50 protein-coding genes and 1 tRNA gene are annotated in these 56,614 nt (G+C 72.1%); 14 read left to right on the top strand and 37 right to left on the bottom strand.

The genetic code is table 11. From position 1 onward, the window contains the following. Nucleotides 1-136: 136 nt before the first annotated feature. The 13 genes from AB0P35_RS13560 to arc form a co-directional block, all read right to left on the bottom strand. Nucleotides 137-301 (bottom strand): hypothetical protein, encoded by a 165-nt coding sequence (locus AB0P35_RS13560; protein ID WP_179419306.1) that lies wholly within the window; start codon nt 299-301, stop codon nt 137-139. A gap of 20 nt (nt 302-321) precedes the next feature. After that, the gene (locus AB0P35_RS13555; RefSeq protein ID WP_095872049.1) at nt 322-552 is read right to left on the bottom strand and encodes a hypothetical protein; all 231 of its coding nucleotides are present in this window, start codon (nt 550-552) and stop codon (nt 322-324) included. A gap of 3 nt (nt 553-555) precedes the next feature. Continuing rightward, nucleotides 556-1,512 carry a WYL domain-containing protein gene (locus tag AB0P35_RS13550; protein WP_363510167.1) on the bottom strand — a complete coding sequence of 319 codons (957 nt, stop codon included), beginning with the start codon at nt 1,510-1,512 and terminating at the stop codon, nt 556-558. Then, entirely contained in the window at nt 1,509-2,492 is a 984-nt protein-coding gene (locus AB0P35_RS13545) for a WYL domain-containing protein (protein WP_095872051.1), read from the bottom strand. The genes AB0P35_RS13550 and AB0P35_RS13545 overlap by 4 nt, the downstream gene beginning before the upstream one ends. A 334-nt stretch (nt 2,493-2,826) precedes the next feature. Continuing rightward, nucleotides 2,827-3,198: an FKBP-type peptidyl-prolyl cis-trans isomerase gene (locus AB0P35_RS13540; RefSeq protein WP_095872052.1), complete on the bottom strand. Its 372-nt coding sequence runs from the start codon at nt 3,196-3,198 to the stop codon at nt 2,827-2,829. A 152-nt stretch (nt 3,199-3,350) separates the two neighbouring features. Continuing rightward, nucleotides 3,351-4,640 (bottom strand): FKBP-type peptidyl-prolyl cis-trans isomerase, encoded by a 1,290-nt coding sequence (locus tag AB0P35_RS13535; RefSeq protein ID WP_363510164.1) that lies wholly within the window; start codon nt 4,638-4,640, stop codon nt 3,351-3,353. Nucleotides 4,641-4,838: 198 nt separating this feature from the next. Beyond that, nucleotides 4,839-5,834 carry an FKBP-type peptidyl-prolyl cis-trans isomerase gene (locus AB0P35_RS13530; protein WP_363510162.1) on the bottom strand — a complete coding sequence of 332 codons (996 nt, stop codon included), beginning with the start codon at nt 5,832-5,834 and terminating at the stop codon, nt 4,839-4,841. A 123-nt stretch (nt 5,835-5,957) separates the two neighbouring features. Further along, nucleotides 5,958-7,319: a Pup--protein ligase gene (pafA, locus tag AB0P35_RS13525; RefSeq protein WP_095872055.1), complete on the bottom strand. Its 1,362-nt coding sequence runs from the start codon at nt 7,317-7,319 to the stop codon at nt 5,958-5,960. 165 nt (nt 7,320-7,484) lie between these two features. After that, nucleotides 7,485-8,267, bottom strand: coding sequence for a proteasome subunit alpha (gene prcA / locus AB0P35_RS13520; protein WP_095872056.1), 783 nt, complete (start codon nt 8,265-8,267; stop codon nt 7,485-7,487). Between the two features lie 36 nt (nt 8,268-8,303). Further along, nucleotides 8,304-9,143: a proteasome subunit beta gene (gene prcB, locus AB0P35_RS13515; RefSeq protein WP_095872057.1), complete on the bottom strand. Its 840-nt coding sequence runs from the start codon at nt 9,141-9,143 to the stop codon at nt 8,304-8,306. Nucleotides 9,144-9,339: 196 nt separating this feature from the next. Beyond that, entirely contained in the window at nt 9,340-9,558 is a 219-nt protein-coding gene (locus AB0P35_RS13510) for a ubiquitin-like protein Pup (RefSeq protein WP_095875296.1), read from the bottom strand. Between the two features lie 137 nt (nt 9,559-9,695). Continuing rightward, nucleotides 9,696-11,207, bottom strand: a complete 1,512-nt coding sequence (dop, locus tag AB0P35_RS13505) for a depupylase/deamidase Dop (RefSeq protein ID WP_095872058.1) — start codon at nt 11,205-11,207, stop codon at nt 9,696-9,698. A gap of 92 nt (nt 11,208-11,299) precedes the next feature. Beyond that, the gene (gene arc / locus AB0P35_RS13500; RefSeq protein WP_363510158.1) at nt 11,300-13,066 is read right to left on the bottom strand and encodes a proteasome ATPase; all 1,767 of its coding nucleotides are present in this window, start codon (nt 13,064-13,066) and stop codon (nt 11,300-11,302) included. Between the two features lie 245 nt (nt 13,067-13,311). Between arc and AB0P35_RS13495 the strand changes: the two genes are divergently transcribed. Then, nucleotides 13,312-13,599 carry a ferredoxin gene (locus AB0P35_RS13495; RefSeq protein WP_095872060.1) on the top strand — a complete coding sequence of 96 codons (288 nt, stop codon included), beginning with the start codon at nt 13,312-13,314 and terminating at the stop codon, nt 13,597-13,599. Nucleotides 13,600-13,668: 69 nt separating this feature from the next. Here AB0P35_RS13495 and AB0P35_RS13490 read toward each other — a convergent pair whose 3' ends face one another. From AB0P35_RS13490 to AB0P35_RS13480, 3 genes are all read right to left on the bottom strand, one after another. Then, nucleotides 13,669-14,256 carry a hypothetical protein gene (locus tag AB0P35_RS13490; RefSeq protein ID WP_363510156.1) on the bottom strand — a complete coding sequence of 196 codons (588 nt, stop codon included), beginning with the start codon at nt 14,254-14,256 and terminating at the stop codon, nt 13,669-13,671. Between the two features lie 308 nt (nt 14,257-14,564). Then, complete coding sequence (locus AB0P35_RS13485) at nt 14,565-15,527, bottom strand: tRNA (adenine-N1)-methyltransferase (RefSeq protein WP_363510154.1); 963 nt, start codon at nt 15,525-15,527, stop codon at nt 14,565-14,567. Between the two features lie 49 nt (nt 15,528-15,576). Then, nucleotides 15,577-16,776, bottom strand: a complete 1,200-nt coding sequence (locus AB0P35_RS13480; protein WP_257018938.1) for a site-2 protease family protein — start codon at nt 16,774-16,776, stop codon at nt 15,577-15,579. A gap of 242 nt (nt 16,777-17,018) precedes the next feature. Between AB0P35_RS13480 and AB0P35_RS13475 the strand changes: the two genes are divergently transcribed. Further along, nucleotides 17,019-17,933 (top strand): RecB family exonuclease, encoded by a 915-nt coding sequence (locus tag AB0P35_RS13475; protein ID WP_363510152.1) that lies wholly within the window; start codon nt 17,019-17,021, stop codon nt 17,931-17,933. Further along, nucleotides 17,934-18,605: a response regulator transcription factor gene (locus AB0P35_RS13470; protein WP_363510150.1), complete on the top strand. Its 672-nt coding sequence runs from the start codon at nt 17,934-17,936 to the stop codon at nt 18,603-18,605. Between the two features lie 93 nt (nt 18,606-18,698). Here the strand turns inward: AB0P35_RS13470 and AB0P35_RS13465 are convergent, their stop codons facing one another. From AB0P35_RS13465 to metH, 3 genes are all read right to left on the bottom strand, one after another. Continuing rightward, nucleotides 18,699-20,303, bottom strand: a complete 1,605-nt coding sequence (locus tag AB0P35_RS13465) for an ABC transporter substrate-binding protein (protein ID WP_363510148.1) — start codon at nt 20,301-20,303, stop codon at nt 18,699-18,701. A 316-nt stretch (nt 20,304-20,619) separates the two neighbouring features. Continuing rightward, nucleotides 20,620-21,321: an HAD family phosphatase gene (locus AB0P35_RS13460; RefSeq protein ID WP_363510146.1), complete on the bottom strand. Its 702-nt coding sequence runs from the start codon at nt 21,319-21,321 to the stop codon at nt 20,620-20,622. A 160-nt stretch (nt 21,322-21,481) separates the two neighbouring features. Further along, a complete protein-coding gene (gene metH, locus AB0P35_RS13455; protein WP_363510144.1) occupies nt 21,482-25,018 on the bottom strand; it encodes a methionine synthase in 3,537 nt (1,178 codons plus the stop codon). 158 nt (nt 25,019-25,176) lie between these two features. Between metH and AB0P35_RS13450 the strand changes: the two genes are divergently transcribed. The 4 genes from AB0P35_RS13450 (at nt 25,177) to AB0P35_RS13435 (ending at nt 27,833) form a co-directional block, all read left to right on the top strand. Next, on the top strand, nt 25,177-26,229 hold the full coding sequence (locus tag AB0P35_RS13450) for a hypothetical protein (protein WP_363510142.1): 1,053 nt from the start codon (nt 25,177-25,179) through the stop codon (nt 26,227-26,229). 25 nt (nt 26,230-26,254) lie between these two features. Beyond that, complete coding sequence (locus AB0P35_RS13445; RefSeq protein ID WP_363510140.1) at nt 26,255-26,791, top strand: GNAT family N-acetyltransferase; 537 nt, start codon at nt 26,255-26,257, stop codon at nt 26,789-26,791. An 83-nt stretch (nt 26,792-26,874) separates the two neighbouring features. Next, nucleotides 26,875-27,240: a PadR family transcriptional regulator gene (locus AB0P35_RS13440; protein WP_095872069.1), complete on the top strand. Its 366-nt coding sequence runs from the start codon at nt 26,875-26,877 to the stop codon at nt 27,238-27,240. Continuing rightward, the gene (locus tag AB0P35_RS13435; protein WP_363510137.1) at nt 27,237-27,833 is read left to right on the top strand and encodes a hypothetical protein; all 597 of its coding nucleotides are present in this window, start codon (nt 27,237-27,239) and stop codon (nt 27,831-27,833) included. The genes AB0P35_RS13440 and AB0P35_RS13435 overlap by 4 nt, the downstream gene beginning before the upstream one ends. Nucleotides 27,834-27,892: 59 nt before the next feature. Here the strand turns inward: AB0P35_RS13435 and AB0P35_RS13430 are convergent, their stop codons facing one another. From AB0P35_RS13430 to AB0P35_RS13390, 9 genes are all read right to left on the bottom strand, one after another. After that, nucleotides 27,893-28,450 (bottom strand): TetR/AcrR family transcriptional regulator, encoded by a 558-nt coding sequence (locus AB0P35_RS13430; protein ID WP_363510135.1) that lies wholly within the window; start codon nt 28,448-28,450, stop codon nt 27,893-27,895. Beyond that, nucleotides 28,447-28,809 carry a DUF1304 domain-containing protein gene (locus AB0P35_RS13425; protein ID WP_363510134.1) on the bottom strand — a complete coding sequence of 121 codons (363 nt, stop codon included), beginning with the start codon at nt 28,807-28,809 and terminating at the stop codon, nt 28,447-28,449. Before AB0P35_RS13425 ends, AB0P35_RS13430 begins: the two co-directional genes overlap by 4 nt. A 35-nt stretch (nt 28,810-28,844) precedes the next feature. Continuing rightward, entirely contained in the window at nt 28,845-30,458 is a 1,614-nt protein-coding gene (locus AB0P35_RS13420; RefSeq protein WP_363510132.1) for a glycoside hydrolase family 13 protein, read from the bottom strand. A 32-nt stretch (nt 30,459-30,490) separates the two neighbouring features. Continuing rightward, nucleotides 30,491-31,375 (bottom strand): carbohydrate ABC transporter permease, encoded by an 885-nt coding sequence (locus tag AB0P35_RS13415; protein WP_363510130.1) that lies wholly within the window; start codon nt 31,373-31,375, stop codon nt 30,491-30,493. Nucleotides 31,376-31,390: 15 nt separating this feature from the next. Continuing rightward, nucleotides 31,391-32,335 carry a sugar ABC transporter permease gene (locus tag AB0P35_RS13410; RefSeq protein WP_363510128.1) on the bottom strand — a complete coding sequence of 315 codons (945 nt, stop codon included), beginning with the start codon at nt 32,333-32,335 and terminating at the stop codon, nt 31,391-31,393. 80 nt (nt 32,336-32,415) lie between these two features. Continuing rightward, on the bottom strand, nt 32,416-33,813 hold the full coding sequence (locus tag AB0P35_RS13405) for an extracellular solute-binding protein (RefSeq protein WP_363510126.1): 1,398 nt from the start codon (nt 33,811-33,813) through the stop codon (nt 32,416-32,418). Nucleotides 33,814-34,263: 450 nt separating this feature from the next. Beyond that, nucleotides 34,264-38,556 carry a discoidin domain-containing protein gene (locus AB0P35_RS13400; protein ID WP_363510124.1) on the bottom strand — a complete coding sequence of 1,431 codons (4,293 nt, stop codon included), beginning with the start codon at nt 38,554-38,556 and terminating at the stop codon, nt 34,264-34,266. A 173-nt stretch (nt 38,557-38,729) separates the two neighbouring features. After that, nucleotides 38,730-39,749, bottom strand: coding sequence for a hypothetical protein (locus tag AB0P35_RS13395; RefSeq protein ID WP_363510122.1), 1,020 nt, complete (start codon nt 39,747-39,749; stop codon nt 38,730-38,732). A gap of 241 nt (nt 39,750-39,990) precedes the next feature. Further along, the gene (locus tag AB0P35_RS13390) at nt 39,991-41,004 is read right to left on the bottom strand and encodes a LacI family DNA-binding transcriptional regulator (RefSeq protein WP_363510120.1); all 1,014 of its coding nucleotides are present in this window, start codon (nt 41,002-41,004) and stop codon (nt 39,991-39,993) included. 140 nt (nt 41,005-41,144) lie between these two features. Between AB0P35_RS13390 and AB0P35_RS13385 the strand changes: the two genes are divergently transcribed. Together AB0P35_RS13385 and AB0P35_RS13380 are read left to right on the top strand one after the other, a co-directional pair. Continuing rightward, entirely contained in the window at nt 41,145-41,945 is an 801-nt protein-coding gene (locus tag AB0P35_RS13385; RefSeq protein ID WP_363510118.1) for an SGNH/GDSL hydrolase family protein, read from the top strand. Between the two features lie 158 nt (nt 41,946-42,103). Beyond that, nucleotides 42,104-43,057, top strand: coding sequence for a PAC2 family protein (locus tag AB0P35_RS13380; RefSeq protein ID WP_095872080.1), 954 nt, complete (start codon nt 42,104-42,106; stop codon nt 43,055-43,057). 105 nt (nt 43,058-43,162) lie between these two features. Here the strand turns inward: AB0P35_RS13380 and mshC are convergent, their stop codons facing one another. From mshC to AB0P35_RS13360, 4 genes are all read right to left on the bottom strand, one after another. Further along, nucleotides 43,163-44,392, bottom strand: coding sequence for a cysteine--1-D-myo-inosityl 2-amino-2-deoxy-alpha-D-glucopyranoside ligase (gene mshC / locus AB0P35_RS13375; RefSeq protein ID WP_095872081.1), 1,230 nt, complete (start codon nt 44,390-44,392; stop codon nt 43,163-43,165). Between the two features lie 85 nt (nt 44,393-44,477). After that, a complete protein-coding gene (locus tag AB0P35_RS13370) occupies nt 44,478-45,245 on the bottom strand; it encodes an SCO1664 family protein (protein ID WP_363510296.1) in 768 nt (255 codons plus the stop codon). A gap of 74 nt (nt 45,246-45,319) precedes the next feature. Then, nucleotides 45,320-45,883, bottom strand: a complete 564-nt coding sequence (locus AB0P35_RS13365; protein ID WP_095872083.1) for a DUF3090 domain-containing protein — start codon at nt 45,881-45,883, stop codon at nt 45,320-45,322. A gap of 81 nt (nt 45,884-45,964) precedes the next feature. After that, the gene (locus tag AB0P35_RS13360; protein ID WP_095872084.1) at nt 45,965-46,654 is read right to left on the bottom strand and encodes a histidine phosphatase family protein; all 690 of its coding nucleotides are present in this window, start codon (nt 46,652-46,654) and stop codon (nt 45,965-45,967) included. Nucleotides 46,655-46,760: 106 nt separating this feature from the next. Here AB0P35_RS13360 and AB0P35_RS13355 point away from each other — a divergent pair, with 106 nt between their 5' ends. Further along, entirely contained in the window at nt 46,761-47,741 is a 981-nt protein-coding gene (locus AB0P35_RS13355) for a magnesium and cobalt transport protein CorA (protein ID WP_363510114.1), read from the top strand. A gap of 63 nt (nt 47,742-47,804) precedes the next feature. Here the strand turns inward: AB0P35_RS13355 and AB0P35_RS13350 are convergent, their stop codons facing one another. After that, nucleotides 47,805-48,851, bottom strand: coding sequence for an LLM class F420-dependent oxidoreductase (locus AB0P35_RS13350; RefSeq protein WP_095872086.1), 1,047 nt, complete (start codon nt 48,849-48,851; stop codon nt 47,805-47,807). Nucleotides 48,852-49,059: 208 nt separating this feature from the next. On the opposite strand from AB0P35_RS13350, the gene AB0P35_RS13345 reads away from it, so the two are divergent. Then, on the top strand, nt 49,060-50,040 hold the full coding sequence (locus AB0P35_RS13345; RefSeq protein ID WP_363510112.1) for an aldo/keto reductase: 981 nt from the start codon (nt 49,060-49,062) through the stop codon (nt 50,038-50,040). A gap of 24 nt (nt 50,041-50,064) precedes the next feature. After that, a complete protein-coding gene (locus tag AB0P35_RS13340) occupies nt 50,065-52,035 on the top strand; it encodes an ATP-binding domain-containing protein (RefSeq protein ID WP_363510110.1) in 1,971 nt (656 codons plus the stop codon). 67 nt (nt 52,036-52,102) lie between these two features. Here the strand turns inward: AB0P35_RS13340 and AB0P35_RS13335 are convergent, their stop codons facing one another. Further along, nucleotides 52,103-52,720 carry a hypothetical protein gene (locus AB0P35_RS13335; protein ID WP_095872088.1) on the bottom strand — a complete coding sequence of 206 codons (618 nt, stop codon included), beginning with the start codon at nt 52,718-52,720 and terminating at the stop codon, nt 52,103-52,105. Nucleotides 52,721-53,095: 375 nt separating this feature from the next. Here AB0P35_RS13335 and AB0P35_RS13330 point away from each other — a divergent pair, with 375 nt between their 5' ends. Beyond that, complete coding sequence (locus AB0P35_RS13330) at nt 53,096-53,290, top strand: DUF5703 family protein (protein ID WP_095875298.1); 195 nt, start codon at nt 53,096-53,098, stop codon at nt 53,288-53,290. Between the two features lie 134 nt (nt 53,291-53,424). Here AB0P35_RS13330 and AB0P35_RS13325 read toward each other — a convergent pair whose 3' ends face one another. From AB0P35_RS13325 to AB0P35_RS13315, 3 genes are all read right to left on the bottom strand, one after another. After that, on the bottom strand, nt 53,425-54,189 hold the full coding sequence (locus tag AB0P35_RS13325) for a chaplin (RefSeq protein ID WP_363510108.1): 765 nt from the start codon (nt 54,187-54,189) through the stop codon (nt 53,425-53,427). Nucleotides 54,190-54,418: 229 nt separating this feature from the next. Further along, nucleotides 54,419-54,658: a chaplin gene (locus AB0P35_RS13320; RefSeq protein WP_363510106.1), complete on the bottom strand. Its 240-nt coding sequence runs from the start codon at nt 54,656-54,658 to the stop codon at nt 54,419-54,421. Between the two features lie 296 nt (nt 54,659-54,954). Continuing rightward, entirely contained in the window at nt 54,955-56,292 is a 1,338-nt protein-coding gene (locus AB0P35_RS13315) for a M20/M25/M40 family metallo-hydrolase (RefSeq protein ID WP_095875299.1), read from the bottom strand. A 234-nt stretch (nt 56,293-56,526) separates the two neighbouring features. Between AB0P35_RS13315 and AB0P35_RS13310 the strand changes: the two genes are divergently transcribed. Next, nucleotides 56,527-56,614 (top strand) — tRNA-Leu (locus AB0P35_RS13310).

Here is a 56,614-nt window from a genome sequence, read left to right as displayed (position 1 = left end):
CCACCACCTTCCTCAGCGGGGCGCGTCCTCCCCGTTGCGGGCGATGGTAGTCGTTGCCGGTCGGCGCCCGACAGCCGCCGTCCCGCTGCGGCCCCGGCCGCACCGCGGGGCCTGTCCACGAGGGTACCCGGCCCGGTCAGCGACCCGGGAGGTCCGCGGCGGCCGCGGCCAGCGCCCGCGAGGCGGAGTCCACCGCGCGGGCCAGCGAGCGGACGTCGGCCCACAGCCGGACGGCGAGCGCACCGAGGACGAGCAGGCCGGCGGTGGCCAGCAGGACGGCGGCGGTGAGGGTCCACGACATGGCTCGACCCTACCGGCCCGTCAGCCCTCCACCGGCAGCAGCCGCATCGTGCTGACCCCGGCCGCCGTCATCGCCTGCACGATCTTCTCGCCGGCCGGCTTGCGGACGGACTCCCCGCACTCCGGGCAGACGAAGCCGTAGAAGGTGCGCTCCCGGGTCGGGCCGAGCACCAGCCGGAAGTCCTCGGCCGGGAGCTCGACCTTCTCCCGGCACTGCGAGCAGTAGACCTGGAATCTGGTGCCGTACGCCAACGGTCAGGCCTGCCCCTCCGGGTAGCCGGCGAGGGCGGCGAGGGCCGCCTCGCGGGCCTGCTCGGCGAGCGCCGGCGGGGAGACGATCCGGCCGTCGCGGCCGAGCCGCAGGGCGAGCGGGCGCAGACCGGACGGGTCGGCGCTGCGCAGGGTGATCCGCAGGCCGCCGTCGGGCAGCTCCTCGGCCTTGTCGTGGGTGTAGTACTCGGCGACCCAGCGGCCGCCCGGGCCGACCTCGACGATCACCTCGGGGTCGTCCGCGGCCGGGTTGACCAGGCCGGCGGACAGGTCGCGGGGCTCGACCCGCGGCGGGTCCGCGGGCTCGTCCAGCACCTTGATCTCGGCGACCCGGTCGAGCCGGAAGATCCGCCGGTCCTCGGAGGTGCGGCACCAGGCCTCGAGGTAGGTGTGGCCCTCGGTGACCAGGCGGATCGGGTCGACCTCGCGCTCGGTCATGCCACCACGGCCGTGCGACCAGTAGCGCAGCCAGAGCCGGCGGCCCTCGGTGAGGGCGCGGTCGATGTCGGCGAAGACCTGGCCCTCGGCCTCGAAGGTGACGCCGACCCGGGCGCTGGACTCGGCGCTCTCGCCGGCCGCGTCCTCGATCTTGGTGACGGCGCGGGTGAGCGCCTCCCGGTCACGGCGGCGCAGGCCCGGCAGGCCGGCCACCGCGCGGGCGGCGACCAGCAGGGCGGTGGCCTCGTCGGCGGCCAGGCGCAGCGGCTGGGCGACGTCGTCGACGTTGTGCCACCAGATCCGCTCGCCGTCGGTGTCGATGTCGAGCAGGTCGCCGCCGCGGAAGCTGGTGCCGCACATCGGCAGCACGTTGAGGTCGCCGATCAGCTCGCGCTCGGTGATGCCGAAGGCGCGGGCGACCTCGGCCACCTCGGCGCCGGGGCGCTCACGCAGGTAGGTGACCAGCGACAGCATCCGCCGGGTCTGGTCGATCGCGTTGCTCATGCTTCCTGCTCCCCCACTCCGGCGACGGCGCGCAGCCGGTCGATGACGTCCGCCCGCAGGTCGTCCGGCCCGAGGACGACCACGTCGGGCCCGAACTCGGCGAGGTCGGCGCCGAGGCCGTAGCCGTACGGGATCTCCAGCTCGTCCCACTGGTCGTCGACCCGGTGGGTGGCGATCGCCCGGCCGCGGAGCGGGAAGGCGGCGCCGCGGCGCAGCCGGACGGTGGCGGTGGCGCCCTCGGTGACGGCGCCCTCGCCGGCGAACCGGGCGACGTGGGCGCGCACGTCGACGTGCTCGGGGACGTCGCCGGTGAAGCCGCCGGCCCGGGAGCGGACCTTGCCGGTGATCCGGCTGAGCCGGAAGACGCGGGCGCTCTGCCGGTCGCGGTCGTAGCCGGCCAGGTACCAGTGGCCGCGCCAGCACTCGAGGGCCCAGGGCTCGACGGCGCGCTGCTCGGGGAGAGCGGCGCCGGCCTTGCGGTAGTCGAAGGTGACCGGGCGCCGGTCACGGGCTGCGACCAGCAGCGGCTCGAAGGCGGCCTCGCGGGCGGGGATCCGCGGCTGGAGGGCGGTGTGCTCGGCGTCCTCGGCGACGGGCATGCCGGCCGCCCTGAGCTTCTGCAGGGCTCCGCTGGCGGCACCGGACATCTTGGCCTGCTGCCAGACCCTGGCGACCAGGGTGAGGGCGGCGGCCTCCTCGGCGTCGAGCACGATCTCGGGGAGCCGGTTGCGGTCCCGGCGGGCGAGGTAGCCGACCTCGCCGTCGAGGGCGTTCTCGTCGACGTCGATGACCAGGCCGAGCTCGCGCAGATCGTCCTTGTCGCGCTCGAACATCCGGTTGAAGGCGTCCTCGCTGCCCTGCTGCCAGGCTTCCCGGTAGGCCTCGACGGACTCGCGCAGCTCCTTCTTGGAGAGCGGCCGTCTGGTGTTCATCAGACAGAGGGCGAGGTTCATCAACCGCTCCGCCTTGGCGATCGCCATCGCTGACCTTCCTGTCCGTCCGCCCGGCACCTTCGTGATCCGGCGACCCGACCGTACCGGTCCGGGCACGCCGAGCAAAAGCCGAGCCCCACCGGGCCCGGCCCCGCCACAGGCCGAGCGGGCGACAAACCCGCCGCGAGAGGGCGACAGACCCGCCCCGAGCCGAAGGGCCCGCCGGCGCCGAAAGGGAGAAGCGCGGGAGCGAAGCGACGGAGCGCCGACCGTCGGCACCGGATCGGGAGGGCCCGGAGGCGAGCGGGCGACAGCACAGCGCAGCACAGCACGGCGCCGGGCCGCTCCCCGCAGGGGGTGCGGCCCGGCGCGGTGGGGTGTCTCAGACGCCGAGCAGGTCGACGACGAAGATCAGGGTCGAACCCGCGGGGATCAGCGGGCTCGGCGACTGGTTGCCGTAGGCCAGGTTCGGCGGGATGACCAGCTCGCGGCGGCCGCCGACCTTCATGCCCTGGACGCCCTGGTCCCAGCCCTTGATGACGCGGCCCGCGCCGAGCGGGAAGCGGAAGGACTGACCGCGGTTCCAGGAGGCGTCGAACTCCTCGCCGGTGGAGAAGGTGACACCCACGTAGTGGACCTCGACCGTGGCGCCGGCCTTGGCCTCCGCACCGTCGCCGACGACGATGTCGCGGATCTGCAGCTCCTTCGGGGGCTCGCCGCCCGGGAAGTCGATCTCCGGCTTGCTAAGGCTCACAACAGACTCATCTCGTTCGGTGATACAGACATGACGGGGTGGCAGGCACCGCTGCGATCCACCGTACGGCGCGCCGCCGCCCGTCCGGGCCATTCCCGGGCGGCGCGACGTGTCGCGCGGCCCGGGTGGGGCCCTGTGCGTCCGACCCGGGACTAGTCCTGGGCGCCGACGCCGGCATCCAGGATGTCGATCACGAAGACCAGTGTCGAATTGGCGGGGATGTCTCCCTGCGCCTGGTCCTTGTAGGCGAGCGCGGCGGGGATCACCAGCTCGATCCGGCTGCCCACGGTCTGGCCGGTGACGCCCTTGTCCCAGCCCTCGATGACGCCGCCGCCACCGGTGACGAAGGTGAAGGCCTCACCGCGCTTGAGCGAGGAGTCGAAGACCTTGCCGTCCTTGTACAGCGCGCCGGTGTACTGGACGAGGACCTTCTCGCCGGCCTCGATCTTGCGGCCCTTGCCCTGGATGAGGACGTGCGACTTGAGGTCCTTGACCTCGGGGGTGCCGGGCACCGGGGTGATGTCGGCGGGCTTCTTGCCGTTGTCCTTGACCTTCGGCATGTCGGCCGGCGGGGCCGTCATGTCGCCGCTGAGCACCGTGTCCGGGGCGGTGGCGTTCTTGATGTCGATCACGAACACCAGGGTGTCCTTGGCGCCGACGCCCATGCCGCTGCTGCCCTGCGCACCGAACGCGGCGGCCGGCGGGGCGACCACGAGCAGTCGGCTGCCGGCCTTGTGGCCGGTGACGGCCTGGTCGAGCGCCGGGATCAGTTTGCCGGCGCCGGCCTGGAAGAGCTGCGGCTTGCCGCTGGAGTACGAGCCCTCGATCTCCTTGCCGGTGCCCCAGTTCATGGCGGAGAAGTCGGCGGTGACCCAGGTGTTCTTGTCGACCTTGGCGCCGTCGCCGGACTTCAGCTCCTTGACCACGAAGGTGCCGTCGGACGCCTCCTTGGGCAGGGCGATGGTCGCCTTGGTGCCGAAGTCGCCGGTGACGGTCGGCAGTACCTTGGCGTTGTCCTTGATCGGCGGCACCGGGTCGGCGGACGGCGTCGGGGACGCCGCGGTGGCCGCCGCGTCCGGCGAGGCCGAGGCGGGCTTCCCGTCGTCCTTGTTCACCATGTAGAGCGTGATGCAGCTGCCGACCAGCAGCACGGCCAGCACGGTGCCGAGGATCGCGCCGAGGCGGCCCGCGCCGGGCGGCTCCTCGTCGTAACCGGCCTCCGAGAGGTCCTGGCGGCGCACCGTCGAGGCGAAGACCTGCGGCTCCTCGTCCTTCTCGCCGGCGGGACGTGCCGGGGCCTGGCCCCAGCCCGCCTGCTGCTTCAGGATCGCGGGCGGGACGACGATCGACTCGCCGTCGCCGGGCAGCGGGCCGCCGGGCCGTGCGGCCGCGGGGTCGGCGGCGGTACCGGCCTCGCCCGGGCTCGACGCTTTCTCAGACATTGCTCCCCATCCATCTCGCCGTGCCACGCCCTTGCCGGACCTGACGACGCTGCCACAGTGCCGAAAACGCCAGCAGTATGTCAGGTCCGCATGAGGACGGGCCCCTCCCGGTGCGTGATCGGTGCGGCCGTCTTCCGGCCTCGGGCGTGTCGGTCGGATCGTACGGGACCGACCTGCCCGGGGGCCGCCGGACGGTCGCTACACGGCCTCCAGGATGTCGATGACGAAGACCAGCGTGGAGTTGCCCGGCACCGGGCCGCTGGACTGCTCGCCGTAGGCCAGCGACGGCGGCACCACGAGCATCACCCGGCTGCCGACGGTCTGGCCGACCAGGCCCTGGTCCCAGCCCTTGATCAAGCTGCCGGTGCCGACCTGGAGGGCCTGCGCGCCGCCGTGCGAGTAGGAGGAGTCGAACTGCGAGCCGTCCGACCACAGCACGCCGGTGTACTGCACCAGCAGCTGCTGCCCGGACTGCACCGGCTTGCCGTCACCCTTGATCAGCACGTAGGTCTGCAGCTCGGTCGGCGGGCTCTGCCCGGCCGGGATGGTGATCGTCGGCGCCTGCTTGCCGTTGTCCTTCACCTGCGGCGCGGTCGCGGGCGGCTCGGTCATCTCGCCGGAGACGGTGGAGTCCGGCGGCACCACGTCGAGGATGTCCAGCACGAAGACCACGGTGTCCTGCCCGCCGACCCCGGCTGCGGTGTTCCCCGCGGTGCCGAAGCCGGCCGCCGGCGGGGCCACCACCAGCACCCGGCTGCCGGCCTTCTTGCCGATCACCGCCTGGTCGAAGGCGGGCACCAGCTGGCCGCTGCCGGCCTGGTACAGCTGCGGCTTGCCGCCGGTGTCGTACGAGCTGGAGACGTCCTTGCCGGTCGTCCAGTCCTTGGCGGTGTAGTTGACCGTCACCCAGTCGCCCTTGGCCACCGTGGCGCCGTCGCCCTCGTGCACGGTGCTGACCACGAACTCGCCGCTCGGCTGCCCCTTCGGGAGGGTGATCTCGGCCTTGGAGCCGAAGTCGCCGGCGACGGTCGGCATCGGGTCGGCGGACTCCACCGGGCTCGGCACCGCGGTCGCCGAGGCCGAGGCGGCGGGCGAGCCGCCGGAGGAACCGGAGGAGCCGCTGGTGCACGCGGCGAGCACCGCGACGAGCAGGGCGGCAAGGGGCACGGCCGGCAGGGCGGCGAATCGGCGCATGGTCGCCAGCGTATGGCCCCGGGGCGCCGCCGACCGGGAGGCGCAAGCGGGCACACGGGGGGTGGCGCCCGGACCCACCCGCCCGGACGCCACCCTGGTGACCGCCGTCGCCCTGCGCGGGCGTCACATGCCCGCGATGAGCTTCTCCACCCGCTCGTCCACCGACCGGAACGGGTCCTTGCACAGCACGGTGCGCTGTGCCTGGTCGTTCAGCTTCAGGTGGACCCAGTCCACCGTGAAGTCGCGCCGCTGCTCCTGCGCCCGGCGGATGAAGTCGCCGCGCAGCCGCGCCCGGGTGGTCTGCGGGGGCACCGACTTGGCCTCGAAGGTCTTGAGGTCGGTGGTGATCCGTGCCGCCCGGCCCTTGTTCTGCAGCAGGTAGAACAGGCCCCGGCGGCGGTGGATGTCGTGGTACGCGAGGTCGATCTGGGCGACCCGCGGGTTGGACATCGTCATCTGGTGCTTCTCGCGGTACTGCTCGATCAACCGGTACTTCATGATCCAGTCGATCTCGGTGGAGACCCGGTCCAGGTCCTCGGTGCGGACGGCCTCCAGGGTGCGCCCCCAGAGCTCGAGCACGCGGGCCACCGTGCCGGTGTTCAGGCCCTTGCGGTCCGCGAACTCCAGCGCCTTGGTGAAGTACTCCTCCTGGATGTCCAGGGCGCTGGCCTCGCGGCCGTTGGCGAGCCTGACCTGGTGGGTGCCGGTCAGGTCGTGGCTGACCTCGCGGATCGCCCGGATCGGGTTCTCCAGGGTGAGGTCGCGCATCACCACGCCCGCCTCGATGAGGCGCAGCACCAGGTCGGTGGCGCCGACCTTGAGCAGGGTGGTGGTCTCCGACATGTTGGAGTCACCGACGATGACGTGCAGCCGGCGGTAGCGCTCGGCGTCGGCGTGCGGTTCGTCGCGGGTGTTGATGATGGGCCGGGAGCGGGTGGTCGCCGAGCTGACGCCCTCCCAGATGTGCTCGGCCCGCTGGCTGACGCAGTAGACCGCGCCGCGCGGCGTCTGCAGCACCTTGCCGGCGCCGCAGATGAGCTGGCGGGTCACCAGGAAGGGGATCAGGACGTCGGCCAGCCTTGAGAACTCGCCGTGCCGGGCCACGAGGTAGTTCTCGTGGCAGCCGTAGGAGTTGCCGGCCGAGTCGGTGTTGTTCTTGAACAGGTAGACGTCGCCGGCGATGCCCTCCTCGTGGAGTCGCCGCTCGGCGTCCACGAGCAGGCCCTCCAGGATGCGTTCGCCCGCCTTGTCGTGCGTCACCAGCTCGGTGACGTCGTCGCATTCGGGAGTGGCGTACTCGGGGTGCGAGCCCACGTCGAGATAGAGGCGCGCACCGTTCCGCAGGAAGACATTGCTGCTGCGGCCCCAGGAAACTACGCGGCGGAAGAGGTATCTGGCCACCTCGTCCGGAGACAGACGCCGTTGTCCCCGGAACGTACACGTGACACCGTACTCGTTCTCCAGCCCGAAAATTCGGCGGTCCATGAGGCATCTTTTCTCTTCCGGGAGCATTCCGAAACCCCTCGGACACAGCCGAAAAGGTCACGGTACCGCCGGCAATCCGATCACGGCACGCCGTCAAATCCCGGCAGGCGCACGTGAATCCCGCACGGCACCGGCTGCGTGCCGTACGGGATTCACACGGGCGGCCTATTCGGCGGCGGGCGCCTCCCCCTCGGCGGCCGACGGCTTGCCCCCGGCGGCCGACGGCTCCTCGTCGGCGGCGGAGGCGTCGCCGCCGAGCAGGCGGCCGAGCTGACCGCCCAGGATGCGCTTGAACTTGCGCTGCTGGACGCGCTTGCGGTCCAGCACGGCGACCTCCAACTGCTCCGGCGTCAGCGTGCGCGGGCTGCCGCCGTTGGGGTCGCGGGCGAGGCCGTCCACGGCCAGCCGGAGGGCGTCGGTGAGGGCCATGCCGGCCTGGTGGCGTGTGCCGAGGTAGTTGCCGATGGAGTCGGAGTTGCCGCCGACCACGACGTAGTTCTTCTCGTCGACGACCGAGCCGTCCGGGGTGAGCCGGTAGATCTGGTCGTCGCCGTCGGTGCGGCCGACCTCGGCGACGACCAGCTCGACCTCGTACGGCTTGTCGCCGACCGAGGAGAAGATGGTGCCGAGGGTCTGGGCGTAGACGTTGGCGAGGCCGCGGGCGGTGACGTCGGCCCGGTCGTAGGAGTAGCCGCGCAGGTCGGCGTAGCGGACGCCGCCGATGCGCAGGTTCTCGAACTCGTTGTACCGGCCGACCGCGGCGAAGGCGATCTTGTCGTAGATCTCGGAGACCTTGTGCAGCGCCCGGGAGGTGTTCTCCGCGACGAAGACGATGCCGTCGGCGTAGGTGAGCACGACCACGCTTCGGCCGCGGGCGATGCCCTTGCGGGCGTACTCCGCGCGGTCCGCCATGGCCTGCTGAGGCGAGACGTAGAACGGTGTGGACACCGGCGGTCGTCCCCTTCTTCCTGGATGGGTGGCGGACTAGAGGAGCGGGGCCTGCGGGCCGTTGGGGTGCTCGCGGCGCCCGGCGGTGATGGAGACGGCGATCTCCGACACCTCGTCGTCCGAGAGCCGGCGGAAGCCGTCCTCGGTGATCAGCGAGACGATCGGGTAGATGCCGCGGGCCAGGTCGGGGCCGCCGGTGGCGGAGTCGTCGTCGGCGGCGTCGTAGAGCGCCTGCACGGCCACCGTCGCGGCCTGCTCGCCGGAGAAGTCGTCGCGGTAGAGCTTCTTCAGGGAGCCCCGGGCGAAGACCGAGCCGGATCCGGTGGCGGCGAAGCCCCGCTCCTCGGACCGGCCGCCGGTGACGTCGTAGGTGAAGATCCGGCCGCGTCCGAGGTCCAGGTCGTAGCCGGCGAAGATCGGCACCACGGCCAGGCCCTGCATGGCCATCGCCAGGTTGGACCGGATCATGGTGGTGAGCCGGTTGGCCTTGCCCTCCAGGGAGAGGACGGCGCCCTCGATCTTCTCGTAGTGCTCCAGCTCCAGCTGGAACAGGCGGACCATCTCGACGGCGAGGCCGGCGGTGCCGGCGATGCCGACGGCGCTGTACTCGTCGGCGGGGAAGACCTTCTCGATGTCGCGCTGGGCGATCACGTTGCCCATTGTGGCGCGGCGGTCGCCGGCGATCACCACGCCGCCGTCGAAGACCGCGGAGACGATGGTGGTGCCGTGCGGCGCCTCCAGCACGCCCTCGGGGAGGCTGCGGTTGCCGGGCAGCAGCTCCGGCGCGTGCCGGCCGAGGAAGTCGAAGAACGACGAGGACCCGGGGGTCAGGAAGGCGGCCGGTAGACGCCCGGTGCCACCAGTGTTGGCTTCCACACGATTCCTTCCATGTTGACGATCAAGCAGTCGATCAAGCAGCTGATGCCCGGACCCTACCCGCGTCGGCGCCCCTTGATCCACACGATCGGTGGAACCGCTGCGGGCGGTGGGAGCAGAGCGCGCTGCAGGCATGCCGTGACACACCTGCAGCGCGACCTTTGCGGTTGCGGTTTTAGGAAGGGAATGCCCCCTCCTACTCGCCGCCCTTCTGCACGAATCCGCGCACGAAATCCTCGGCATTCGACTCGAGAACCTCGTCGATTTCGTCGAGGACCGCGTCGACGTCGTCGCTGAGCTTTTCCTGGCGCTCCTTCAGGTCGTCGGAGGCCTCCGCCTCTGCGGACTGCTCCTCGACCTCCTCGGAGGAGCGGTTCGCCCGCTGCTGGCCGCCACCGGTGTCCTTGTTAGCCATTTCCCTCACCCCGCTCGCTCTGTGTGGTCAGACCCTATCCGCCGGGTACGACATTCGCGCCCGGTTATGCTTCAACGCCCGGCGCTCACCGGAATGATTCCCCTTCGGCGGAAGATTCACCCCAGGTGATCGAAGAGTTACCCTCCGGACAGCACACGAACCAGATCCTCGGCCGTCCGGCACCGGTCCAGGAGTTCCTTGACGTGGTCCCGGGTGCCGCGCAGCGGCTCCATGGTGGGCACCCGCTGCAGCGAGTCACGGCCGGGCAGGTCGAAGATCACGGAGTCCCACGAGGCCGCGGCGACGTGCTCGGCGTACTGCTCCAGGCAGCGCCCGCGGAAGTACGCCCGGGTGTCCTCCGGGGGCTTGGCGACCGCGTGGGCGACCTCGTCGTCGGTGAGCAGGCGCTCGAACCGGCCGCGGGCCACCAGGCGGTTGTAGAGGCCCTTGTCGGCCCGTACGTCGCTGTACTGCAGGTCGACCAGGTGCAGCCGGGGGTTGTCCCAGTCCACGCCGTCGCGCTGGCGGTAGCCCTCCAACAGCTCGCGCTTGGCGATCCAGTCCAGCTGCCGGGAGAGGCTCATCGGGTCGCGCTCCAGCCGGCCCAGCACGTCCTCCCAGCGGGCCAGTACGTCCATGGTCTGCTCGTCGGCGTCCTGGCCGTAGCGGTCCTCGACGTACTTGCGGGCCAGCTCGCAGTACTCCATCTGCAGCTGGACGGCGGTGAGCTTGCGGCCGCTGCGCAGCTGGATCAGGTGGCCGAGGTCCGGATCGTGGGAGACCCTGTGCAGGGTGCGGACGGGCTGGTCGACGGCCAGGTCGACGGCGATGAAGCCGTCCTCGATCATCGCCAGGACCAGCGAGGTGGTGCCCAGCTTGAGGTAGGTGGAGATCTCCGAGAGGTTGGCGTCGCCGATGATCACGTGCAGTCGGCGGTACTTCTCTGCGTCGGCGTGCGGCTCGTCTCGGGTGTTGATGATCGGCCGCTTCAGGGTCGTCTCCAGACCCACCTCGACCTCGAAGAAGTCGGCGCGCTGGCTGATCTGGAAGCCGTTCGCCGAGCCCTCCTGGCCGAGGCCGACCCGGCCGGCGCCGGTGACCACCTGGCGGGAGACGAAGAACGGGGTGAGGTGGCGGACGATGTCGGCGAACGGCGTCGCCCGCTTCATCAGGTAGTTCTCGTGGGTGCCGTAGGAGGCGCCCTTGTTGTCGGTGTTGTTCTTGTACAGGTGGATCGTCTGCCCGTTGGGCAGCTCCAGGGCGCGGGCGGCCGCTTCCGCCATGATCCGCTCGCCGGCCTTGTCCCAGAGCACGGCGTCGCGCGGATTGGTGACCTCGGGCGAGCTGTACTCGGGGTGGGCGTGGTCGACGTAGAACCGGGCGCCGTTGGTGAGGATGACGTTCGCGAGGCCGATGTCCTCGTCGGTGAGCTGGCTGGCGTCCGCCACCTCGCGCGCGAGGTCGAAGCCGCGCGCGTCCCGCAGCGGGTTCTCCTCCTCGAAGTCCCAGCGGGCCCGCCGGGCCCGGTGCATCGCCGCGGCGTAGGCGTTGACGATCTGGGACGAGGTGAGCATGGCGTTGGCGTTCGGGTGGCCGGGCACGGAGATCCCGTACTCGGTCTCGATGCCCATCACGCGGCGTACGGTCATGCGGCCCTCCTTGCCCGTAGTGGTCCTGTGCAGACGCGCCGTCCGGCTGCGGGGCGGGTGGGCACCGCAGCCGGACGGAGGGTTCGCGGTGCTTACAGGTACTGCCCGGTGTTGGCGACAGTGTCGATGGACCGGCCGGACTCGGCGCCCTGCTTGCCGGTGACGAGGGTGCGGATGAAGACGATCCGCTCGCCCTTCTTGCCGGAGATCCGGGCCCAGTCGTCCGGGTTGGTGGTGTTGGGCAGGTCCTCGTTCTCCTTGAACTCGTCCACGCAGGCGGCGAGCAGGTGGGAGACGCGCAGGCCGCGCTGGCCGTGGTCGAGGAAGTCCTTGATGGCCATCTTCTTGGCGCGGTCGACGATGTTCTGGATCATGGCGCCGGAGTTGAAGTCCTTGAAGTACAGGACTTCCTTGTCGCCGTTGGCGTAGGTGACCTCGAGGAAGCGGTTCTCCTCGGTCTCCGAGTACATCCGCTCGACCACGGACTGGATCATGGCGGCGACGGTGGCCGGCAGCGAACCGTCGTGCTCCTTGAGGTCGTCCGGGTGGAACGGCAGGGAGTCCTTGAGGTACTTGGAGAAGATGTCCTTCGCCGCCTCGGCGTCCGGCCGCTCGATCTTGATCTTGACGTCCAGGCGGCCCGGCCGCAGGATCGCCGGGTCGATCATGTCCTCGCGGTTGGAGGCGCCGATGACGATGACGTTCTCCAGGCCCTCCACACCGTCGATCTCGGCCAGCAGCTGCGGGACGATGGTGTTCTCCACGTCCGAGCTGACCCCGGAGCCGCGGGTGCGGAACAGCGACTCCATCTCGTCGAAGAAGACGATGACGGGCGTGCCCTCGCTCGCCTTCTCGCGGGCACGCTGGAAGACCAGGCGGATCTGCCGCTCGGTCTCGCCCACGTACTTGTTGAGCAGCTCGGGGCCCTTGATGTTAAGGAAGTAGCTCTTGCCCTGGGGTCGGCCGGTGACCTCGGCGACCTTCTTGGCCAGCGAGTTCGCGACCGCCTTGGCGATCAGCGTCTTGCCGCAGCCGGGCGGGCCGTAGAGCAGCACGCCCTTCGGCGGCCGCAGCTCGTACTCCTTGAAGAGGTCGGCGTGCAGGTAGGGCAGCTCGACCGCGTCGCGGATCTGCTCGATCTGGGTGCCCAGACCGCCGATCTGCCGGTAGTCGATGTCCGGGACCTCCTCGAGGACCAGCTCCTCGACCTCGGACTTCGGGACCACCTCGTAGACGTAGCCGGAACGGGGCTCCAGCAGCAGGGCGTCGCCGGAGCGCAGGGTGAGGTCACGCAGCGGCTCGGCGAGCCGGACCACCCGCTCCTCGTCGGTGTGGCCGATCACCAGGGCGCGCTCGCCGTCCTCGAGGACCTCCTTGAGGGTGACGATGTCGCCGATGCTCTCGAAGGCCATCGCGTCCACGACGTTCAGGGCCTCGTTGAGCATGACCTCCTGGCCGCGGCGCAGCTCCTCGGCGTCGATGCTCGGGCTCACGTTGACCCGCAGCTTGCGGCCGCCCGTGAAGATGTCGACGGTGCCGTCCTCGTTGGCCTCGAGGAAGGTGCCGAACCCGGCCGGCGGCTGGGCGAGACGGTCGACCTCCTCCTTGAGGGCCACGATCTGGTCGCGGGCCTCGCGGAGAGTGGCTGCAAGCCGCTCGTTCTGGGCGGTGACACCGGCCAGGTTGGTCTGGAGCTCGACGATGCGCTCCTCGAGGATTCTCGAGTTGCGCGGCGAGTCGGCGAGCTTGCGGCGCAGGACGGCGATCTCCTGCTCGAGGTACGAGACCTGCGCGGCCTCGTCGGAACCACGAGCGGGCCGGCCGGCGCTGCGGTTGTAGTCGTCATCGTGGGCTGCCACGGTCCTCACCTCCTCCTGGGGGAGCTGGACGACCCAAACCTACCTGCAGCCAGGGGTCTGTAAACCCCTAGATCAGAAAGATGGATCGGGCGTGTCCGATCTTCGCCCTTGCGTGCTTCCCCTCTGGTAGTGGATGTGCCCAGCCGCTCAACGGTTCAAAGCAGGGCGGGGGTAAGGTCGGCTCTGGAGTGAGAGGGGAAATGCCGCGCGAAGCGGGGCGTTCCAGGACAGAAACGGCAGGGGACATGTCGGCGACCGGCGAAGAGCTCGAAGTCTGGATCGACCAGGATCTGTGCACGGGCGACGGGATCTGCGCGCAGTACGCGCCGGAGGTCTTCGAGCTGGACATCGACGGCCTCGCCTATGTGAAGGGCGAGGACGACGAGCTGCGCCAGCAGCCCGGTGAGACGGTGCCCGTTCCGCTGACCCTGCTTCAGGACGTCGTCGACTCCGCCCGGGACTGCCCCGGTGACTGCATCCACGTCCGCCGGTCCCGCGACCGGGTCGAGGTGTACGGCCCCGACGCCGAGTGAGCGCGGCCGGGCTGAGCCCTGCTCAGCCCGGTGCCGCGGGGACACTCCGTCAGACCCGGCGGGTGCCGGTCACACCTGGCCCGCGGGCGCGGCACTCTGTGCCCGCACCCAGCGCTCGCCCTGCCGTGTCCAGCTGAGGTCGACCGCCCGGTCCGGGCAGCAGCGCGGCACGTCGTCCGAGGACCAGCCCTGGGCGTGGCCGCGGATCTCGCCGTCGCTGCGGACGGTCAGCGCGGTGACGGTCAGGCCGTCCTTGATCGGGTCGAGCAGCGTCTCGGCGACCTGCGGGCGGCCGTCCGGACCGTTGGTGAGCAGGTACACGCCGTCCGGCGGGGTGCCGTTGCCGGCGGCGCAGTGCGCGGCCACCACGGTACTGGGCACGCCGTCCAGATCGGCGCTGGCCCGCAGTGCCACCGTCACGTCGAAAGGCCCGCAGTCAAGGGGAAGTTCGGCCTTCCCGGGATCGGGCGCCGCAGCGGCCGGCACCGGCTCGGCCGTGGGCCGGGCGGGAGTGGGCGTGCCCTGTGCCGGATCGGCCGCGAGCGCCCCGGCGACCACCGCGCCGCAGCCCGCGGCGACCAGCGCCCAGTGCTTGAGGCCGCTGCGCGCGTGCCCGGGAGTCTTCGGTCCGCCGGTGGTCGTACCGGTCGTGGTCATGGGTCTGCTCCGCCTCGGCCGCTGCTGGTGCTCGGTGTCAGGGCTCCCCCGGGCCCGGGTGCCCGCGGACCCCGCGAGGGGACTCCCCCCACCTCGCCGTGCCCGCCGGACGGACCTCTCCCCCGGTCGTGCGTCCCGGAGGGCGCGGAGCAGGGGTGTCGTGAGCGAGCATCCTGCCACATGATCGGCCGCCGCGGGACACCGGGCGGACGACCGGTCGGGCGGGCCGCCAGGGGAATGCCGCGAGGGGCGGCGCGCCGGAGGATCTCCTCCGGCGCGCCGCCCCTCGGCGGGTGGTGGGCACGGTGTCAGGGCAGGTCGACACCCTCGGTCGCGGCCGACTCGCGGGCCGCCCGGCGGGCGGCGGCCCGCTCGACGAGCGAGGGCTCGGTGGTGCCGTTGTCGTAGTCCTCGCCGTAGGCGCCCTTGGCCGGACGGCGGCGGCGCAGCGGCGGCTCGACGCCGTCGGCGAGGCGCCGGGCGGTGAGCAGGAAGCCGGTGTGGCCGATCATCCGGTGGTCCGGGCGGACGGCCAGGCCCTCGAGGTGCCAGGTGCGGACCATGGTCTCCCAGGCCTGCGGCTCGGTGAAGGTGCCGTGCTCGCGCAGCGCCTCGACGGTCTTCGACATCTGCGTGGTGGTGGCCACGTAGCAGCAGATGAGGCCGCCGGGAACGAGCGCCTTGGAGGCGACGTCCAGGCACTCCCAGGGGGCGAGCATGTCCAGGATGACGCGGTCGACGTCGGTCTCGACCAGGTTGTCCTGGAGGTCGCCGACGGTCAGCTTCCACGCCGGGTGCGGGCCGCCGAAGTACCGCTCGACGTTGCCCTTGGCGATCTCGGCGAAGTCCTCGCGGCGCTCGTAGGAGGCGAGCAGGCCGGTGTCGCCGACGGCGCGCAGCAGGTAGGTGGAGAGCGCGCCGGAGCCGACGCCGGCCTCGACCACGCGGGCACCCGCGAAGATGTCGGCCATCGCCAGGATCTGACCCGCGTCCTTGGGGTAGATCACCGCCGCGCCGCGGGGCATGGACAGGACGTAGTCGGGGAGCAGGGGGCGCAGCGCGAGGTACGGGACGTTGCCCGTCGTGCGTACGACCGTGCCCTCGGGGGCGCCGATCAGCTCGTCGTGCGGGAACGCACCCTTGTGGGTGTGGAACTGGTTCCCGGCCTGGAGCGTGAACGTGTAGTGGCGGCCCTTGGGGTCGGTCAGCTGGACCTGGTCCCCGACCTGGAAGGGCCCGCGTCGGCGGGTGGCACCGGTCGGTTCGGACATGCCGACAATCCTAAGGGAACGCCGGACCTCCCCCGACCAGCCGGTACCGCTAGACGCGGCCGCCGACCTCGCGGGCGAGTCGGCGTTCGAGGTCGGCGAGGGCCAGCACGCCGTACGCGCTGCCGTCGGGGCGGACGATCAGGTACTCGGTGGCGGGGGCGCGGCGCAGCGCGGTGAGGAGTTGCTCGCCGGTGAGGTCGACGTCGAGGCGGAGGGCCGGTTCGAGGTCGCGGGCGAGGGCGCCGACGGCGATCCAGGGACGGCGGTGCTCGGGCACCTTGGCGACGGCGGCCTCGGTGACCAGGGCGGTGGGCCCGCCGCGACCGTCGACCACGACGATCGCGCCGGCCTGGGCCTCGCGGGCCCGGCGCAGCGCCTCGCCGAGCGGGGTGTCGGCGGGGACCTCGACGAAGCGGCGGGCGAGGTCGCGCAGGGCGAGCCGGGGCAGTGCCTCGCGGAGCCGGGCGTTGCGGACGGCGCCGCTCGCCCCGTTCCAGATGATCACGGCGAGGATCGCGGCGAGCACCCCGTCGATCAGGCTGTCCGCGGTGCTCTGCTGCGGGTCGCGGGCGGCGCTGAACAGCGGCAGGCCGAAGAGCACGAGCAGGGCGAGGCCGCGGCCGACCCAGGCGGCGGCGACGGTGCCGGCCATCGGGCGGCCGGTGATGCCCCAGACGACCGCGCGCAGCATCCGCCCGCCGTCCAGCGGGAGGCCGGGCAGCAGGTTGAAGGCGGCGACGACGAGGTTGCTGACCATGAGGCCGGCGAGCAGCACGCCCGGCACGGTGTCGGTCTCGACGCCGGTGAGGGCGAGGTAGAAGAGGCCGCCGAGGACGAGCGAGAGCAGCGGGCCGACGAAGGCCAGCCAGAACTCGCGGGCGGGTGTCTCGGCCTCCTTCTCGATCTCGGAGACGCCGCCGAAGAACTGCAGCTGGATGCGGCGCACGGACAGCTTGTAGCGGAGCGCGACCACGGTGTGGGCGAGCTCGTGCACCAGGACGGAGGCGTAGAAGGCGACCGCGAAGGAGAAGGAGACGAGGTAGCGGGTGACGCCGAGGTCGGGCAGCACGTCGGTGAGGCGTCCGCCGAAAATCCAGGTGATCAGGGCGGCGATGACGAACCAGGAGGGCGTGACGTACACGGGGACGCCGAAGGGTCGGCCCACCAGGATGCCGCCGCGCGGCTCCGGGCGTTCGGGCCCGTCCGCCGACGGCTGGTCGGAGGTCCGCTGCCCCCTGGTGTCGCTCACCGCGTCCCCTTCGCTCTCGTCGTCCCTGCCGTTCCGGGAGGGCACGGCCGTGCCGGCCCGCACCGTCGCGCCCACGCTACGTGATCTCCGTCCGGTTGCCGCGCGCGCCCCTCGCGCCGCGCCCGCACTGCCGGCCGGGTGCGGCCCGCACCTCCGTGATACCCCGGATGGGGTGCGTCCAGCGGTGCCGGTGTCAGCCGGGCGGCAGCGGGATGTGAGCGAAGGGCAATAGGGTCGGGGGCATGCACCAGACGGACACCGAGCCGCCGGCCCGGCCGGCCGCCGCACCGACGGGCCTGTCGCCCTCGCGCGCCGGCGACTTCATGACCTGCCCGCTGCTGTACCGGCTGCGGGTGATCGACCGGCTGCCGGAGCCGCCGAGCGCGGCCGCCACCCGGGGCACGGTGGTGCACGCCGTGCTGGAGCGGCTGTTCGACCACCCGGCGGGCGAGCGGACGGCGGAGCTGGCCCGTTCGCTGCTGCGCCCGCAGTGGGAGCGGATGCTGGGCGAGCGGCCGGAGCTGGCGCAGCTGTTCCCGGGCGACGAGGACGGCTCCGCGCTGGCCGGCTGGCTGGCGGACGCGGAGAAGCTGGTGGACCGCTGGTTCCGGCTGGAGGACCCGACCCGGCTGCACCCGGTGGAGCGCGAGCTGTACGTGGAGACGCCGCTGGAGCCGGGTGTGCTGCTCCGCGGCTACATCGACCGGGTGGACGTCGCGCCGACCGGCGAGGTCCGGCTGGTGGACTACAAGACCGGGCGGGCGCCCTCGCGGGACTTCGAGGGCAAGGCGATGTTCCAGATGAAGTTCTACGCCCTGGTGGTGTGGCGCTGGAAGGGCGTCGTGCCGCGCCGGCTGCAGCTGGTGTACCTGGGCGGCGGCGGGGACGTGGTGACGTACGACCCGGACGAGGCGGACCTGTTGTCCGTGGAGCGCAAGCTGCGGGCGCTCTGGGAGACGATCTCGCGGGCGGTGACGACGGGCGAGTTCCCGGCGAAGCGCAACCGGCTGTGCGACTGGTGCGACCACCAGGCCCGCTGTCCGGAGTTCGGGGGCACTCCCCCGCCGTACCCGCTGCCCGTGCCGGTGCCGGTGCCGGTGCAGAGAACGACCGACGACGATCCCACGGGGGATCTCATGGTGAGCAAGGAGTCGTAGGTGACGATCCGAGTGCTGCTGGTCGACGACCAGCCGCTGCTTCGCACCGGTTTCCGGATGATCCTGGAGGCCGAGTCCGACCTGGTGGTGGTCGGGGAGGCCGGGGACGGCCAGCAGGCGCTGGAACAGGTCCGGGCGCTGCAGCCGGACGTGGTGCTGATGGACATCCGGATGCCGCGGATGGACGGGGTGGAGGCGACCCGCCGGATCTCCGGCCCGGGGCGGGACGGCCCGGCGAAGGTGCTGGTGCTGACCACCTTCGACCTGGACGAGTACGTGGTGGAGGCGCTGCGGGCGGGGGCCAGCGGTTTCCTGCTGAAGGACGTGCCGGCCGAGGAACTGGTGCAGGCGATCCGGGTGGTCGCGGACGGCGCGGCGATGCTGGCCCCGTCGGTGACCCGTCGGCTGCTGGACATGTACGCCACCAAGCTGCCCTCGGGGGAGGAGGCGCCGCCGCAGGCGCTGGGTGCGCTGACCGAGCGCGAGGTCGAGGTGCTCCGGCTGGTGGCCCGCGGCCTGTCGAACGCGGAGATCGCCGGGGAGCTGTTCGTCAGCGAGACGACGGTGAAGACGCACGTCGGCCATGTGCTGACGAAGCTGCAGCTGCGGGACCGGGTGCAGGCCGCGGTGTACGCCTACGAGTCGGGCCTGGTGCGCCCCGGCTCGATGTGAGCCGGGGCCGGTTCAGGCCGGTTCAGGCCGGTTCAGGCACGGCGACGGCCCGCCCCTTCCGCTGCGGAGGGGGCGGGCCGTCGCCGTGACCGGTCACTTGGTGCCGTTGCGGCCGATCTCCCAGAAGCGGAACACGCCGGTGGTGTCGACGGTGCCGTCGACGCCGGTGATGTCGTTGCGCGAGGCGTAGAAGGACTTGGCCTGGAACAGCGGGATCACCGGGGCGCCCTCGGCGACGATGTTCTGGATCTGGCCGTAGGCGCCGTCGGCGGAGCGGTCGGTCAGCTTGATGCTGGCGGGCACCAGCTTGCCGCTGATCCGCGGGTCGTCCCAGCCGTTGTGGAAGGCGCCGCCGTCGACCACGATCGGGCTGACGAAGTTGTCCGGGTCGGCGTAGTCCGGGGTCCAGCCGACGGTGTAGGCCTGGTAGCTGCCGGCCTTCCAGCCCGCCTGGTACTGCTTCCAGTCGGACTCCTGCTTGATGTCGACCTGGAAGACACCGCCGTTCTCCAGGTCCTTCTTGATCTGCTCCATCTCGGCGGCGCCGGCCCGGGCGCGCGACCAGGTGAGGGTGATCTTGACCGGGGTGGAGACCTTCGCGGCGGAGAGGATCTTCTTCGCCTTGTCGACGCTCGGGTCGCCGTAGCGGTCGGCGAAGGAGGTGTTGTGGCCGGTGATGCCGGCCGGCACCAGCGAGTACAGCGGCTGGACGGTGTTGGCGTACACCGTGCGGGAGAGCGCCTTGCGGTCGATCAGCTGGGCGATCGCCTGGCGGACGGCCGGGTTGCCGGTGACGGCGTCCTTGGTGTTGAGGACGAGGTAGCGGGTCTCGGCGCTCTCGCCCTCGGCGACCTTGAGGTCGCCCTTGCCGGCCATCTGGTCGCTCTTGATCTTGGCGCCGGCGGCGGGCTCCAGGCTGTTGTCGGCGAGGTCGACGTCGCCGTTCTCCAGGGCGGTCTTCAGCTCGTCCGGCGAGTTGAAGTAGCGGAGGGCGAACTTGCCGGTGGTCGGCTTGTTGTCGCCCTGGTACTCGCTGTTGGCGGAGAGGCTGATCTTGCCGGGGTTCTCGCCGCCCTCGAGCGGGGCGATCGAGTCGATCTTGTAGGGGCCGGAGCCGACCAGCTTGTCGTTGGCGAGCAGGCCGTCGGCCGGGAAGACCTGGTGGTCGACGATCGAGCCGGCCGCCGAGGCGAGCTTCGCCGGGAGGACCGCGTCCGGGGCCGTGAGGTGGAAGACCACCTTGTTCTGGCCCTTGGCCTCGACCGACTTGATGGTGGAGAGCAGCGAGGCGGGGCCGCTGGGGTCGTTGATCTTCAGCATCCGCTGGACCGAGAAGACGACGTCCTCGCTGGTCATCGCGTGGCCGTTGGAGAACTTCAGGCCGCTGCGCAGGGTGCACTCGTAGGTCTTGGCGTCACCGCCGGTGAAGCCGCAGGACTGCGCGGCCTCCGGCTGCGGCACGGTCGCGCCGGGCGGGAAGCTCAGCAGCGACTGGAAGGTGTTGTTCAGCACCAGCCAGGAACCGGCGTCGTAGGCACCGGCCGGGTCGAGCACGCTGGTCACGTTGGTGGTGCCCATGGTGATCGTGGACGGCGAGTCCTTGCCGGTGACGGCCTTGGTCGCGGAGGCGCAGCCGGCGGCCGAGGACGCGACCATGACGGCGCAGCCGAGCACGGCCAGGCGGTGGGCTGAAGACATGCGGGATGGATTCCTTCTCCGTGCGGCCGGGCTGTGGGGAGGCGCCGGTAGGTTCCGCCACGGCCGTGCCCGGGGTGGGGGGCGTGGTCGATGACGGTCCGTTGTCCCCTTTTCGGGGATTGACCGGAAGTAGCGTGCCATATCGACCACGTACCGCCGTCGCACGTGTGCGTGGACGTGGACGGGCGGGACGTCCACCGGATCCCGCTGTCCGGCGTTCTGTCGCGCAATGTCCGTTTTCTCCGTCAGGTCCTGTACGGACCGTCGCCGGGGCGCCGCAGGCAGAGAGCGACCCTTCCGGAGAATGAGATCGATCTCACACCCGGGCGGCGGTGAGCGCGTGCAGCAGCTCCAGGTCGACCTCTTCCAGCGAGCCGAGCACGGTGCGCCCGGGGGCGGGCTCGATGGCGGCGACGGAGGGCACCGCGATGACCGGGCAGCCGGCCGCCTCGGCGGCCCGGACGCCGGTGGGCGCGTCCTCGATGACCACGCAGCGGGCCGGGTCGGCGCCGAGCCGGGCGGCGGCCGCGAGGTACGGCTCGGGGTGCGGCTTGGTCCGCGGCACCTCGTCGCCGGCCACCGTGAAGGCGAAGTGGTGGGCGCCGAGGCTGCGCAGCACGATGTCGATGACGTGCCGGTGCGAGGCGGACACCAGGGCGGCCGGGATGCCGTGCGCGGCCAGGGTGTTGAGCAGCCGCTCGGCGCCGGGCATCAGCGGCACGCCGCCGGCCAGCAGGTCGACGAAGCGCTGGTTGATGAGCACGGTCAGCTCGGCCGGGCTGAGCGGCACGGAGGTCCGGGCGAGCAGGTAGTCGATCACCCGGGTCATCGGGCCGCCGACGACGTGGGCGCGGTCGGCCTCGTCGAGGGCGTGCCCGAACTCGGCGAAGAGCGACGCCTCGGCCTGCCACCAGAAGTCCTCGGTATCGACGAGCGTGCCGTCCATGTCGAGCAGCACGGCCTGGAGTCCGCCGCCGCTGCCGCCGAGGCTCTCGGTGAGGGTCGAGATGGTCGTCATGGCAAGGTCCCTTCGCCGGGTGGGGTCCCGTCCGCACGGGTGGCCGGACGGAGCCGGGGATGGCACAGGCCGGCCCGCTGGTGAGCGGACCGGCCCGTTCAGGATCATTCAGGATACGCCCGCCGACCGGAAATGTGCCGAACGGAGCGCAGCGGACGGGTTACCTGGCGTTGAAGTACTTCGCCTCGGGGTGGTGGATGACGATGGCGTCGGTGGACTGCTCGGGGTGCAGCTGGAACTCCTCGGAGAGCACCACGCCGATCCGCTCGGGCTTCAGCAGCTCGGCGATCTTGGCGCGGTCCTCCAGCTCCGGGCAGGCGCCGTAGCCCAGCGAGAAGCGGGCGCCGCGGTACTTCAGAGCGAACATGTCGCGGACGTCCTGCGGGTCCTCGTCGCCGAAGCCGAGCTCGTAGCGGACCCGGGCGTGCCAGAACTCGGCGAGCGCCTCGGCCAGCTGCACGGACAGGCCGTGCAGCTCCAGGTAGTCGCGGTAGGCGTTGGCCGCGAAGAGCTCGTTCGCGGCCTCGGAGACCCGGTTGCCCATGGTGACGACCTGCAGCGCCACCACGTCGCGCTCGCCGGAGTCCTCCGGGCGGAAGAAGTCGGCGAGGCAGAGCCGGCGGCCGCGGCGCTGGCGGGGGAAGGTGAACCGGGTCCGCTCGGAGCCGTCCTCGTTGTAGACGATCAGGTCGTCGCCCTTGGAGTTGGCCGGGAAGTAGCCGTAGATCACGGCGGGCTCCAGCCAGCCCTCGGTCTGCAGCCGGTCCAGCCACATCCGCAGCCGCGGCCGGCCCTCGGTCTCCACCAGCTCCTCGTAGGAGGGGCCGTCGCCGGTGCGGGAGGCCTTCAGGCCCCACTGGCCCTTGAAGAGCGCGTCCTCGTCGAGCCAGGAGGCGTAGTCGGCGAACGGGATGCCCTTGACGATCCGGTCGCCCCAGAACGGCGGCGCGGGCACCCGGTTGTCGACGATCACGTCGGAGCGGACCTGGCCGAGGTTGACCTCCTCCGGCTCCTCGACCTGGACCTTCGCGTGGCGGCGCTGGCGCAGCTCCGGCAGGGCCGCGCCGGGCACGCCGCGCTTCACGGCGACCAGGGCGTCCATCAGCCGGAGGCCCTCGAAGGCGTCCCGGGCGTAGCGGACCTCGCCCTGGTAGACCTCGTGCAGGTCCTGCTCGACGTAGGCGCGGGTGAGGGCGGCGCCGCCGAGGATCACCGGGAAGTCGGCGGCCAGGCCGCGCTGGTTCAGCTCCTCCAGGTTCTCCTTCATGATCACCGTGGACTTGACCAGCAGGCCCGACATGCCGATGACATCGGCCCTGTGCTCCTGCGCGGCGTCGAGGATCGCCGAGACCGGCTGCTTGATGCCGAGGTTGACGACGGTGTAGCCGTTGTTCGACAGGATGATGTCGACGAGGTTCTTGCCGATGTCGTGGACGTCGCCCTTGACGGTGGCGAGCACGATCGTGCCCTTGCCCTCGTCGTCGGACTTCTCCATGTGCGGCTCCAGGTGCGCCACCGCGGTCTTCATCACCTCGGCGGACTGCAGCACGAACGGCAGCTGCATCTGGCCCGAGCCGAACAGCTCGCCGACCACCTTCATGCCGGCCAGCAGCGTGCTGTTGACGATCTCCAGCGCGGGGCGCCCGGCCAGGGCCTCGTCGAGGTCGGCCTCCAGCCCGTTGCGCTCGCCGTCGATGATCCGGCGCTGCAGGCGCTCGTCGAGCGGGAGGGCCGCCAGCTCCTCCGCCTTCGAGGCGGCCGTGGAGGCCATCGAGACGCCCTCGAAGAGCTGCAGGAGCTTCTGCAGCGGGTCGTAGGCGGGCTCGTCGCCGACCGCCTCGCGGCGGCGGTCGTAGACGAGGTCGAGCGCGACCTCGCGCTGCTCCTCCGGGATGCGCGCGATCGGGAGGATCTTGGAGGCGTGCACGATGGCCGAGTCCAGGCCGGCCTCGACGCACTCGTGCAGGAAGACCGAGTTGATGACGACGCGGGCGGCCGGGCTGAGGCCGAAGGAGATGTTGGAGAGGCCGAGCGTGGTCTGGACGTCCGGGTGACGCCGCTTCAGCTCGCGGATCGCCTCGATGGTCTCGATGCCGTCCCGGCGGGACTCCTCCTGGCCGGTGCCCAGGGTGAACGCCAGGCAGTCGACCAGGATCGAGCCCTCGTCGATGCCGTACTCGGTGGTGAGCTGCGTGATGAGGCGCTCGGCGATGGCGACCTTCGTCTCGGCGGTGCGGGCCTGGCCCTGCTCGTCGATGGTCAGCGCGATGAGGCCGGCGCCGTGCTCCCGGGCCAGCGAGGCGATCTTCCCGAAGCGGGTGTCCGGGCCGTCGCCGTCCTCGTAGTTGACCGAGTTGAGCACCGCGCGGCCGCCGAGCGCCTCCAGGCCGGCCCGCAGCACCTCGGGCTCGGTGGAGTCCAGCACCAGGGGCAGCGTGGAGGCGGTCGCCAGCCGGGTCGCGATCTCGCGCATGTCGGCGACGCCGTCCCGGCCGACGTAGTCGACGCACAGGTCGAGCAGGTGCGAGCCGTCCCGGATCTGGTCGCGGGCGATCTCCACACAGGCCTGCCAGTCCTCGGCCAGCATCGCCTCGCGGAACTTCTTGGAGCCGTTGGCGTTGGTGCGCTCGCCGATCGCCAGGTAGGAGAGGTCCTGACGGAAGGGCACCGACTGGTAGAGCGAGGCGGCGGCCGCCTCGGGCCGCGGGTCGCGGGCGGCCACCGGGCGGCCCTGGACGCGCTCGACCACGTGCCGCAGGTGTTCGGGGGTGGTGCCGCAGCAGCCGCCGACCAGCGACAGGCCGTACTCGCGGACGAAGGTCTCGTGCGCGTCCGCCAGCTCCTCGGGGCTCAGCGGGTAGTGCGCGCCGTCCTTGCCGAGGACGGGCAGGCCGGCGTTGGGCATGCAGGAGAGGCCGACCTTGGCGTTCTTCGCCAGGTAGCGCAGGTGCTCGCTCATCTCGGCGGGGCCGGTGGCACAGTTCATGCCGATGTAGTCGATGCCCAGCGGCTCCAGGGCGGTCAGCGCCGCGCCGATCTCGGAGCCGAGCAGCATGGTGCCGGTGGTCTCCACGGTCACCTGGGCGAGCACCGGCAGGTCGAGCCCGGCCTCGGCGAGGGCCTGCTTGACGCCCAGCACGGAGGCCTTGGTCTGCAGCAGGTCCTGGCTGGTCTCGATCAGCAGGGCGTCCGCGCCGCCCGCGATCAGGCCGGCCGCATTGAGCCGGAAGCCCTCGCGGACCACCGCGAAGGTGGTGTGGCCCAGGGTCGGCAGCTTGGTGCCGGGGCCGATCGAGCCGAGCACCCAGCGGACACGGCCGTCGCGGGCGGTGAACTCGTCGGCGCTCTCGCGGGCGATCCTCGCCCCGGCCTCGGACAGCTCGACGATCCGGTCGGCGATGTCGTACTCGCCGAGCGCGGCGTGGTTGGCGCCGAAGGTGTTGGTCTCCACGCAGTCCACGCCGACGGCGAAGTACGCCTCGTGCACCGAGCGCACGATGTCCGGGCGGGTGACGTTGAGGATCTCGTTGCAGCCCTCCAGCTGCTGGAAGTCCTCCAGGGTCGGGTCCTGCGCCTGCAGCATCGTGCCCATCGCGCCGTCCGCCACCACGACGCGGGTGGCGAGGGCTTCACGAAGGGCGTTCGCGCGCTCCTGGTGGGCGGCGGCTGCGGCGGACGAGGGGACGACGGTGGCCATGGGGCGACTCCCTGGGTGCGACGGCTGTCGGCTATGCGTCCCCTCCGTATTCGGGGATGCACGCCGTCAGGGTATCCGGACACCTGCCCGGCCACGGAACCCGTTCCGCATCCTGGGCGTCCTCACCACCTGAACGGACGGTTCGGGAGGAGAACGGGGTGCCACTGAGGATCGCCGCAGGGGCGGCGCGGGTACGGGCCCGGTGGCGCGGCCGACCCCGCCTGCGCAGGCTCGTCACCGCGCTGCTGACTGTCCTCGGCCTGCTGCTCCTTCCGGTGGGCGGGGCCGCCGCCGCACTGCGCCTCCAGTACGTGGGCGAACCGCCCGCCGAGGCACACACCCGGGGCCGCGACGCCCTCTGGCTCGGCCACGCCTGGGTCGACGGGCGGCGCACCGACGCCGACCTCACCCTGCTCGCCGCCCGACTCGCCGGCACCGGCATCCGCGACCTGTACGTGCACACCGGCCCGCTGGCGCACGACGGCTCGCTCGACGCCTCCCTCGCGCCGGGGGCCTCCTGGTTCCTGGACGGCGTGCACCGGCGGCTGCCCGGCCTGCGGGTGCAGGCCTGGCTCGGCGACGTGGTCGCCCCGGAGAAGGACGGGCTGCACCTGGACCGGCCCGAGGTGAGGACCAGGATCACCGTCGCCGTCGTGCAGACCCTGGCGCTCGGCTTCGAGGGCGTGCACTTCGACCTGGAGCCGGTGCGCTCCGGGTCGGAGGGCTTCCTCGCGCTGCTCGACCAGATCCACCCGCTCACCGTGTCCTCCGGGGTGCCGCTCTCGGTCGCCGCCCCGCAGATCGACCCGCTGCCGGGGCTCCACCGGGTGGGGCTGGCCGTCGCCGACCACGGCAAGTGGTGGTCGAAGGAGTACTTCGCCGAGGTCGCCCGCCGGGTCGACCAGATCGCGGTGATGAGCTACGACACCGGCATGCCGCTGGAGTCGCTGTACGGCGGGTACGTCGCCCGGCAGACCGAGCTGGCCCTGGCGGCCACCCCGGACCGGGTCGACCTGCTGATGGGCCTGCCCGCGTACTGGGCGGACGACGTCGGCCACCGCGGTTCCGCCGAGACCGTCGAGGCGGCCGTCCGCGGCGCCCGGCTCGCCCTCGGCCGCAGCGGCCGGCAGTCCTTCGGCCTCGCGCTGTACGTCGACTTCACCGCGACCCCGGAGCACTGGAACGCCTACCGCCGGGGCTGGTGCCGCTGACGGCGGCCCGGGTTAGGCTGCGGCCATGACCGAACCGGCCCTGGGCGCAGCGGAACTGACGACAGATCACCTCGTCCTGCGCCGGCCGGTGCCCGCGGACGTGGCGGCGATCCTCGCCGTCCACCGCGACCCGCGGACCTGCCGGCACAACCCCTCCGACGCGCTGCGCACCAGGGCCGAGGCCGAGTGGCTGTTTCGCCGCTGGGACGAGCGGTGGCGGCGCAACGGCTACGGCTACTGGGTCGTCCGGGGGCACGGCGACGAGCAGCCGCTCGGCTTCTGCGGGGTGAAGCCGACGACGCTGAGCGGCATGCGCGGGCTCAACCTCTTCTACCGCTTCGACCCGGCGTGCTGGGGCCGGGGCGTGGCCGGCGAGGCCGCGACGGCGGTGGTCGCGTGGGCCGGCCGGGAGCTGCCCGGGCTGCCGCTGATCGCCCGGATCCGCCCCGACAACGCGGCCTCCCAGCGGGTCGCCCTGAAGGCGGGCCTGACCCGTGCCGCCCACCTCGACGAGATCGGCGAGGACGGGCTGGACTGGATCTACGCCCGCAACCTGCCGTAGCGATCAGCCCCCGAGGGTCCGGGATCCGAAGGTCCGGGATCGGCCTTGCACGGCATGCTATCTTGCTGTGCATGGTACCTGGTATGACACACACCGAGGGTGCCGGTGCGCCGGACGGATCGGTGGCCACCCAGCTGCGCAAGGGGGTGCTGGAGTACTGCGTGCTGGCGCTGCTGCGGGACGGCCCGCGCTACGGCGTGGAGCTGCTGCAGGAGCTCGGCCGGTTCCCGACGCTGGCGACCAGCCAGGGCACGATCTACCCCCTGCTGTCCCGCCTGCGCCGCGCCGGGCTCGCGGACACCTTCCTGCGCGACTCCGACAGCGGCCCGTCGCGCCGCTACTACACCCTGACCGCCGCAGGCCGCGGCGCGCTGGAGGAGTTCACCTCGCTGTGGCCCGCCTTCCGCACGGCCGTCGACCACATCCTCGACCCCGGAGAGAACCCGTGAACACGCCCATCGAGCACCCGCTGGTCCGCGACTACCTCGACGAGGTCACCCGGCTCACCGCCGCGCTGCCCGCGGAGCGCCGCCGCGAACTGCTGGCGGACCTGCGCGAACACGTCGAGGTCGCGCTGGCGGAGCACGGCTCCGCGGACGACGACGCGGTGCGGCAGGTCCTGGACGGGCTGGGCAGCCCGCAGCAGGTCGCCGGCGCCGCGCTCGACGAGTCGGGGCAGGCGCGCCCCGAGCCGGAGACCGGTGCCCGCACGACCGTCACCCTGGCCCTCGCGGTCCTTCCGCTGCCGCTCACGCTCGTGCCGGCCGTCGGCCCGCTGCTCGCACTGGCCGCCGGCATCACCGCGCTCGTCCGGGTCTGGAAGTCCCCGCAGTGGGCCCGGCGGGAGAAGAAGCAGGCGACCCTGCTCCTCCTCTCGCCGATCGCGGTCACACCGCTGGCCGCAGCCACCTTCGCCGCGTCCTCGGCCGGACTGACCCCGGCCGCCGTCCTCGCCGCCCTGGTGCTGGGCTGCTGCCTTCCCCCCGTCGCGGCGGTCCGGCTCGGCCGCTCCGCCGCCCGTCTCCGCACGGCGGCGGTCTGAGGCTCGGCTCCGACGCCGGATGCACCCAGGGGCACGGGGACCGCGCCCCTGGGTGTCTGCTATCCGTCCAGCGGCGTCCTGTGCAGGGCGATCAGCAGCCGCCACACCCGGCCGGCGAACGCGGGCGGGTCTGCGGTGATCAGGCCGTGCAGCCAGTCGGCCAGCAGGCCGGTGAAGGCGGCGGCGACGGCGGAGGCCACCGTGTCGGCGTGCGGGGCGCCGGCCCGTTCGCGCTCGGCGCGGCTGCGCTCGCGCAGCCGCAGGTGCATGAGGTCGCCGAGCGGGCCGCCGCCGCCCGGGTCGAGCAGGGCCCGGTAGAGCGCGGCGTGCCCGGCGGCGTCCGCCAGGAAGGCGATGAGTGCCGCGGGCGGCGCCATCGGGTCGACCGGGCCGCGCCAGTCGTGCAGCGCGTCGACGGCCCGCTCGACCACCTCCCCGCAGGCGTCGACGGCGAGCGCCCGCAGGTCCTCGTAGTGGAGGTAGAAGGTCGCCCGGCCGAGGCCCGCGCGGCGGACCACGGCCGACACGCTCAGCTCCGAGAGCGGCCGCTCCCCGCACTCGGCGAGCAGTGCGCCGCGCAGCGCGGCCCTGCTGCGTTCGGCGCGGGGATCGTTCATCCGGCGGCCAGCACGGCGGCGAGGGCGACGGCGCCGGGCAGGGCCTGGGCGAGCAGGATCCGCCGGTTCGCGGTGGCGGCGCCGTACAGGCCGGCCACCACGACGCAGCCCAGGAAGAAGACCTGGGCGTCGTGGCCCACGGGGTCGGCGGCGATCAGGCCCCAGACCAGGCCGGCCGCCAGGAAGCCGTTGTAGAGGCCCTGGTTGGCGGCGAGCGGCGCGGTGGCCCTCGCGAGGGCGGCGTCGAAGCCGGAGAGCTTCCGCCCCGGGGGGCGCTCCCAGAGGAACATCTCCAGAACCAGGAAGTACGCGTGCAGCGCGGCCACCAGGCCGACCAGGACGTTCGCCACCGTATGCATGGATCACTCCGATTTCATGGACAGCTGTCCAGCAATCATAGACGAGTGTCCAGGAACTCCCACCACACCGCGGTGTCGGACGGCACTCCGCCGTCCGTGAGCGGGCCGCTGGCGAGCACCGGACGCGCCGCCCCGGGCAGCGGCACCGGCTGCTCGCCGAGGTTCACCAGGCAGCCGAAGCCGTCCGCCCGCCGGAAGGCCAGCACCTCGGGGGCGGACGGCAGCCAGTCGAAGCCGCCGCCGATCCGCGCCCGGCGGATCCCCAGGGCGGCCCGGTAGAGCTCCAGCATCGAGTCCGGGTCCCCGGTCTGCGCCGCCACGGTGAGCGGGCCCCAGCCGGCCGGCTGCGGCAGCCAGGGCTCGGCGCCGTCGGACGCGAAGCCGTACGGCGGGAGGGTGCCGGACCACGGGATCGGGACGCGGCAGCCGTCGCGGCCCGGGTCGGTGCCGCCGGAGCGGACGTGCATCGGGTCCTGCAGGCTGGCGAGCGGCAGGTCCTCCACCTCGGGCAGGCCGAGTTCCTCGCCCTGGTAGAGGTAGAGCGAGCCGGGCAGGGCCAGTGAGAGCAGGGCCGCGGCACGGGCCCGGCGCAGGCCGAGATCCAGGTCGGTCGGGGTGCCGAAGCGCTTGGCGGCGAACCGGAAGCGGGTGTCCTCGCGGCCGTACCGGGTGACCGTGCGGGTCACGTCGTGGTTGGCGAGCACCCACGTGGCGGGGGCCCCGACCGGGGCGTGCGCGGCGAGCGTGCCGTCGATCGAGGCGCGCAGCTCGGCGGCCTCCCACGGGCGGGCCAGGAAGTCGAAGTTGAAGGCGGTGTGCAGCTCGTCCGGGTGCAGGTAGCGGGCGAACCGCTCGGTGTCCGGCACCCAGATCTCACCGATCAGCACGCGCGGCTCCTCGTAGGAGTCCGCGATCGCCCGCCAGGCGCGGTAGATCTCGTGCAGGTCGTCGCGGTCGACGTACGGGTGGGTGTCGACGCCGAGTTCGAAGTCGGGCAGGCCGGGCTCCTTGGTCAGCAGGCCGGCCGAGTCGATCCGCACGCCGGCCGCGCCGCGGTCGAACCAGAAGCGCAGGATCTCCTCGTGCTCCCGCCGCACCAGCGGGTGCGCCCAGTTGAGGTCGGGCTGCTCGGTGGCGAACAGGTGGAGGTACCACTGCCCGTCCTCGATCCGCGTCCACGGGCAGCCGCCGAACTCCGACGTCCAGTCGTTGGGCGGCAGTTCGCCGTGCTCGCCGCGGCCCTCGGTGAAGTGGAAGAGCTCCCGCTCGGGGCTGCCGATGCCGGCCGCGAGCGCCGCACGGAACCACGGGTGCCGGTCGGACACGTGGTTGGGCACGATGTCGACGATGGTGCGGATGCCGAGGTCGCGGGCCTCCGCGATGAGCTTCTCGGCCTCCTCCAGGGAGCCGAACACCGGGTCGATGGCCCGGTAGTCGGCGACGTCGTAGCCGCCGTCCTTCAGCGGGGAGGGGTACCAGGGGTTGAACCAGACGGCGTCGAAGCCGAGTTCGGCGAGGTACGGGAGCCGGGCGCGGATGCCCGCCAGGTCACCGGTGCCGTCGCCGTTGCCGTCGGCGAAGCTGCGCGGGTAGACCTGGTAGATCGCCGCGTCGCGCCACCAGTCCCGGCGGTCGGGCTGCTGTACCACGGTGGTTGGTCCTTTCGAGAAATGACGGGCCGTCAGCCCTTGAGCCCGCCCGAGGTCAGGCCGGCCATGATGTTTCGCTGGAAGATCAGGAAGAACACGATCGTCGGCACCGAGGCGATGGCCAGGGCGGCGATCACCACGTTCTGCGGCACGCCGATGGAGAGCGAGTTGATGCCGATGTTGAGTGGCTGGTTCTTCGGGTCCGGCTGCACCAGCAGCGGCCACAGGAAGTCCTTCCAGACGTTCACCACGGCGAAGATGGAGACCACGCCGAGGATCGGCCGGGACATCGGCAGCACGATCGACCAGAGCGCCCGCAGCGGGGTCGCCCCGTCGATGGCGGCGGCGGCCAGCAGTTCCTCCGGCACCGAGTCGAAGAAGCGCTTCAGCAGGAAGATGTTGAAGGCGTTGGCGACGGTGGGCAGCCAGATCGCCCACGGCGTGTTGACCAGGTTGAGGTGCAGCAGCGGCAGATCCAGCACCGTGAGGTACTGCGGGACGATCAGCACGGTGGACGGGATCATCAGCGTCGCCAGCATCATGCCCAGGATCACGTTGCCGAGGATCGGCCGCAGCTTCGAGAGCGCGTAGGCCGCGGCCACGTCGAAGACCAGCTGGAAGGCGAGCGCACCGAAGGCGTAGTACAGCGTGTTGAACAGCAGCCGGCCCATGTTGAGCTTGGACCACGCCTCGGTGTACGTGTCGGTGTGGATCTGCTGCGGGAAGAACGTCGGCGGGTTCTGGATGACCTCCTGGGTGGACTTCAGACCGCCGGTCACCAGCCAGTACAGCGGGCCGAGGAAGACCAGGGTGAAGCCGGCCACCACCAGGACGAGGACGGTCCGGTAGACCGCCTTGCCGAGCGGGCGGTTCAGCTGCGTCTCGGAGATCAGGGTACGGGTCGAGGTGTCTGCCATGGCGGGGCTCCCGTCCTAGTCGTTGGTGCGGCTCAGGCGCACGTAGAGCGCGGAGAAGCCGGCGAGTACGAGCAGCATGACCAGGCCGAGCGCAGAGGCGCTGCCGTAGTTGTTGAAGCTGAAGGCGTACTGGTAGATGAGGTTGACGACGGTCAGCGTCGAGTTCTGCGGGCCGTTGCCGCCGGTCAGCAGGTAGGGCTCGACGAACACCTGCATGGTGGCGACGACCTGCAGCAGCAGGAGCAGCGAGAGGATCAGCCGGGTCTGCGGGATGGTGACGTGCCAGATCCGGCGCAGCAGGCCGGCGCCGTCGAGTTCGGCCGCCTCGTACAGCTCGCCCGGGATGCCCTGCAGGGCGGCCAGGTAGATCAGGGTGGCGCCGCCCATGTTCATCCAGGTCGCCGCGATGACCACGGAGAGCATGGACGTGGTGGGCGAGTTGAGCCAGGCCGAGGTCGGCAGGTGGAGCGACTTGAGGATCGCGTTGAACAGGCCGTAGCCCGGGTCGTAGAAGTACTTGAAGAGCAGCACCGAGGCGACCGGCGGGAGCATCACCGGCAGGTAGACCAGGACGCGGAGGTAGGCCCTGGCGTGCCGCAGCTCGTTGAGCAGCACCGCGACCACGAAGGGCACCGCGAAGCCGAGCACCAGCGCGAGCACGGTGAACAGCAGGGTGTTGCGCCAGGCGTGCCAGAAGTCCGGGTCCGCGAAGATGCGGTCCAGGTTCTCCGTGCCGACCCAGGTCGTCCTGCCGCGCTTGGTCTTCTGGAAGCTCATGATCACTTCGCGGACCATCGGGTACCACGAGAAGTACGCGAAGCAGAGCAGGGCACCGAGCAGGAAGCCATGGCCGGTGAGGTGCCTGCGGAGGCGCTGACGGAGGGCGGCGCGGCCCTGCGGGGGGTTGGCCTGCGCCGGTGGCTCGGACTTCCGGCGGGCGGAGACACTGATCGCTGCCATGGGGGTTACTCCTGGTCGGTCGGAGGGTGTGGCTCGGGCGTGCGTAGGGGCCGGCCCGCCCGGCCGGCCCCCACCGGCCGTCACTGGAGGTTGGCCAGCACCTGATTGACCTGGCTCTCGGCGTCCGAGAGCAGCTTGTCGACGTTGGCGTTCTTGTCGGTCAGGACGGCGGAGACGGCGCCGTCGAGGACCTTGTAGATCTGCTGGGCGTTGGCGGGCTCGGTCTTGCCGGGCACCGCGGTGGCCAGGTACGGCGCGTAGTTCTGCACCGGGACGGTGGCACTGGCGGCCTTGGCCTTGTTGTCGGCGTCCAGGGTGGCGCCGCCGAACAGGAAGGGCTGCGGCAGGCCGACCGGCAGGCCGTCGGCCTTGGTGCGGGCGTAGTCGAACTGGCCCTTGCCCATGGACAGCCACTTGAAGTTGACCCAGGCGATGCCGGCCTTGATCTGGTCCGGGGTGGAGCCCTTCTTGAACATGTAGTCGGCACCGCCGAGCAGGGCACCCTTGCCGCCGGGCATCGGGCCCATGCCGTAGTCCTCGTAGGTGCCCTTGAGGGTCTGCACCATGTAGGTGATGTCGTCCGGCGCGCCGACGTACATGCCCAGCTTGTCGGTCGACATCTGGGTCATCAGGTCGGGCCACTTGAGGCTCTGGGTGGCGCCCATGGTGTTGTCGGTCCACCGCATGTCGTACAGGTTCTGCAGGACCTGCTTGCCCTCGGGCGTGTTGAAGGCGGCCTTCTTGCCGTCCTCGGTGGTCATCGAGCCGCCGAGGCCGTAGAGCTCGGCGGTGAAGTGCCAGCCGCCCTGGTTGGTGGCGCTGTAGTCGCCGTAGCCGTTGACGCCGTTGCCGAGCGCCGCGATCTTCTTGGCGGCCTCCCGGACCTCGGCCCAGGTCGTCGGCGGCTTCTCGGGGTCGAGGCCGGCCTGCTTGAAGAGCTTGCGGTTGTACAGCAGGCCCATCTTGTAGTTGGTGGTGGGCAGGCCGTAGAGCTTGCCCTCCGAGGTCAGGGTCTTCATGACCGACGGGTCGATGTCCCCCAGCGCGGGCACCGTCTGCGCGTTGACGTACTGCGAGATGTCCTCGGCCTGGTCGGCGTCGAGCACCTGGTCCAGGTCGGTGAAGTACGTGTAGAAGACGTCCGGCTGGGTCTTGCCCTTGAGCTGCGCGGTGAAGGAGGCCGGCTCCTCGCAGGGGGAGGCGTCCTTCGCGCTGATGGTGACGTTCGGGTAGAGCTTGGTGAACGCCGCGACGTCCTCGGCCCACTGCTTGCGCTCGGCCGGCTTGGTGGTCGGCGGCTGGCAGTCGATGCTGATGGTGACCTTGGTGTTCGGGTCGAGGGTGGCGCCGGCCGCGGGCTTACCGGAGTCCCCGGAGTTGCCGGTGTCGGAGCCGGAGGAGCACGCGGCCGCGGTGAGGGCGAGGCCCGCGGCGGCGGCGAGCGCGACGGTTCTGCGGAGGAGCCGGTCTCTGGTCATGCGGATGGACCCTTTCAAGCACGTGCGGGCTGCGCCTGGGCGCGGGGGTGCCCGTGGATTTCCGGTGGGGGGGCCGGCCCCGGAAGACGTCCGGGAGCCGGGGAAGCGTGCAAGGCCGAGGCTCGGTCGCTGCGTCTGGCAGCAGCGCCGGCTGGTGTCGACTACTTAACCAGCCGCGACAGATGCCCACAAGATGTCGACGAGTTTTCGCAAAAATGCGACTCAATGCTTGCAGGTTCGCGCGTCGACACTGACACCCGCCCCCCGCCCTGGCCTGCGCACCACCCTCCGCAAGGCCGCCGCGTGGGCCGCGGAGGCCCGTACCGCCCCTGGTGACGCCGGGTTGCGCAGCGGGGCGCCGACGCGTGCCGCAGGGCCCGCAAGCGGCCCCCGGGAACGCCGAGGCGGGGCGGGCCGAAGGGCGCCCGCCCCGCTTTGTTTGCGCAGTCGCTACGGGTTGACGGTGATCTTGAACGTGGACGTGGTGTTCTGGATGTCCTTGGCGTTGCCGCTCATGGTGAGGTTGTTGAAGACCGCCTCACCCACCGCCGGGCCCTGGCCCGCCTCCGGCATCTCGTTGGCCCAGATGCCGTAGCCGGACTTGGCGTCGAAGGCGTCGCCGCTCCTCTTGGCGCCGGTGATCGAGATGTTGGTGAAGACGGTGTCCTTCACCGGGTTCTCCGGCTGGCTTCCGGTGTACTTGGTCTGGAACATGATGCCGCTGTAGGCCGGGTCGACGATGTCGACGTCGCTCACGCGGATGCCCTGGAAGATCTTGGAGGCCGAGAAGACCCAGATCGCCGGGAAGACCTGCTGGCCCCAGAAGTGGCCGCCGGACCGGACGATCGTCATGTTCTGCAGGTTCGTCGTGGGCGAGGCGCCGAAGCCGTTCATCGGGTAGCCGAAGTCCAGCGACGAGATGGTGACACCGGAGTAGCAGAGGGTGTCCGCGATGTAGACGTTGCGGAAGGTGTTGGCGTAGCCGCCGTACACCGCGATGCCCGCCGCGCGCCAGGTCAGGATGGTGGTGAGGTTCTCGAAGACGTTGTTCTTCTCGTCGGCGCCGCCGGCGTCGATCGCGGAGAACAGCGCGAAGGAGTCGTCACCGGTGGCCCGCGCCTCGTTGTTCGAGATGAGGTTGTCGGTGGAGCCGTTGGTCATGTTGATGCCGTCGGCGAAGGTGTTGCGGATGCGCGAGTTGGTGATCCGCATGTTGTCGGTGTTGGCACCCCAGTACATGCAGACCATGTGCTCGGTCCAGATGTTGTCGATCGTGATGTTCGCGACGTTGGAGAAGTCGAACACCTTGCCGGGGCCGTCGATCCGCGAGGTGTAGTTGCCGAAGTAGGCGAAGCCCGAGAAGGTCGAGCCGTTCGCGGTGGCCTCGGCACGGAAGCCGACGTCGGTGTTGCTCTGGCTCGACGGCGCGTAGAACCGGGTGAACCAGGGGCCGGCGCCGACGACCTTGACCGCCTTGCCGTAGACCTGGAACTTGTTCGCGGTCTCGTAGTTGCCCGCGGGCAGGTAGACGCCGACGTAGCTGCCGGTGGTGTCCATCCGGACCTTGTCCAGGGCGTTCTGCACGTCCTGGTGGGTGAAGCCGGTCGGGACGACGTACTTCGCCGGGTCCGGGTTGGCGATCTGGGTGGCCTGCTCCAGGCTCACGAAGTCGATCGCGTACTGGCTGGTGTTGGCCGAGTCCTTCTGCAGCTTGATCTTGTGACCGGCCGGCACGGTCGTGCCGAGCAGCAGGTTGGCCTCGTCGTAGATGTGGCGCTGGCCGCCGGAGCCGGGCGAGTTGCCGGGCGCCGTCTCGCTGCCGTACAGCCAGGCGTACTTGGAGGTCAGGTCGATCGCCTTGAGGAAGGTGCCGTCGACGTAGACGTTCAGGGTGGCGTTGGTGCCGTCGCCGCTCGCGCTGTCCGGGATGGAGAACCGGGTGACCAGCGTGTTGGTGGCCGCCTTGGTGGTGAACTCCACCGAGGAGCCGGTCGAGTTGAGCGTCACGGCCTTGCGGCCGGAGGCCTCGCCGGCCAGGTCGCCGATGGTGCGGTTCGGGCCGACCACGGTCGCCCCGCCGGCGAGCACGCCGTCCTCGGCCTCGTAGGTGTCGAACGGCATGTTGGCACCGCGGCCGATGTACAGGCCCTGGCTGCCGGTGTTGTTGGCCTGCTTGACCGGCAGCTCGTTGGCGTCGGTGGCGATGACCGTCCGCACCGTGTACTTGCCGTTGACGGCCGTCCAACTGCCCAGCGAGACCGGGGAGGTGGTGGCGCCGGGGGCGATCGCGCCGCTGTAGGAGCCGGTCAGCGTCTTGACCGTGTTGCCCTGGGTGTCGAGCACGGTCAGGGTGACGCCGTGCGCGCCGGAGGCGGCGGCCGAGGTGCCCTGGTTCTTGATCGCCACCGAGAAGTCAATCGTGTTGCCGGCGGCCGGGTTGGACGGCGACCAGGAGACCGGGGAGGCGATCAGGTCGGAGCTGGCGACCTGGTTGACGACCAGGTTGTTCGCGGCCGTCCAGGTGTTGTTGGTCTCGTCCTGCTCGATGACGGCGTTGGCCTCGTCGACCTTGGCGGAGAGCTGGTAGCTGCCCGCGTTCTGCGCCGGGACGCTCACGTTGACGGTGCTGGAGGCACCCGCGGCGAGCGCGCCGACCTGGGCGGTGCCGACCTTGGTGGAGCCCAGGTACAGGTTGACCGAGGTGGCCGCGGCGGCCGCGCTGCCCTGGTTCTTCACCGTGGTGGCGAGGGTCAGGGCGTCGGTCTCCACCGGGTTGGCCGGGGCGACGGTGGTGCCGGTGACGGTCAGGTCCGGGTTGGGGGCCGGCACACCGACCACCTGGAACTCGGCGACCTGGCCCGCGCTGGCGCCGGTGTTGCCGGTGATCTTCAGCTGGACGTCGGCGACCCGTGCGGTGACCGGGATGGTCACCGTGTTGCCGGAGGCCGGGTCGAAGCCGTACGGCTTGGCGGCGACCAGGGTGGTGAAGGTGGAGCTGCTCTGCTCGCGGCCCAGCACCTCGACGGTCTGGGTGCGGGCGCCCCAGGCGGCGGCCGGGTTGAGCTTCAGCACCACCTGCTGGGTGTCGGCGTTCGAACCCAGCGCCACGGTGAGGGTGTTGGGGTAGCTGCCGCCCGCGCCCTCCCAGTAGCTGGTCACGTCGTTGTCGTTGGCGTTGGTCGCCACGAAGGTGTAGACGGAGGAGTTGGCCGTGATCGGCTTGCCCGCGGCCAGGTTGGTGCCGTTGCCGCCGGGCTGGCCGGTGCGGATCACCGTGTTGCTGGAGTCGGACTGGTTGCCCGCCGCGTCCTTGGCCTTCACGTAGTACGAGACGGTCGCGGTGTCCGGCTGGGTGTCGGTGTAGGTCAGCACCGAGCCGCCGACGCCGGCCCGGAGCGATCCGTTGGCGTAGACGTCGTAGCCGGTGACGCCGACGTTGTCGCCGGCCGCCGTCCAGGTCAGCTTGATCTGGCCGGAGGCTGGCTGGGTGTAGGCCAGGCCGCCGGGCGCGCTGGGCGCCTGGGTGTCGCCGCTCTGGCCGGTGCGGGTGACGGTGTTGCTGGCCGCCGACTGGTTGCCGGCCGCGTCCTTCGCCTTGACGTAGTAGGAGACGGTCGCGCTGTCCGCCCGGCTGTCGGTGTAGGTCAGCACGTTGCCGGCGACGCTGGTCAGCAGCTCGCCGTTGACGTAGACGTCGTAGCCGGTGACGCCGACGTTGTCGGTGGCCGCGTTCCAGGTCAGCTTGATCTGGCCGGAGGCGGGCTGGGTGTACGCCAGGCCGCCGGGCGCACCGGGCGCCTGGGTGTCGCCGGTGCTCGGGCCGTACACCTCGAACTCGGAGAGCTGGGCGGCCGGCCAGGCGCTGTTGGCGGTGAACGAGAGCCGCACGTACCGGGCGGTGGTCGTGCCGAGGTTGATCGTCGCGCTGTTCCCGGTGGCCGGGTTGAAGGTGTACGCGGCGGAGGCGACCAGGTCGGTGAAGTTGGTGCCGTCGGTGGAGCCCTGCACCTTCAGGGTCTCGCTGCGGCTCTCCCAGCCGGACGGCAGGCGCAGCACCACCTTGTTGACCGGCACGGCCGAGCCGAGGTCGGCCTGGTACCACTGCGGGAAGGCGCTGTTGGCGCTCTCCCAGTAGGTGCCGGTGTTGCCGTCGGCCGCGTTGTTCGCCGAGTACGGCGCGTTGGAACTGCTGGCGCTGACCGAGCGGACGAGGTTGCCGGAGGCGCTGGTGGAGCCGTACACCTCCAGCTCGGAGATCTGGGCGGCCGGCCAGCCGGTGTTGGCGGTGACGCTGACCCGGACGAAACGGGTCGTGGTGGAGGCGAAGTTGAGCCGGACGGTGTTGCCGCTGCCCGGGTCGAAGGACTGGGCGGCGGAGCCGAGGACGGTGGAGAAGTTCGCCCCGTCGGTGGAACCCAGCACGGTCAGGGTCTCGTCCCGGGAGCCCCAGCTCGCGGGCACCTTCAGCACCACCTGGTCGATGGCGGTGGGGCTGCCGAGGTCGACCTGGACCCACTGCGGCAGCGCGTTGTTGGTCGACTCCCAGTAGCTGTCCTGGCTGCCGTCGTTGACGTTGCCGACCACCTGGACACCGGTGGAGCTGCTCGCGGTCACGGTCTTGCCGGCCGCGAGGTTCGGACCGCCGGCGGCATGGGCCGGTACGACCGGCCCGATGACCATCAGCAGCAGTCCGGTCGCGACCGTCGCGGCGATCGGCCGCGGCAGTGTGCGCTTGGATCTCATGGCGTCCCTCTGTCTCGGATCTCATGGCGGTGCGCGGCGTGGGAGCCCCGGCTCCGCCGCGCGAGCACCCCTCGGGGCGCGCCGGGGCACGCCCCGGATCGGGCCGACGGCGTGTGCGGCGGCCCGAGGTCTGTCGTGGTTCCGTTCTCCCGCGCGGCTGCGCGGGGCGGGCGCTACTGGGCGAGGACCTGCAGCGCGGAGAGCTGCCCGGCCGGCCAGCCGGTGTTGCCGGTGAACTGCAGCCGGACGTACCGGGTCTGCGCGGCGGCGGGCAGGGTGAGCGCGGCGGTGTTGCCGGTGGCCGGGTCGAAGCGGTACCCGGCGGCGCCGGCCAGGGTGGTGAAGGCGGTGCCGTCGGTGGAGCCGAGGACCTCGGCCTGGTCGCCCTGCTGCACGTCGGCGAGGAACCGGTCGGAGTCGGCGGCGGTGCCGATCCGGCCGACCATCCACGGCGAGAGCATGTGGAAGGCGTGGTAGACGTCGAGGTAGCCGGGCCGGGAGTCGTTGGCGCCGGTGCGCCAGTAGGTCGGCACCCCGCCCATCAGGTAGCAGCCGCGGGCCCGGAACCAGCTGATGACGTCCAGGCAGGCGGCCGGGCTCCAGGGGTGGTTGGCGTCGTCGAAGCCGAAGCCCCAGATGCCGACGACCGGCATGCCGTTCTGCCGGGCGTACGCCGGTGAGGCGGTGTGCCGGGACATCCGGTTCGTCCAGTCGGCCTTGATCTCCTCCTGCATCGAGGTCCAGCCGCTGACGTCGTACATCACGTAGAACTTCCGGCCGTTGGGGTTGAACCGCTGGAGGGCGGCGGTGTCGCAGCCGTACTCGCGCATCCAGCGGAAGTGCGTGTCGACGGTCTGCTGGTCGTAGGAGGAGAACAGCGCGGCGGGGGTGCCGTCGCCGAGCGGGCTGTAGGCGGTGCGGTAGCCGGCGGTGTACTCGCGCATGTCCGGCCAGGCGCGGAGCGCGTTGTCGGCGGGGGACGGCGCGTGCGACCAGTCCTGCGACCAGTGCCACCAGCCGTTGATCGGGGCGCCGTCCCCGGGACAGGCGAACCAGCCCTGGTAGCCGACGGTGATCTTGCCGACGACGTCCCCCGGCGGACTGCCGGCCGCGCGGGCGGACGGGGTCGGCAGCAGGCCGGCCGTGGAGGCGGCCGCGGCCGTCAGGAGGAGCGAGCGGCGCGAGATTCCCATGGGGTCCTGCCTTCGTGGGGGGAAGTTGCAGAAGGACTGCAGAACACTGCAGGAGGAATCGCGAATATGACGTTGATCTGTTTGAGTTTTGCGCGATGGCAGCCAAGAGTTACAGAGGTGCTACAGGCATGTCAACGGATCGCACCGCACGCGGGCGCACGGAAAAGGGCGGGCACCGAAGTGCCCGCCCTGGTTCCGGCGGTTCGTCAGGGGGTGACGCGCGGGACTCCGTCCCGGATCGTCAGCTCCGTTCCCGCATCGGGGCGGTGGACCCGCGGACCACCAGCTCCGGCTCGAAGAGCAGCTCGTCGTGGGTCACCTTGACCCCGGCGATCTCGCCCACCAGCAGCTCCACCGCCGCCCGGCCCATCGCCTCGATGGGCTGGCGCACCGTGGTCAGCGGCGGGTCGGTGCACATCATGAACGAGGAGTCGTCGTACCCGATCACCGACACGTCGCCGGGCACCGAGAGGCCGGCCCGGCGCACCGCGCGGACCGCGCCGAGGGCCAGCGGGTCGCTCGCACAGACGACACCGGTGACGCCCTGGCGAAGCAGCCGGGTGGTCGCCGCCTGCCCGCCCTCCAGGGAGAACAGGGCCTGCTCCACGTGCAGGTCCGGCAGCTCCAGACCGGCCTTGGCCAGCGCCGCACGGGCCGCCGCCAGCTTGCGCTGCGAGGGCACGTGGTCGGCCGGGCCGAGCACCAGGCCGATCTTGCGGTGGCCCAACTGCTGCAGGTGGCCGACGGCCTGCTCGACGGCGACCGCGTCGTCGCAGGAGACCCGGGGAAAGTCCAGGTCCTCGATCGCCGCATTCAGCAGAACCGTCGGCAGGCTGCGCTCGGCGAGCCGGTCGTAGTGCTCGTGCGGGGCGTCGCCCTGGGCGTACAGACCGCCGAAGAACACGATGCCGGAGACGTGCTGCTCCAGCAGCAGGTCCACGTAGTCCGCCTCGGAGACGCCCCCGGCGGTCTGGGTGCAGAGCACCGGCGTGAAGCCCTGGCCGGCCAGCGCACCGCTGACCACCTCGGCGAACGCGGGGAAGATCGGGTTCTGCAGCTCCGGCAGGACGAGGCCGACCAGGCGGGCCCGCTCGCCGCGCAGCTGGGTGGGCCGCTCGTACCCGAGCACGTCGAGCGCGGTCAGCACCGCGGCCCGGGTCGCCTCGGAGACGCCGGGCTTCTCGTTCAGCACCCGGCTGACGGTGGCCTCGCTCACCCCGACCTTCTTGGCCACTTCGGCAAGTCGTCGTGTCATGGCTGCGAGTGTACGGCAGAAAGCGCAAACCACTTGCGTGAATTTGCAGAGCTTGCCATCGTCGCTTTTCGCATGCGGATGACTACCATGCGTGACGCAGCGTCACCCGACGCCCGTCCCGCGCCCGAACCGGAGTCCCCGTGCGCCCCAAGCCGCTCGCCGCCCTCGCCGCCGCTCCCCTGTTCCTGCTCCCCGCCGCCGCCCCGGCCGGGGCCGCTCCCGCGCCCCGCTACGCAGCGCTGGGCGACTCCTACGCCGCCGGTGTCGGCGCCGGGGCCTACGACCCGGTGAGCGCCGCCTGCCACCGCTCCACCCGCTCCTACCCGGAGCTCTGGCGGGCCGCGAACGGGCCCGCCGACTTCCTCTTCGCCGCCTGCGACGGCGCGACCACCGCCGACGTGGAGCGCGACCAGGTGCCGAGAGTGCCCGCCGACGCCACCCTCGTCACCCTCACCGTCGGCGGGAACGACCTCGGCTTCGGCGACGCCGTGATCGCCTGCCTACAGCCGCTCACCACCGACGCGTACTGCGACAGCGTCCTGGACGAATCCGAGCGGCGGCTGCGCGAGGAGCTCCCGGGCCGCCTCGACACGCTGTACCGCGCCCTGGACGCCGAGGCCCCCGCCGCCCGCGTGGTGGTCACCGGCTACCCGCGCATGCTCGGCACCGCCGACACCTGCCTGATCGGCACCGCGGCCCGCCGGGCCCGCTTCAACGCGCTGACCGACGCCGCGGACGACCTGATCGAGCGTCAAGCCGTGAAGCAGGGCTTCCGCTTCGCCGACGTCCGGACGGCCTTCGACGGCCACGGCGTCTGCCGGGGCGGCGCCGACGAGTGGATCCACCCGATCACCCTGCCGCTCTGGGAGTCGTACCACCCCAGGGCCGCCGGACAGTCCGGCGGCTACCTGCCGAGCGTGTCGGCGGCCGCGCTCGGATAGGCTTCCCACTCCGGCCTGGGAAGGCATCAAAGCCCGTAGGCTGGGCAGGTAGGGACCGTGGAACGGGGCGTTCCACGCGAGGTTCGACTGGCCGGCAGCCGGCCACCGGTCCGCGGGCCGGGAGGGGGGCGGCACCGGTCGACGGAGGGAGACGCTGGGTGATCGAGCTGGAGGACGTTCCCGAGTTGATCGACCCGGTGATGATCTGCGCCTTCGAGGGCTGGAACGACGCCGGCGACGCCGCCTCGGCCGCCGTCGGACACCTGGACGAGACCTGGGGCGGCAAGGTGTTCGCGGCACTCGACGCCGAGGACTACTACGACTTCCAGGTCAACCGCCCGACCATCTGGCTGGACGGCGGCGTCCGCCGGATCACCTGGCCGACCACGCGCCTGTCGGTCGTCCGGGTCAACGAGCCCAAGACCAGGGACCTGGTGCTGGTCCGCGGTATCGAGCCCAGCATGCGCTGGCGTTCCTACTGCAACGAACTGCTCGGCTTCGCCCACGAGCTGGGCGTCGAGCTGGTGGTCATCCTCGGTGCCCTCCTCGGGGACACCCCGCACAGCCGTCCGGTGCCGGTCAGCGGGGTCACCTCGGACGCGGCGCTGGCCCGCACCCTCGACCTGGAGGAGAGCAAGTACGAGGGGCCGACCGGGATCGTCGGCGTCCTGCAGGAGGCCTGCGCGCACGCCGGGGTGCCGGCCGTGACGCTCTGGGCCGCGGTGCCGCACTACGTGGCGCAGCCGCCCAACCCCAAGGCCACCCTGGCGCTGATCAACAAGCTGGAGGACCTCCTCGACCTGCGGATCCCGCCCGGCGAGCTGGGCGAGGACTCCCGCGCCTGGCAGCTCGGCGTGGACCAGCTGGCCGCGGAGGACAGCGAGGTCGCCGAGTACGTGCAGCAGCTGGAGGAGGCCCAGGACACCGCCGAGCTGCCGGAGGCGTCCGGCGACGCGATCGCCCGCGAGTTCGAGCGCTACCTGCGGCGCCGCGAGAACCTCGGCCCCACCGGCGAGAAGCCCGTCTCCGGCCACGCCACCGAGTCCAAGCCCGACAAGGACGAGGACGACGGCGACGACAAGCCCGATGACGACAAGCCCGACGAGACGTAGGGGCAACCCGCTGAGGGGCAACCCATAGGGGCGCGTAGGGGCACCTCCCCCACGCGCCCCTATGGGTTACCCCTCAGCGGGTTGTTGCCCTCGGGCTCGCCCGAACTACAGCGCCACGCCCAGGAGGGCGTCGACGGTGCGGGAGACCAGGCCCGGGGCGCCGATGTCCTCGCCGCCGTCGGCGGTCTGTGCGGCGGCCCAGCGGTCCACCGCGGCGAGCGCCGCCGGGGCGTCCAGGTCCTCGGCGAGAGCCGCCCGCACCTCGGCGAGCATCCCCTCCGCCGACGGACCGTCGGGCCGGGACACGGCGGCGCGCCAGCGGGCGAGCCGCTCCTTCGCCCGGGCGAGGTCCTGCTCGGTCCACTCCCAGTCGCTGCGGTAGTGGTGGGCGAGCAGGGCGAGCCGGATCGCCGCCGGGTCGACGCCCTCGCGCCGCAGCGCGGAGACGAACACCAGGTTGCCGCGCGACTTCGACATCTTGTGCCCGTCCAGCGCGACCATGCCGGCGTGCACGTACGCCTTGGCGTACGGGTTCTCGCCGGTGGCGACCTGGGCGTGTGCGGCGCCCATCTCGTGGTGCGGGAAGGAGAGGTCGGTGCCGCCGCCCTGGATGTCGAAGGACATGCCGAGGTACTGCAGGGCGATCGCCACGCACTCGATGTGCCAGCCGGGCCGGCCGTGGCCGAGCTCGGTGTCCCAGGCGGGCTCGCCCGGGCGGGCGGCGAGCCAGAGCAGGGCGTCCAGCGGGTGCTTCTTGCCGGGGCGCTGCGGGTCGCCGCCGCGCTCGGCGAAGACCGGCAGCATGGCGTCCCGGTCGAGGCCGGAGACCTCGCCGAAGCGGGGGTCCGCGTCGACGGAGAAGTAGATGTCGCCGTCCAGCTCGTAGGCGGCGCCGCTCGCGAGCAGCTGCTTGACGAGCGGGACGATCCACGGGATGGACTCGACGGCGCCGACGTAGTGGGCCGGCGGGAGCATCCGCAGGGCGGTCATGTCCTCGCGGAAGAGGGCGGTCTCGCGGGCGGCGAGTTCCGTCCAGTCCTGCCCGGTGGCGACGGCGCGCTCGAGCAGCGGGTCGTCGACGTCGGTGACGTTCTGGACGTAGAGGACGTCGTGACCGGCGTCCTTCCAGACCCGCTGCACCAGGTCGAAGGTGTTGTAGGTGGCGGCGTGGCCCAGGTGGGTGGCGTCGTACGGGGTGATGCCGCAGACGTACAGGCGGGCGGTCGGGCCGTCGGGCACGACCACGCGGACACTGCTCGTGGCGGTGTCGAAGACACGAAGGGGAAGCCCCTGACCAGGCAGGGCGGGAACCTCGGAGGCGGGCCAGGCATGCATGGTTCCGACTCTAACCGGGCGATCATTTGAAAGGCTAACCAGTCGTCGGGATCGGCCGGAAACCTCCCCCGCCGTACGGGTCGGGTCAGAGCGGCGGCCAGGGGATCGACGGCCAGCGCGGCGAGGGCAGCGGGTGGCGGCCGGCCTTGAGGAGCGTGTCGACGCGGTGGGCGGCGGCATCCAGTTCGGCGGCGGTGAGATGGGGCCGCAGCCGGTCCCCCAGGGCGCCCGGCAGGTCGGCGGTGAGCCGTCCGAGGACCTCGGCGGCCTCGGCGGTCAGCGGCTGCTCGGCCCAGCCCCAGAGCAGGGTGCGGAGCTTGTCCTCGGTGTTGAAGGTCACGCCGTGGTCGATGCCGTAGATCCGCCCGTCGGCCGCGGATATCCAGTGGCCGCCCTTGCGGTCGGCGTTGTTGAGCACGGCGTCGAGGACGGCGAGCCTGCGCAGCCGCTCGTCGTCGCGGTGGACGAGCAGGGCGGTGCGGCCGCCCTCGATCTCGGCGCGGACGATCGGCAGCCAGCCTTCCGCGGGCCCGGCCGGATCCTGCAGGTCGAGCAGTTCGGGGGCGGCTGGGTCGGGTTCGACCCAGAGCTGCACCATGCCGGGGCCGGCCGGGCCGTCGCGCAGCACGGTGGGCGGGATCAGCGCCCAGCCGGTGGCGGCGGAGAGCTCGTAGGCAGCGGTCTCGCGGCCGGCCAGGGTGCCGTCGGGGAAGTCCCAGAGCGGGCGCTCGCCGGCCACCGGCTTGTAGACGCAGGGGGCGGTGGTGCCGTCCAGCGTCACGGTGCAGTAGAGCACCGCGTTGGAGGCGTCGGTGAGCCGGCCGTGCACGGCGAGTTCGCCGCCGTTCAGCAGGGCGAGGGCGGTGGGTACGTCGGCGGCGAGCGCGGCGCTGGTGGCCGGGTCGGTGCCCGGGAGGCCGTCCGCGCTCAGCGCCGGTATCCGTTCGCGCGCGGGCACAGGTGGCCCTCCGGGTCGAGCGGCAGGTTGCAGAACGGGCAGGGCTTGCGGCCGGCGGCGACCAGGTCGAGGGCACGCTTGGCGAAGACCCGGGCCATCGCGCCGGTGAGCCGGACGCGCAGCATGTCGGGGCCGTTCTCGTCGTCCTCGTACAGGGCGTTCTCGTCCTCCTCGGCGTCCTCGACGAGGGCCTGGGCCTCGACGACGAGCCGCTCGTCGACGCTGTCCCAGGCGAGCGCCATGGTGCCGACCCGGAACTCCTGCTCCAGCGGCAGGTCGAGCGGGGCGCTGTCGAGCAGCTCGGCGGGGGCGACGGCGGGGATGGCGGACGAGCCGTGGCTGCGCCGCAACGCCTCGTCGAGCACCTCCTCGACGCGTTCGGCGAGCGCGGCCACCTGGGCCTTCTCGAGCAGCACGCTGGTGATCCGGCCGCGGGCGCTGGCCTGCAGGTAGAACGCCCGGGATCCGGGCTCGCCGACGGTGCCGGCCACGAACCGCTCTGGCTGGTCGTAGAAGTAGACCTGACGGGGCACTCTCTCGCTCCGGATCGGGATCGGACGGGGGCTCATCGGCCACCCTACGACGTGGGCCGCACGGACGCGGCGACCGGTGGGTCAGCTTGTCCCGCCGACCACGGCGTCGCCGCCGGGCACCTGGGACGGCTCCTCCCGGGGGGCCAGCGAGCCGAGGCCGCCGGTGTCGCCGAGGCGCAGCAGGAAGGGGCGGTGCGGGGTGTAGCGGATCGCGGTGACGGAGCAGGGCTCGACGGAGATCCGCTGGAACTGGTCGAGGTGCAGGCCGAGCGCGTCGGCGACCACGGCCTTGATCACGTCTCCGTGGGTGCAGGCGATCCAGAGGGCGTTCTCGCCGTGCTCGGCGGCGACCCTGGCGTCCCACTCGCGGACGGCGTCCACGGTGCGGTGGCTGAGGTCGCGCAGCGACTCCCCGCCGGGGAAGGCGGCGGCGGAGGCGTGGTCCTGCACGGTGCGCCAGAGCGGCTCCTGGGCGAGTTCGCGCAGCGGACGGCCCGTCCAGTCGCCGTACCTGCACTCGCCGAGCCGCTCGTCGACGGCGGGGTCGCCGAGTTCGGGGCGGGCGGCGAGCAGCGGGGCGAGGGTCTGCCGGCAGCGTTCCAGCGGGCTGGAGACGGCGTGCGCGACGGGCAGCCCGGAGAGGCGGCCGACCAGGCCGGCGGCCTGCTCGCGGCCGGTGTCGTCGAGGTCCACGCCGGGTGTCCAGCCGGCCAGGACGCCGGCGGTGTTGGCGGTCGATCGGCCGTGACGGACGAGCAGCAGCGTGGGCATGCGGCTTAGCCTACGGCCTGGCTGCCGGGTGGGGCGCGGGTGCCCATCGGGTGTGCGTTCAACGGATGTGATGACCGTTCGGGCCCCGGCACGGGAGAATGGCGGCATGATCGTCGATTGCGCCACGTACCGGGACGGCCGCCGGGTGGAGGGCCCCGCGGATTTCTCGGACGCGCTGGACGCCGTCCGGGCCGCCGGTGACGGCTTCCTGTGGATCGGCCTGTACGAGCCCTCGACGGAGGAGCTCGACCTGGTCTCCTCCGAGTTCGGCCTGCACCCGCTGGCGGTGGAGGACGCCCTGACGGCCGCGCACCAGCGCCCCAAGCTGGAGGTCTACCCGGACGCGCTGTTCACGGTGGTCAAGACGCTGGGCTACCGGGACGCGGACCGCTCGGTGGAGACCGGCGAGGTGCTGGTCTTCGTCGGCGACGCCTTCGTGATCACCGTGCGGCACGGGCAGGTCAGCCCGCTGGGCGGGCTGCGCAAGGAGCTGGAGGGCCGGCCCGAGCTGCTGAAGCTGGGCCCCGCCGCGGTGCTGTACGCGGTCTGCGACCTGGCGGTGGACACCTACCTGGACCTGTCCGCGACGCTGCTGGCCGACCTGGACGAGCTGGAGGCGGAGGTGTTCGCGCCGGGCCGCACGCGCGGCGTCGCCGAGCGGATCTACGCCTTCAAGCGGCAGGTCGTGGCCTTCCGGCGGGCCAGCGCGCCGCTGCTGGACCCGGCGACCCGGCTGGTGCGCGGCGGCGTGCCGTTCGTCCCCGACGACCTGCAGCCCTATCTGCGGGACGTGCTCGACCACCTGACCAAGGCGAACGAACAGGTCGAGGCGCTGGACCGGCTGCTGTCGGACATCCTGAGCGCCAATCTGGCCCAGGTCAGCGTGCAGCAGAACAACGACATGCGGAAGATCTCGGCCTGGGCCGCGCTGGCGGCGGTGCCGACGATGATCGCGGGCATCTACGGGATGAACTTCCAGTACATGCCGGAGCTGCACCAGCCCTGGGGCTACCCGGCGGCGCTGGTCCTGATGGCACTGGTCTGCTGGGTGCTGCACCGCTCCTTCAAGCGGGCGGGCTGGCTCTGACGCCGGCCCGCACCGGGGCGGTCGCGGGGACCGCCCCGGGCGTGGCCGGCCGGGCCCGGACGGTCAGGCGAGGCCGGCGCGCTCCAGGGCCTCGACGCCGGTGCGCAGGGCGGTGATCCGCTCCTCCAGGGTGAACCCGGCCGGGGCGAGGGTGAGCGTGGTGACGCCTGCGTCGGCGTAGGCCTGCATCCGGTCGGCGATCCGCTCGGTGGTGCCGAGCAGCGCGGTGGCGTCGATCAGGTCGTGCGGGACGGCGGCGGCCGCGCCGGCGTAGTCCTTGGCCAGGTACCTCTCCTGGACCTCGTCGGCGGCCTGCTCGTAGCCCATGCGGCGGGCGAGCTGGTTGTAGAAGTTCTTCTCCTTGCTGCCCATGCCGCCGATGTACAGGGCGGCGTAGGAGCGCTGGCCGTCGGCGGCAGCCTTGACGTCCTCGCCGACCGAGATGGCGACGGTCGGGCAGAGGTCGAAGCCGTCGAGGGTCTGTCCGGCCTTGGCGCGGCCGGCCCTCAGCGGGTCGATGGAGAGCGCGGCGTGCTCGGGGGCGAAGAAGATGCCGAGCCAGCCGTCGGCGATCTCGCCGGTCTGCTCCAGGTTCTTCGGGCCGATCGCGGCGATGTACAGCGGGATGTGCTCGCGGACGGGGTGCACGGTGAGCTTCAGCGGCTTGCCGGGTCCGCCGGGCAGCGGCAGCGTCCAGGTGGCGCCCTCGTGGACGACCCGCTCACGGGCCATCGCCTTGCGGATGATCTCGACGTACTCGCGGGTGCGGGCCAGCGGCTTGTCGAACTTGACGCCGTACCAGCCCTCGGAGACCTGCGGGCCGGAGACGCCGAGGCCGAGCCGGAAGCGGCCGCCGGAGAGGGTGTCCAGGGTGGCCGCGGTCATCGCGGTCATGGTGGGGGTGCGGGCCGGGATCTGGAAGATCGCCGAACCGACGTCGATCCGCTCGGTCTTCGCCGCCACGTAGCTGAGGACGGTGGCCGCGTCGGAGCCGTACGCCTCGGCGGCCCAGCAGACCGAGTAGCCGAGGCGGTCGGCCTCCTGGGCGACCGCGATGTTGTCGGCGTCCATGCCGAGTCCCCAGTAGCCGAGGTTGATGCCCAGTCGCATAGCGTGCCCACGCCTTCCGTTCGGTCCTTGCGGCGAGGGTAGCCGCGCCGCCGAACCAAAGGCTACTGGCCGGTAGGAGTGTCCTGCGTCACGTCACCGCGCGGGTCGTCCACCACGCCGTGTACCCCGGCCGCTACGCTCTGCCGACGTGGGGGCCTCCCCCACCTGCGCTTTTCAGCCACGACAGCACGACAGAGGGGCCCTCCCGATGGAACAGCGCCACCTCGGCAGGACGGGCCTGAGGGTGAGCAGGCTCGGCCTCGGCACCATGACCTGGGGTCGCGACACCGACGAGCACGAGGCCGCCGAGCAGCTCAAGGTCTTCGCCGACGCCGGTGGCACCCTGGTCGACACCTCCGACGAGTACGCCGACGGCGGCGCCGAGTACCTGCTCGCCCGCCTCACCGAGAGCCTCGTCCCGCGCGCCGAGCTGGTCATCGCCACCAAGGCCGGCGCCCGGCCCGGCCCCGGTCGCCGCCGCGACGCCTCGCGCGGACACCTGCTCGCCGCCCTCGACGCCTCGCTGCGCCGCCTCGGCACCGATCACGTCGACCTCTGGCAGGTCGACGGCCACGACCCGGCGACCCCGCTGGACGAGACCCTGCACGCCCTCGACATCGCCGTCACCAGCGGCCGCGCCCGGTACACCGGGGTCTGCGACTTCAGCGGCTGGCAGCTCGCCAAGGCCGCCGGCCGGCAGCAGGGCCACCCGGCGCGCGTGCCGCTGGCCGGCGCACAGCTCGAGTACTCGCTCCTCCAGCGCGGCCTGGAGCGCGAGGTCCTCCCGGCGGCGCTGGACGCCGGGGTGGGGCTGCTCGCCTCCTCGCCGCTCGGCCGGGGCGTGCTCACCGGCAAGTACCGGCACGGTGTGCCGCCGGAGTCCCGCGGCGCCTCGCCGTACCACGCCGGCATCGTCCAGCCCTATCTCGGGGAGCGGTCCCGGCGGATCGTCGACGCCCTCGCCACCGCCGCCGACGGACTCGCCACCAGCCCGCTCAAGGTCGCCCTCGCCTGGGTCCGCGACCGGCCCGGGGTGGCGAGCGCACTGGTCGGGGCGCGCACCTCGGCCCAGCTGCAGACAACCCTGTCGGCGGAGGCCCTTACGCTTCCGGGTGAGATCCGCGGTGCGCTGGACGACGTCTCGGCGCCGGTGCACCGCTACCCGGACCAGGGCTGGACGGAGCTGTGAGCCGTCGGCCATGAGGAGACATCGATGACGCAAGCGGAGCACAGCGCCCCGGAGCGGCAGGCCGAGGCGGTCGCCGCGCTGGCCGAGGCGATCCGCGCGGCGGGGGCGTCGTCGGGGCCCGCCGCCGAGCCCGCCGGCCCGGCCGCGCCGCGCACGGACGAGCAGCGCGCCACCGCGCTCGCGGCCGCCGCCGAGGTGCTGACCGCCGGCGGCGCCCCCGCCGACCTGGCCGGACCGGCCGTCGCCGCCCTCGGCGAGGCCGCCGCCCAGCAGCTGCGCGAGGACCCGTGGGCCGTGCTCGCGCTGCCCGGGGTGCGCCCCGAGCAGGCGGACGGCTTCGCCCGCGGCCTGCTCGGCCCCGCCGCCGGGCCGGGCGACCCGCGCCGCGCCGCCGCCCTGGTGCCCTGGCTGCTGGAGCAGGCCGCCCTCCGCGGCCACTCCGCCCAGGAGATCGGCGAGACCGCGACCGGCCTGGAGCGGCTGCGCCTGCCGGACCCGGCCGCCGCCCTGCAGGAGGTCGTGGTGGACGGCCGGGTGATGGCCTTCCAGGAGGAGCTCCCCGGCCACCACGGCAGCGACGAGGAGGAGCCGCCGACCCGCACCCTGCTCGCCCTGGAGCGCCTGGCGCTGGCCGAGGAGAGCCTCGGCGAGGGCCTGGTCCGGCTGCAGTCCACCCTCGTCCCGGGCACCGACGACCTCCCGGGCACCGAGGACACCGCCGAAATCGGCGAAGACGGCGAAGACTCCGTCGAAGGCGAGGACACCGGCGAGGGCAAGGGCGGCACCGAGGTGCCCGCCGCCCCCGGCCCGGCCGCCTGGGAGGCCGCCGCCGCGGCCGCACCCTCCTCCTCCGCCACCGCGCTGATCCGCGCCGTCGCCGAGGACGCGCTGGTCGCGCACACCGGCGGCGAGGCCTCCCGCGCCGAGGTCGCCGCCCTGCTGCGCGCCGCCGACGGCCTCGGCCTGCGCGCCTGGGCCGGCACCTGGACGGACCACGGCCGCGCCGTGCTCGCCGACCTGCTGGCCGACTCCCCCGCCGCCGGCCGCCTGGCCACCCTGGCCGAGCTGCTCGGCTCGGGCGGCCCCGGGCGCGCCGAGGACGGCACCCTCGCGCTCGACCTGCTGGTCGTCCCGGACGCCCAGCTGCTCGACGTCGAGCTGGCCGCGACCCTGCTGGAGGCGCTCGGCGACGGCACCCGGCTGGTGCTCAGCGGCGACCCGAACCAGCTCTGGTCGGCCGGCCCCGGCCGGTTCCTGGCCGACCTGATCGCCGCCAAGACCTGCCCGGTCGTCGCCTCCCGCACCCCCGACCCGGGGCCGATCGGCGAGCTGATCTCCGGCATCTCGATCGGCGAGCTGCAGCCCGTCGACGCGCCGGACAAGGAGGTCGTGGTGCTGGGCGTCCAGGACGCCGGCGAGGCCGTCCACCGGGCCGTCCAGCTGCTCGCCGACTCCATCCCGCGGGCGCTCGGCATCCCGGCCGAGCAGGTCGTGCTGATCACCACCGGGCACGGTGGCGGCGCCGGCACCCGGGCGCTCAACGCGGCGGCCAAGGCACGGCTGAACCCCGGCCCGGGCGCCTTCGGCGGCTTCGACCCGGGGGACCGCGTCGCCTGGTCGCCCGCCCCGGGCACCACCCTGCCCGGCCGGGTTCTCGACGGCGACGGCGCCGGCCTGCACATCGAGCTGTCCGACGGCAGCCGCCTCACGCTGTCCCCCGCGCAGGTCGCCGGGCTCCGGCACGGCTGGGCGCTCACCGCGCACCAGGCGGTCGGTCGGCGCTGGCCCGGCGCGGTCGTCGTGGTGCCCGGGGACGCCGCCGCGGGGCTCACCCGCCAGTGGGTCTACACGGCCTTCGGCCGCGCCGAGCGCCACCTCTCGGTGGTGCACCCGGCCGGCCCGCTGCTCGCCCAGGCGGTCGCCGAGCGCCCCGCTGCGCCGCGCACCACCCGCCTGCGGGCGATCCTCGCCGAGCACACCGGCCAGGAGGCCTGAGCGCTCGCCGCGCACGAGTGAGGGGCGGGGCCTGCGGGCCCCGCCCCTCACGCGCTCACGCCGCCGCTCACGCCTCCGGGTCGAAGGCGTCCGGGTCCTCGTCGTAGACCTCGCTGACGTCGAAGCGGCAGATCAGCAGTTGCGGATCGGCCCCGTCGAACGGCTCGGGCAGCCACTCGCCGGGCTCGGCGGGCTCGGCGGCGGAGACCCACAGTGTGGAGTCGCCCTCCTCCAGCCCGAACTCCTCGCAGCGTGCCGCGATCTCGTCCGGCTCGTACTCGCCGAAGAGCACCCCGATCGCGGCGTTCACACCGCCGGCGGTGTCGCCGCCCGGGGTGAGCGATTCGTCCACCCGCTCGGCCTGGGCCCGCAGCCGCTTCGGGTCGGCCACGAGGTAGTCGCGGCGGATCAGCACGCTGATCGCCTCGGGCTGCTCCGGCCCGAGATAGCCGCCGTCGCCGCCGTCTCCCGGCACCTCGAAGGGGGTCACCTCGTCGTAGACCTCGTACAGCAACTGGTCGTAGGTGATGGCTGCCGCCGCCAGATCCTCGTAGGCGGCGACCACGGCCGGATCGCCCTCCTCGGTGGTGCCGGCCACGGCCTCAAGGTGCCGGTCGATCGCGGCCTTGACCGCCTCGGCGGCGGCCCGTACCTCATTGATGGTGAGCTGCGCGGCATCAGACATGGTGCAGACGCTATCCCGCCCCGGTGACCACACGCACAGGGGTTGTCACCTACGCCCGCGAATTCGGGACAACTTCCGCCCCGATGTCCGATCCGTATGCTTCTGCACCCTGCCGGCGTACGCCCCGAGCAGGCCGGAAATCCCTCCGCCGAGCAGCCCCACCAGCACGGAGGGACGGCCTCCGGCATCGACCGGCCGGCACCGGGGTATCGGTCTCGCATACCGGAACTGAACGCATGTCAGGGCGCTGCGGCGCCGGCGGGGGTGCGGAGGCCGACGGGCGCCCCGCGCGCGGGGTCCGACCGTCGGTGCCACGCCGTAGGCTTGCGTCCAGGCCATGGCACGAGGCAGGAGGAGAACTTGACCCCACCCAAGCTGGTCCGGACCCCCGAGTACGAGTACCAGTCGCTGCGCCTGCCGCGCGGCACGAGCCGCAACGCGGCCCGCCAGCTGCTGACCGAGCACGCCGAGTACGGCCACTGGGAGCTGGACCGACTGCGGCTCTACCCGGACGGCAGCCGGACGGTCCGCCTGCGCCGCAAGATCATCCGGCAGTCCCGCAGCTGGTGACGCCGGGGCCCCGGCCCGGCCGCTGAGCCGCGGGGCACAGGGACGGACGGCCCCGGACACGGCCATGCGCCCGTGGGCGCCCCGGCGTGGCCGGGACGGCCTCGGGCGCACGGCCGGGGCGGTGGACGGTCGGGTCAGCGCACGCCGGCCCGGGAGCGGCGGTAGAGCACGCCGCCGCCCAGCAGCAGGGCGAGGCCGGCCGGGGCGATCAGCTCCAGACCTGAGACGCCGGTGGAGGCCAGGTGGTCGGGGGTGCCCTCGCCGGAGCGCGGTGTACCGGTGACGGGCGTCTCGGGCGCCTTCGGCGGGGTGGGCGTCTTCGGCGGCGTGGGCGGGGTGGGCGGGGTGGGCGGCGGGGTCTCGGTGCAGCCGCACTCCTCCGGCTTGGTGGGCGGCGGCGGGGTCTCGTTGACGTGGGTGTTGCCGCAGGAGTTGCCGTACGCGGGGTTGGCCAGGCCCACCACGTCGACGGTGTTGCCGCAGGCGTTGACCGGCGCGCTGACCGGGACGCTCACGGTGTTGCCGGAGGCCACGCCCGGCGAGTTGTTGCTGCCGCCGCTCGCGGAGGATCCACCGGCCTGGCTGCCACCGGTGCCGGTCGAACCCGAGGAATCCGTCGAGCCCGTCGAGCCCGTCGAACCGCCGCCGCCGTGCGAGACGTTGCCGCACTGGTTGCCGTAGGCCGGGTTGAGCAGCCCGATCACGTTCACGGTGTTGCCGCACGCGTTGACGGGAATGTCCACCGGGGCCTGCACCGTGTTGCCGGAGGCGACACCTGGGGAGTTCGCCGCGACCCCCTGGGCCTCGCTGCCGGCCGCGTACGCATAACCCGCGGTGGAGGCCAGCACACTGCCGGTGGCGACGGCGGTGAGGATTCCCCTCTTTGCGACCTGTCGCATTGACTCCCCTGATTCGTCTGATAGTCGGAATTCCTGACGAGGGTCTCGCCGGTACACCGCACAACGAGCGGTACGGAGATAAGTTGAGCCGGACGCCGCACCTTCATCCGATCGAGTGAGGGACACGCCGACGGCGCTTGCCGCACCCGGAGACGGACGTGCCCCCGAGCGGGATTCCCGCCGCTCGGGGGCACGCGCCAGAAGACCGGGATCAGCACCCGGGCACCGCTCAGACGTTGGCGCAGCTGTTGCCGAACGCCGGGTTGAGCAGGCCGATCACGCTGATGGTGTTGCCGCAGACGTTGACCGGGACGTGCACCGGCACCTGGATCAGGTTGCCCGACAGCACGCCCGGGGAGCCGGCCGCGACACCGTGCGCGCCGGCGCCGTGCGCCGAGGCCGCACCGGCGCCGGCCAGCACCAGACCACCGGTGGCGGCGGCGACGGCGGCGATCTTCTTGACCTTCATGAGTCCTCCTGGTCGATTCCGCAGCCCGTTCCCCCGGGCTGCACACAGGAGTGAACGACACTGCTGCGAACGGGGTACGGAGGAGATTCCGCATCCACTCGCAACGGTGATGATCCGAACAGATAGACGACCATGGGAAAGCCGGAAGAATCGTTTCTTCATAGCCTTTCGACGACGTCCTAAATCATTCCCTCGTACCATGCGCACGGCCCGCCCCGGGAAAGTCCCGGGGCGGGCCGTGGCGGGCCGTGACCAGTCGGCCGGTCGGCCGGTCGGACAGATGTCGGAGCGCGGCGTCAGCAGGCGTCGAGGAAGCGGTCCAGCACGCGCACGCCGAACTTGAGGCCGTCCACCGGCACCCGCTCGTCGACGCCGTGGAACATGCCGGCGAAGTCGAGGTCCGGCGGCAGCTGCAGCGGGGCGAAGCCGAAGCAGCGGATGCCGAGGTCCTGGAAGGACTTGGCGTCGGTGCCGCCGGAGAGGCAGTAGGGCACGGCCCTGGCGATCGGGTCCTCGGCCTGCAGCGCCGACTGCATGGCCTCGACCAGGGCGCCGTCGAAGCCGGTCTCGATCGCCTTGTCCGAGTGCAGCGTCTCCCGCTTGACCCGGGGGCCGAGCACCGAGTCCAGCTCGGCCAGGAACTCCTCCTCGTAGCCGGGCAGGAAGCGCCCGTCCACGTGCGCGGTGGCCTGGCCGGGGATGACGTTCACCTTGTAGCCGGCGCCGAGCATGGTCGGCTGGGCGGTGTTGCGCAGGGTGGTGCCGATCATCTTGGCGATGCCGCCGAGCACCCGCAGCGTCTCGTCCATGTTCTCCGGGTCGAGCTTCACGCCGAGGGCGTCCGACAGCTCGTCCAGGAAGGCGCGGACGGTCTTGGTGATCCGCAGCGGGAAGGTGTGCCGGCCGAGGCGGGCGACCGCCTCGCACAGCTCGGTGATGGCGTTGTCGTCGTTCTCCATCGAGCCGTGCCCGGCCCGGCCCTCGACGGTCAGGCGCATCCAGTGCATGCCCTTCTCCGCCGTCTCCACCAGGTAGAGGCGCACCTGGTCGTTGACGGTGAAGGAGAAGCCGCCGACCTCGCCGATGCCCTCGGTGACGCCCTCGAACAGCTCCGGGTGCTTGTCGACCAGGTAGCGGGCGCCGTAGGTGCCGCCCGCCTCCTCGTCGGCGACGAAGGCCAGCACCAGGTCGCGCGGGGGCTTGCGGCCGGTGCGCAGCCGGTCGCGGACGACGGCGAGCGTCATCGCGTCCATGTCCTTCATGTCGACGGCGCCGCGGCCCCAGACGCAGCCGTCGGCGATCTCGCCGGAGAAGGGGTCGTGCGTCCAGTCCGCGGCGTTGGCCGGCACCACGTCGGTGTGGCCGTGGATCAGCAGGCCGGGCCGCGAGCGGTCCTCGCCCTCGATCCGGACGACCGTGGAGGCCCGCCCCTTCGCCGACTCGTAGATCTTCGGCTCCACGCCGAACTCGGCGAGCTGCTCGGCGACGTACTCCGCCGCCTTGCGCTCGCCGGGCCCGGAGCCGTCCCCGTAGTTGCTGGTGTCGATCCGAATCAGGTCGCGGCAGATGTCGGCGACCTCCGACTCGGCCGTCACCTTCGGGGCTCCCGCCCGCTCCGCCCTCGACTCACTCACGGCCACTCCTCGTCTCCGGCCCGCCCGACGCACCTCGACGCCGCCCCCGACCCCACGCCGGGGCACCGCGGGCACCGTCCCGCCATCCTCCCCCAGCATCCGTCGCGCCCCAAGGCCATCAGCCCACGGATCGAAGCCCGTCGGCACCCCGCAGGGGCGGTTTTGGGACCGCAAGCCGATCTTTGCTACAGTTGAGCACGTCAACGCGGCACGGAGCCGAAGAGACAACACCCCGTCCGGGTGGCGGAATGGCAGACGCGCTAGCTTGAGGTGCTAGTGCCCTTTATCGGGCGTGGGGGTTCAAGTCCCCCCTCGGACACCA

It is taken from the genome of Kitasatospora sp. NPDC085879 (assembly GCF_040686255.1).
In the GTDB taxonomy this organism is placed as follows: Bacteria; Actinomycetota; Actinomycetes; order Streptomycetales; family Streptomycetaceae; genus Kitasatospora.
This window is presented reverse-complemented; position numbering and strand designations above follow the sequence as displayed.

Coding starts and splice junctions, on each gene's coding strand:
- AB0P35_RS13320 (WP_363510106.1), bottom strand. CDS start 54,658: ATGAAGGTCAAGAAGATCGCCGCCGTCGCCGCCGCCACCGGTGGTCTG.
- AB0P35_RS13485 (WP_363510154.1), bottom strand. CDS start 15,527: ATGTCCGAACCGACCGGTGCCACCCGCCGACGCGGGCCCTTCCAGGTC.
- AB0P35_RS13410 (WP_363510128.1), bottom strand. CDS start 32,335: ATGGCAGCGATCAGTGTCTCCGCCCGCCGGAAGTCCGAGCCACCGGCG.
- AB0P35_RS13335 (WP_095872088.1), bottom strand. CDS start 52,720: ATGTCTGATGCCGCGCAGCTCACCATCAATGAGGTACGGGCCGCCGCC.
- AB0P35_RS13475 (WP_363510152.1), top strand. CDS start 17,019: ATGCACCAGACGGACACCGAGCCGCCGGCCCGGCCGGCCGCCGCACCG.
- AB0P35_RS13355 (WP_363510114.1), top strand. CDS start 46,761: ATGATCGTCGATTGCGCCACGTACCGGGACGGCCGCCGGGTGGAGGGC.
- metH (WP_363510144.1), bottom strand. CDS start 25,018: ATGGCCACCGTCGTCCCCTCGTCCGCCGCAGCCGCCGCCCACCAGGAG.
- AB0P35_RS13460 (WP_363510146.1), bottom strand. CDS start 21,321: ATGACGACCATCTCGACCCTCACCGAGAGCCTCGGCGGCAGCGGCGGC.
- mshC (WP_095872081.1), bottom strand. CDS start 44,392: ATGCATGCCTGGCCCGCCTCCGAGGTTCCCGCCCTGCCTGGTCAGGGG.
- AB0P35_RS13340 (WP_363510110.1), top strand. CDS start 50,065: ATGACGCAAGCGGAGCACAGCGCCCCGGAGCGGCAGGCCGAGGCGGTC.
- AB0P35_RS13345 (WP_363510112.1), top strand. CDS start 49,060: ATGGAACAGCGCCACCTCGGCAGGACGGGCCTGAGGGTGAGCAGGCTC.
- AB0P35_RS13325 (WP_363510108.1), bottom strand. CDS start 54,189: ATGCGACAGGTCGCAAAGAGGGGAATCCTCACCGCCGTCGCCACCGGC.
- AB0P35_RS13405 (WP_363510126.1), bottom strand. CDS start 33,813: ATGACCAGAGACCGGCTCCTCCGCAGAACCGTCGCGCTCGCCGCCGCC.
- AB0P35_RS13415 (WP_363510130.1), bottom strand. CDS start 31,375: ATGGCAGACACCTCGACCCGTACCCTGATCTCCGAGACGCAGCTGAAC.
- AB0P35_RS13545 (WP_095872051.1), bottom strand. CDS start 2,492: ATGGCGATCGCCAAGGCGGAGCGGTTGATGAACCTCGCCCTCTGTCTG.
- AB0P35_RS13550 (WP_363510167.1), bottom strand. CDS start 1,512: ATGAGCAACGCGATCGACCAGACCCGGCGGATGCTGTCGCTGGTCACC.
- AB0P35_RS13430 (WP_363510135.1), bottom strand. CDS start 28,450: ATGAACGATCCCCGCGCCGAACGCAGCAGGGCCGCGCTGCGCGGCGCA.
- pafA (WP_095872055.1), bottom strand. CDS start 7,319: ATGGACCGCCGAATTTTCGGGCTGGAGAACGAGTACGGTGTCACGTGT.
- AB0P35_RS13360 (WP_095872084.1), bottom strand. CDS start 46,654: ATGCCCACGCTGCTGCTCGTCCGTCACGGCCGATCGACCGCCAACACC.
- AB0P35_RS13400 (WP_363510124.1), bottom strand. CDS start 38,556: ATGAGATCCAAGCGCACACTGCCGCGGCCGATCGCCGCGACGGTCGCG.
- AB0P35_RS13395 (WP_363510122.1), bottom strand. CDS start 39,749: ATGGGAATCTCGCGCCGCTCGCTCCTCCTGACGGCCGCGGCCGCCTCC.
- AB0P35_RS13535 (WP_363510164.1), bottom strand. CDS start 4,640: ATGTCTGAGAAAGCGTCGAGCCCGGGCGAGGCCGGTACCGCCGCCGAC.
- AB0P35_RS13490 (WP_363510156.1), bottom strand. CDS start 14,256: ATGACCACGACCGGTACGACCACCGGCGGACCGAAGACTCCCGGGCAC.
- AB0P35_RS13465 (WP_363510148.1), bottom strand. CDS start 20,303: ATGTCTTCAGCCCACCGCCTGGCCGTGCTCGGCTGCGCCGTCATGGTC.
- AB0P35_RS13350 (WP_095872086.1), bottom strand. CDS start 48,851: ATGCGACTGGGCATCAACCTCGGCTACTGGGGACTCGGCATGGACGCC.
- dop (WP_095872058.1), bottom strand. CDS start 11,207: ATGACCGTACGCCGCGTGATGGGCATCGAGACCGAGTACGGGATCTCC.
- AB0P35_RS13440 (WP_095872069.1), top strand. CDS start 26,875: ATGACACACACCGAGGGTGCCGGTGCGCCGGACGGATCGGTGGCCACC.
- AB0P35_RS13445 (WP_363510140.1), top strand. CDS start 26,255: ATGACCGAACCGGCCCTGGGCGCAGCGGAACTGACGACAGATCACCTC.
- AB0P35_RS13510 (WP_095875296.1), bottom strand. CDS start 9,558: ATGGCTAACAAGGACACCGGTGGCGGCCAGCAGCGGGCGAACCGCTCC.
- AB0P35_RS13560 (WP_179419306.1), bottom strand. CDS start 301: ATGTCGTGGACCCTCACCGCCGCCGTCCTGCTGGCCACCGCCGGCCTG.
- AB0P35_RS13530 (WP_363510162.1), bottom strand. CDS start 5,834: ATGCGCCGATTCGCCGCCCTGCCGGCCGTGCCCCTTGCCGCCCTGCTC.
- AB0P35_RS13495 (WP_095872060.1), top strand. CDS start 13,312: ATGTCGGCGACCGGCGAAGAGCTCGAAGTCTGGATCGACCAGGATCTG.
- AB0P35_RS13425 (WP_363510134.1), bottom strand. CDS start 28,809: ATGCATACGGTGGCGAACGTCCTGGTCGGCCTGGTGGCCGCGCTGCAC.
- AB0P35_RS13390 (WP_363510120.1), bottom strand. CDS start 41,004: ATGACACGACGACTTGCCGAAGTGGCCAAGAAGGTCGGGGTGAGCGAG.